Source organism: Candidatus Tumulicola sp., from assembly GCA_036490475.1.
GTDB lineage: Bacteria > Vulcanimicrobiota > Vulcanimicrobiia > Vulcanimicrobiales > Vulcanimicrobiaceae > Tumulicola.
Genome location: DASXDT010000002.1, coordinates 173,014 through 230,684 on the forward strand (window position 1 = coordinate 173,014; position 57,671 = coordinate 230,684).

The following is a 57,671-nucleotide window of genomic DNA, read 5'->3' on the forward strand; positions in this document are numbered from 1 at the left end:
ATGTTGGGCGTTTCGTAGCCCATCAGACCGTCGGAGTACGCACTGATGTTGGTCACGCCGATATCGTCACCAAAGATGACGAGGATATTGGGTTGCTCGGGCTTGCCGCTCTTTGCCATGGACTTTGCCTTCCTGCCTAACGAGGTGGGCGAGTTCGTAACGGCTCCGCGACTTCTGGAGCGGGTGGTCTTTTCATCTCGAATCCCGCTCAGGAATATCACATGATTGCTCGCCTGCTTGGGATCGTAGATGGCGTTAACGCATCAAATCCCCCAATTGCTATTCAGAGGCACAGAATATCGCTTGGGTTTGATTGACTTCTGCCAGCATATAGCGATTGTCAAATAACAGGAGGCTGCGGCCCTCGTCACTCTGCGCGAGCTGCCGGGCTACATCAAGCGGCACATTCGTACCAAAGCTATTGTTCGCTCGGAGCGTCCTCAGAAGGTCTTCGTCCGAGACGAAGCGGTCCTTTCGGGTCGCCACTATCAGACTTGTCAGCGCTCGAGCGGATTTGGCGTGCTGCCCCCCGCACGGCGCGTAGGCTCTGCTGATTCGACTCGATCTCGCTGACGATGCTCGCCATCGTCGTCTAAATAGCGCTCGCTCGGTGTTCTGTGGCTGCCAGGCGTTGACCGCGAACGCGCACACGACGCCGAGAAATACGGCCACTACCTGTACCAGAGCGTCGCCGAAATCGAGCCGCAAGGGGCGGATGCGCATTTTGGTCCTCATAGGAGCGAACCTAGCATTACACTTCTACATTTCGCGCAATTGGATACCCGTCATTCGGTACTAAACGAGTCTCCATGGCAGGGGCAGGTTCTACTCGAGCAGGGATAGGATGTGGGGGCGCGGGATTCTGAGCCTGCCTAAGCGCGCATCCACTACACATAGTCCACCGGTAGGCACCGGCGGTTTGCCACAGGAAGAACTTATACGTGAAAACGCTGTTCCTTAGTCCCCCCTCTTTTGACGGCTTCGACGGCGGTGCCGGAGCGAGATATCAGGCAAAGCGCGAGGTGACCTCGTACTGGTATCCGACGTGGCTGGCTCAGCCGGCTGCCCTCGTCCCGGGGAGCACCCTAGTGGACGCGGCTCCGCACGAGCAGACTATCGATGACGTGCTGAAGATCGCCAAGGACCACGATCTCGTCATCATGCACACCAGCACGCCGTCGCTTCCCAACGACGTCGAGTGCGCCCGCCGGCTCAAGGAACAGAACCCCAACGTCAAAGTTGGCTTCATCGGTGCCCACGTCGCCGTACTCCCCGAGCAGACGTTGCGCGATCACGAGCTCATCGATTTCGTCTGTCGCAACGAGTTCGACTACACGTGTAAGGAACTCGCGGAGGGCCGCCCCTGGAACGAGATCCTCGGACTCTCGTATCGCGACGCCAACCGCGAACTTCAGCGCACCGAGGAGCGGCCTCAGATATCCGACTGGGACGCAATGCCGAGCGTGCTACCCATTTACGCAAAATTTCTCGACGTTAACAAGTATTACAACGGGTATCTTCTGCACCCGTACGTTTCGTGGTACACCGGTCGAGGCTGTACGGCAAAATGCACGTTCTGTCTTTGGCCGCAAACCATTGGCGGTCACGTCTTCCGGCACAAGAGTGCCGAAGCAGTTGGTCGCGACCTCGAGGAAGCCAAGTCGATCTTCGGCTCGACGGTCAAAGAGTACATGTTCGACGACGACACGCTGACAAACGAAAAAGACTATGCGATCGCGCTCAGCAAGCACATGAAGCGCTTGAACCTGAGCTGGGCTTGCAACGCTCGCGCACACGTCGACTACGATACGCTCAAGACGCTGCGCGATAACGGCTTACGCGTGCTGCTCGTCGGCTTTGAATCAGGTAACCAAGAGATTCTTTACCGGATTAAAAAAGGTCTCAAGTTAGAGATGGCGCGCGAGTTCATGAAGAATTGTCATAAGCTCGGAATCAAAGTGCACGGCACGTTCATCATCGGGCTGCCGGTCGACACGCCGGAGACGGTTCGCGAAACGATCGAGTTCGCCAAAGAACTCGACCCGCATACCATTCAGGTTTCGATCGCGTCGCCGTACCCGGGAACCGAACTCTACAGCCAGGCGATGGCAAATGGTTGGTTTGCGCGCGACGACTTAGTCTCCGGAAAAGGCATCCAGACGTCGACGTTGCGCTACGACACCCTCTCGACCGCGGAAATCGAAGACTCCGTGGAGCGGATGTATCGTGAGTTTTATTTCCGGCCGAAGAAAATTGCCAAGATCGTCGCAGAGATGGTTACGAGCCGGCACATGATGGTCCGCCGACTCCGCGAAGGCGGCGAATTTTTCAGCTATTTGCGAGCCAGACACGTACAAGTCGGCGAACGCCGGCTAGAAACGGCCGCATCGGAAGCCCACTAGCGTAGCGTTACGCCGGCCGCTCGAGCTGCTGGGCCGAAGCGAGCGTTTCGTCCAGCATATTGCGCTGGAAGGCGATCATGTCCGGTACGTGGGGAAACTTTGGATCGCTCCGGTGTGCGGTTAGGCGGTAGCGTCCGCCCTCGAGGGTCAGCGTTCCGGATTTCACCAATGCAGTAAGCGCGTTCGCGACGATCCCGTCCGGCGCGCCAATCACTTCAGGATCGACGAAGACATTGCCGGGCAGGGCATTGAGTTGCGCGCGCACCGCCCGGATAGCGTCTTCGGCTCCGAACGTTTCGGGCGCATCACATAAAAACGTGGCCAGCAATGCCGAGTTGGTAATCGGCCGCGCCGCGGCAACCGACACACCGAGATCTGCGATGCCGTCGTGGCGAATCGTGCGATAGAGCATCGAGAGCCGGCCGGTTCGAAATGGATCGTATGCGACGGCGCATATCCAGAGATCGGCGAAGGGCGCGAGCGCGCCCACGATCCCATTGCGCATAGAGTGCAGGCGACCGTCGCGGCTAAAGTCGCCCTCCGGCGTAATGTAGAATGTCGCGCCGCCCCGTACGCGCTCGACGATCGCCGCAATATCGCGTTCATTAACGGCCCGTAGATTCACGAGCACTTCGTGCCGGTACGGCGGTTTGAGTCTCGCGATCTTCATCCACGCCTGCGCCTTCGAAAAATTCTCAAGCTTCCACAAACCGCTCAGCGTCACGCCGTGCAAACCTAACTCTGCGACTGTTTCGGCCGGCAAGATCTCGTCGATCGTCAGATCGCCATGCGCGGCCTGCAATTCTTCCGCTAGGCTGATGAGCGGTCGCGAGAATAGGTGGTTTTCGACCGGCAGGACGCTCAAGCAATCCCACAACCAGCTGAGATTCATTCCTCGCGTGAAGCGGGCAGTAAACGGAAGCCGGGCTGCGATGAATCCCGTCTCGAACGTACGGCGAGAATTGCACATAACCAACGGTTTCCAGGGGTGCAAGAGAAACGTGCGGGCCGTGATCATTTCGCCTTCGTCCATGTGCTGGTGGTTCGTTATCAACACCGTTGCGCCGCGATCTGCAGGCAACCGGCCCCATTGGCGAACGCGAATTTTGAACTTCAGATACGTCTGGCGGATGACATACGTGGTCGCCAGCAAGGTCCAGTTCGGCTTCATGGTTTCACAGCGTTGACTTTGCGTACCGCGAGCACGGTGAGCGACCCCAGAAGAAAGCATGCACCCGCACTCGCGAACAGCCAGCGATAGCCTTCGCTCGGGTTTGCGCCGTGCGCAATGATGATCGCGCCGATCGCCGGAGCGATCACCATCGGTAGATTTGAGAGCGTGCCCCAAATGCCAAGGTCGCGAGCGACATCACCCAATTCAGGAACGGAGTCGAGCGCGAGCGCCCAACCAACCGCGAATACTCCTCCGTACCCGAGACCGAACAAGAGCGCGTACACGAACACGAATCGCAAATCGGGTGCTAGCGCGAAACCGAATGCCGCTGCCGTCATTGGCAATCCCGACAGACAAACGACCCAACGGCGATCGAACTTGTCGGAAACCACTCCGGCCACGATGCTCGACGCAACCGCGCCGACCATTGCAGCGGCGGCGATGAGGCCGGTGCTCACCGAGGCATTACGGACGCCAAGCACGTCGTGAAAGAAGTAGAGTACATAGGTGTTGAGGAGCGTCATTCCCATTACGATCCAGGCCCGCGCGACCAGCGTCACAAGCAGATCGTGCAAGTCGCGCACGCGTGCGATTTCGCGCCGCATGGTCGCGGCGAACGCGGGTGACGCCGGGACGACCAGCAACGTCAACCCGCTGACGATGACCCCGGCGGCGGCGGCTAATAAAGCTTCGCGCGGCGGCAAGAGGGCGGCCAGCAGAAGCCCCACGATCGTTCCAAGCAACGTCATTGCCCCGCGGTACCCCGCAGCCGTTCCCCAATGCCCTCGCGGAACGATCTCCGGCACGAGGACCTGATACACAACCGACCCACTCATCAAAGCCACGGTGGCGATGACGGTAGCGGCGCCGAAGTCGACAATCGTCGAGGCGTATGCCATCGCGAGGAGTGCGACGGCGTCGATTGCGAGCACGAGCGCCGTCTGACGGCGACGGTCGCCGCCACGCCGGCGAAGGCGGTCGGAAAATACCCCGGCGAGCGGCGGCACGATGGCGGTAGCAATTGCAACGACCGTCGACAGTACGGCTAGGACGTAGGTGTGGTTGGCGGGCGCCAACACAAGCAAAAACGCCGGCACGATGATCGACATCAGTGCAGCGTCCTGAAAGTGTACCCCAACCCACAGTGCGTTGATCGCTACGTGGTCGCGCCGTCGAAATCGTTCTACCGCCAAATCGGTGCGAGCCTTCTTCGTAAAAGCAAGCAAGGCCCGCTTCTCGCGGTCGACGAATCGAAACGCATGCCGCTGGAACGGCTGCTCGCCGCAGCTTTTGCGTTCGTCACAATTGCGGCAATCGCGTATACGCTCATCGCCATCGTTTGCATCGCGCGTTTCGGGCGAGAACCCCAGGCGCGAGAATCCGATCCGGCCCCGCCCGTCAGCTTGCTCGTTCCGCTATACGGTGCGGAATTCGATCTCGAAGCGAATCTGCACGCATTCGCTCAGCAGAACTATCCAGAGTTTCAACTCGTTCTCGGCGTCGCGCGATCCGACGATTCGGCGCTTGCGGTCGCGCGTCGCGTTGCGGCGGCGCTTCCCGATCGGAATATCGAAATCGACATCGGCGAAGCGGCCGGTGCTCGCAACCCAAAAATCGCAAACGTCATCTCGATGATGCGACTCGTTCGCCATCAAGTGCTGATTCTGGCCGACAGCGATACCCGCGTAACGCCCGACTACATCGGCTCCGTCACGGCACCGTTGCGAGATCCAGGGGTCGGCGTCGTGACGTGCCCGTTCGCAGGGGTTCCCGACCGCACGCTGTCTTCGAAGCTCGGCGCAATGTTCATGAACGAACAATTTATTCCATCCGTGCTCGTCAACCGGCTGTTCGGGCTGCCGCAACACTGCTTGGGTCCGACCAACGCGTTTCGCTCCGAGGTTCTCGCCAAAATCGGCGGCTTCGAAGCGTTGGCACCGCATCTAGCCGACGACTATATGCTCGGGAATTTCGTGGCAGCCGCAGGCTTGCGGGTCGTGATTTCGCGCCACGTCATACGCACGATCGTGTCGGATTCGACACTTGCGGTGTTATGGGATCACGAGTTGCGCTGGCATCGGACGATTCGCGGAGTACAGCCCGTTGGATACGCGGGAATGTTTCTCACCTATCCCTTGCCGCTAGCACTGATCGCCTTCCTACTCGCCCCGCAATGGGAAAGCGCAATCGTCGTAGCGACCGCCGCGCTGGCGCGAATCGCGTTACAGCGTGTGTCCGCGCGTGCACTCGGCATAGCGCCCGCTTCGCCGTGGCTCATTCTTCCGCGCGATCTCTTCGGGTTCGGCATATGGGCCTCGGGGCTCGTCGGGCGCGCGGTTCGCTGGCGTGGCGCCGAACTGCACATCGAATCGGGCGACGTGCTCGCCGAGCGATCGTAGGACAGAGAGGCGGAACGCACGCCGCCTCTCCTTGTCTTTGATTTAGAAGCGCTCGCCGACGAGCTCTTCGCTCTTTTTCCAGAGTGCCTCGGCAGCTTCCGGGTCGAGTGCATAGGCGCGAACGCCTTCGCTCAAGGGGCTGATTATCGCATCATCCGAAACGATCTCGCCGACGTGGGAATTTTCGCAATACCGCCCGCCGATCTCGTCTGCGGGGCCGACAGTTGCGGCCCAAACCGACGTTGCCGCGCCCTGCGGTATCGTCTTGAATTCGAACGGCGCCTTACCTTCGGCCGCCAGTTGTTGATTGATCTGATCGATCATCGCCGGCAACGCCGTCGCGTCTAAGTGACGGCCAAGCTCGGTCTGGATACCTCCGGGATGGACGGCTGCGGAACGAACTCCGCGTCCGTGGTGGCGTGCGTCAAATGCGACCGAAAAGAGTACGTTCGCTGTCTTCGATCGTCCATATGCGACGAACGGGTCGTACGGGGTTCGCTCGAAGTGGGGATCGTCCAAATCGACGTTCGCGAATCGGTGACCCGAAGAAGCGAGATTGATGAGCCGACCGCCCGCCCGAATAAGCGGAGCGATACGGTTTACGAACACAAAGTGACCGAGGTGGTTGGTGCCAAACTGTGTTTCGAAGCCGTCCGCGGTGTGGCCGAAGGGTGTGGCCATCACGCCCGCGTTTGCGATGACTACGTCGAAGGGATCGCCCTTAGCGAGCAGACGATCGGCGGCTGCGCGGACGCTCTTGAGGTTGGCAAGGTCGAGCTCTATGAGCTCGAAGCTGCCGCCATTCGCGGCTGCGTCGCTACGAACGATGGCCGTGGCTGCTTGGGCCTTGGCCAGATCCCGAGCCGCGCCGACCACCTGCGCTCCGCGAGCAGCCAGAGCTCGCGCCGTCTCGACGCCGAGTCCGGCCGAGACACCAGTGATCAGGACCCTTTGCCCGGAAAGGTCCGTGCCGGAGAGTACCTCATCCGTCGTTGAGGTGTAACCAAACATATCGTGCTCCTCGTCGTTATCAGTGTAAGCGGAGACAGTCTCCGGTACATAAGAAAACCGGAGAGTCTCTCCGGTTGCACAAAGAGCGAAAAATGACCACCAAACGATCGAAGGCCAACGCCGTTGCGGAGCCGGCGCGTAAGCCCCGAGCCGACGCCCAGCGTAACCGCCAGCGACTCCTCGCGGCCGCTAAGGAAGCCTTCACACGGTATGGCGCCGACGTCAGTCTCGACGACGTTGCAAAGCAGGCGGGTACGGGGCCGGGGACGTTGTACCGCCACTTTCCGACGCGCGATGCTCTTCTTTCGGAAGTCTATCGCGCCGAGGTCGAAAAACTGGCAAGCGCCGAGCGCGAATTCGCCGCGTCGATGCCGGCGATAGCGGCCTTGCGGGCATGGATGCTGCTCTTCGTCGACTACATTGCCACCAAGCAGCTGATCGCGCCGGCGTTGAACTCCCTGATTTCGGATACGTCGAAGCTGTACGAGTCTTCAGGCCCGAAGATCGTCGGCGCGTTGAACGCGTTGGTGGAACGCGCAATCCTTAGCGGAGACATCCGCGAGGACCTCGATCCGATGGATCTGCTCCGCGCATTGGTTGGCGTTTCGAACGTCGCGAGCGCGCCGGATTGGCCGCAGAGTGCTAAGAGACTCGTGGATATCTTAATCATCGGTTCGCGACCACAGACGTAAGATGGCTATTTGAAAACCTTCTAGCTGCCCGTCGATTGCGGCAGAATGTTGATTGCGCGTGCGGCGACGATCGCAATAACGAGCAACGAAATGATCGATTCGATCATAACGAACATTCTTGCACGCGTCGTTAGCGGTGACGTATCGGTCGGGCTAAATGCCGTGGCCGTCGTGAACGAGAGAAAGATGTAATCGAGGAAGTTCATCGGTTGGTCCGTCAGTTGCCGGTCGGAACGTGGAAAGTTGAACTCTCGCTCGCCGAGCACGTGATAGATGATCGCGAACACGACGATGTTTCCGACCCAAATCACCACCGCGGTTTCGATCAACCGGATCGGATCGATGGTCGAAGCTTGATAGACCACGAGATACACGACCTTGGCCAACGATGTCCCGACGCCGCCAGCCAAAACGAGCGCGCTCACCGCCATCACCGTTCGGGTCGCCTTTCGCTCGCCTCGAATCGTCCAGAAAAGCGAGGCCAGGAAGACGGCAAGGATGAGGAACCCGAACGACCACGTTACCTCCGGCGGCCCGAGCGTGTACCGGTTTCGCAAACTCAAGAAGAGAATGACGCACAACAACAACGTGCCGCTTTCGCCCCAGTCTCGCCGCGCCGCATGCGCTGCGGGCGGTAGTTCCGGCGTCATCGCTTGATGTCGTTTTCGAAAGCAAACACATGTGTTGAGTTGCTCACCGGCCGGAAAACGTCCTCGCCGCGCCGCCGGCGGTGGACTAAGAGCGGCAACGCATCAGAGCTGCGAGGCACATCGAACATAGCGACCACTATAAGAGCGAGAAAATTCAATCACCTTACCACATTCTTCGGGCACGCGGTCGATCATCGCCGCTCGAACCGCCAAGAGCCAAAACTTCGTCCGTTTCTCATATGTCTCCGTCGAGCGTACATCGAAGCCATTTGCGAGAAACACGCGCTCCGCCGCCTGCCGATTACGCTCGTCGTAGAAAAACATCTGATGCTCCAGACGAGCGAATTGCGCGCCCTCCGGTAAGCGCAAGCGAAGGCTTGCGATCAGCTCATCGCGCTGCCGAACGTTCTCCCGTTCCAGGCGCCGCCGTTCGCTCGCGCTGGCTACGTAACGCAGCACGTAGAATGCGGCATACGCCGCCGCGGCCCCAAAGAACGGGAGGACGTCGTTAAATGCGCTTACTGCGTTACATTTCCGTGGATCTTGTTGTGGACGCTTCCCGGCTTCACAACGATCGGCTTGCCCGAGTTCGGTAGGCTGCCACCACCGCGGTTGAGGCCAATCCAGTTATCGATCAGCGACGTATAACTGCTCCCATTACCAAGCTGAACGCCGTTGCCGTTGTTGCCGCTGATGATGTTCTTCCGCGGCTTCTTTGAATCGGTGGTCGGTCCGCCAAAATAATTATGGCTCGCGTATTTTCCAACGAAGATTCCGCCCTTGCGATTGCCCAGTGCGACCGTCGCAAGAACGTTTGCACCGATAACGCCATTGAAAATCTCGTTATCGTGCGCGCCCTGGAAAATATCGATGCCGTACCCGAGGTTCCCCGAAAACGTATTCTGAGGAATAACCGAATGGTAGTAGTCGCCGATCGTATTGCCGTGCGCCGTTCCATCGAGACGCAGTCCATCGCCGCCGTTCGGAAGCAGCGATTGTCCGTTCGTGCTCAAGCCCATAATGTTTGGGCCGACCAATACGCCTGACGCGTCGCCGCCGATTTCCAGACCGTTCTTCATGTTGCCCGACAGGACGTTTGTCCGTACCGTTTGGCCGCCGCCGGTCGAGGTGATCAAGACGCCGTCGTTGCCGTTGGGAGCCGCGCCCTTAAAGGCCAGCAGCCCACCGAACGTGTTGAACGTGATGAAGCCGGCGGCCGTATCGGCGACCTCTATGCCGTTCTTGATGTTGCCGGCCGATACGTTACCGAGGGGAATCACTCCGCCGACTTGCGTGTTTTGAGACGACCCGTCGATTAGAATGCCGTCGCCGCCGTTGGCGATGATGGTCGTATTATTCGCACCAACGCCAAAAAAGTCGCCTTGTACGGTGACATCGTCGGAGCTGCTAATCCGAACGCCGTTCCCGCGATTACCGCTCACGACGTTATAAAAGACGAACGGATTCGTCACGAACTTGCAGCCGATTAACGAGTTCTTGGAGGCGTCATCGATTCGCACTCCGTCGCCGCCGTTGGCGATGGTGCCGTCGCCGTTCTCGGTCGTGCCGACAAAGTTGCCGTTCAAGACGTTGCTTTCAGAGTGGCTGTCGATGAGGATGCCGTCGGCAACGTTTCCGGAGACCAAGTTCCCGTCCGGAGGCACGACGAACACGGCCGGGTCTTTGCCCTTGTTCCCGGTCGGATTGTTTACATCGCCGGTCGCGCTGTCGGTGAAGCGGCGTCCGCCGATCTCGTTGTCGTTCGAACCGCCGGTTAGCCAAATCCCATTGGCACCGTTCGCGATGGCGCTCTTGCCCTTGTCATTGGTACCGATCCAATTGTCGGCAACCGTGTTGCTCGACGATCCGTGAAGGCTTACGCCGTTGCCGGTGTTGCCTGAAATAATATTGCCGACCGCACCGGATGCTCCCGAAACGTTTCGCCCAATGCGATCGCTTGAGGATTGGGATGTGACATAAATACCGTCGCCAGCATTGCCTTCCGCCGCGCCTTTCAAGTCTAACCCGACGTAGTCGAAGTTCACTTCGATCGAGCTCGCCTCAAGCGTAATGCCGTTCCCGCCAGCACCGGTGACCGCTAGCGCCAGCAGTTTCGAATTGTCCGACCCGGCTGCGAAGTCGAACCCGGCGTGGCCGTTGGCAGAGACCTCTACGACCGGATGCCCGGCATAATTTGGCGCAGTCGTTCCGTCGAACGTAACGCGCGTGAGAATCTTTGGAAGGTCGCTCGCGAGTCGTATGATGCCTCGCACCGAGAACGAGATTTGTACGTTGCGAGCTTGATGAGAATTGGCGCGCTCGATTGCATCGCGCAACGAACCCGGACCCGAGTCGTGAAGGTTTTTTACGATGATGATGCCGTGGACGGCCGGGCTGTCGGCAGGGGCGGCAAGCGCGCTCGGTACGAGTCCGGCATTCGAGCCGTGCGAACCGCACGACGCCAGCATAACGGCGCTGGACGTCGCGAAAACTGCCGCCATACAAACGCGACGAAACTGTCCACTATTGCCGAACATCGTTTCTCCCTCAAACGCAGTGCAAGAACGCACGATAGACAGCTACGTCTGATCGAACGAACGTGACGCTTGCCTCGGCTCTCGAGGACGGTAGCGCCTGCTCCTCGCGGAGTTTAGCTCGGAGGGTTCACTTATATGCCGGTGTGGTACGTACTGCGGCGAAGCGAGCGGCTACCCACGGCGCGACGTCGCCGATCGACTGCAACAGCACCGACCCGTGATCGGCGCCCGGATAACTCAACGTCGAGACGCTCGTGCCGCGTGCGCGATACAGGTTCTGCACTTCCATCGTGCTCGCCGCGGAAATTTGGTTGTCGTCGCCACCCTGCACCAGCAAGGCCGGCACGGATATGCGCAAGTTCGCCGCATCGTTGGCGACCAGATCTTCGTGCAGTGCGGCGAAGTCGCTATCGGCGGAAAAGCGTGCGGCCGCGCGCGGGACGATCGCGTTCCACTCGGCGTCGTGCGCGAGTTCGGAAAAGCAACGACTTTCGAGTTGCGGCAACAGACGGGCGGCTTGCGGTTCGAACATCCGGCTGGGAACGATGCGCGAATCGATAGTCGCGAACCCTTCGACCATCAACGCCAGCACCATGAATCCATAGTTTGGATCCTCGTTGAATTGCTCGCCGGTTTGCACGTCTTGCGGAAACGCGAACGGCGCGTACGACACGACGCCTACCAGCCGTTGCGCGGGCACCAAGCGCTGCCCCAGCGCGGCCGCGGCAAGCGCCATCGCGCCGCCTTCGGAGTGCCCCATCGCTATCCAGTCGACCCCGATCTGCGGTTCGAGATTCCGCGCCGCCAGCACCATGTCGGCGACGTCGCGCGCCAACGACGGCGCTACCATGTACGGATGCACCCCCGGCGTGCCGTTGCCGCGATAGTCGGTTTGCGCGACCGCGTAGCCTCGTGACACGAATGCATCGAGCATACGCTGCTCGATGTTCGGCACTTCGGTTCGCGATGGCGCGCACTGCGGGCCGTTTCCGGTGGTTCCATGCGCCCAACTGATGAGCGGCCAACCACCAACCGGCGGCAATCCTTGCGGGATTGCGACCGTGCCTGACACTGCGAGCATGCTGCCGTCAGGCGCCGACACCTCGTACAGCACGCGCTCGTTGCGAGCGGCGGACGGCAGTGCCGATCCACCGGAAAACGCCTCCGACCGTATCACCGTTCCCGGGCCGCCAGGCGGCAGCTGCGCCGGCGGCGTGTAAAATGCCGTCAGCGATACGGACGCCGCGAGAACCGCGCCTAACAACACAATCGCCGTTCCCTCACAGCGTCAAAAACGTGCATCGATGGGCCGGCGTGACGACGCGCGCCTCGGTGCCGAGGTGGACGATCGGCCTTAAGCTTGAGCAGGCTCCGGCTGCGCCACTTTGAGAACACGTACCCATGAGCCCGTTGTCGAGACGCCACTTCCTTTCGACCGCAGCCGCGGTGGCGGTCGCATCCCGGGTTGACTGGGTGCGTCCGGCGCTCGCGCGGACCACGGCCTCGAAGCTCACCGATATCGACCATGTCGTTATCCTGATGCAAGAAAACCGTTCGTTCGATCATTATTTCGGAACGATGTCCGGCGTTCGCGGTTACGACGACGCCGCGGCCACGATACTCCCGACGGGACGCCCCGTATTCTACCAACCGGATGCGCTCAACACCGACGGTTACGTGTTGCCGTTTCACCTCGATACGAAAACTACGAGCGCGCAACGCTTGCACGATCTCAGTCATGCGTGGACGACGTTGCACCATTCTTGGAACGATGGAAAGTTCGACGGATGGGTGAGCTCGCACCGTGCGAGCGACGGAAAAAGTGGCCCCTTAACCATGGGGTATCACCGGCGTCAAGACATTCCGTTCTACTATGCGCTGGCCGACGCGTTCACAATTTGTGACGGCTATCACGCATCGGTGATGGGCCCGACCGATCCGAACCGTTACTATTGGATGACCGCATCGATCGATGCGAACGGCGAACACGGCGGTCCCGTTACGAACAACCGTGAGAAACGGTACACGTGGGAGACGTACGCGCAACGGCTCGAGAACGCCGGAATCAGTTGGCGCATCTATCGGCCTGAAAGCACGCTGGAGTTTCCTGTAGGACTCGACGTCATCATGAACTTTCCGGCGTTCGCGGATGCGACGCCGACCTCGCCGTATTACGAAAACGCCGTCAAACTGCGCGGCGTGGATGCCCTCCTCTCGGACATTCGAACTGCCAACTTGCCCCAAGTGACGTGGATCGTGCCGCCCTACGAGCTGTGCGAACATCCCGATATGCTGCCGGCTGCCGGTGAGAACTACGTCCGTCAAATCTTGGAAGCGTTTTGGTCGAATCCACGGTTGTGGTCGCGCACCGCATTCGTTATGGTGTACGACGAGAATGACGGGCTATTCGATCACGTCGTCCCGCCGACGCCGCCGCCTGGAACGGCCGGCGAATACGTGCACGGCGCGCCGATCGGGCTCGGTTTTCGCGTGCCCTGCCTGGTGATCTCACCGTTTTCGCGCGGCGGGTTCGCGTATGGCGGAACGCTCGATCACACATCCTGCCTCCGTCTCATCGAAGCGCGCTTCGGTGTCGAAGTTCCCAACCTCAGCCGCTGGCGCCGAGAAACGACCGGCGACCTCACGAAGGCATTCGGATTTGGGACGCCTTCGGACGTCTCGGTTCCCAATCTCCCGGCGACAGCTGCGGCGTTGGCCACCGTCGAGCGGCAAGTCGCGCTGTTGCCTCGCCCGGCCGTTCCGAAGGTGCAGACGATGCCCCGCCAGGAAACGGCGGCATTCTTCCGTCGCCGTCGCGCCTAGTCCCAGGACAATCGTCGTAGCCGCGCGCAACGCACCACGATGGAAAGCGATCTTCCCACGCAGTTTCCCGATACTCCCGACGAGATCGACGAGAACGGTGACGACCGCGACGCGCTCGATGACGAAGGCGACGACGGCGATCCAGTCTCGGACGAACGCATCCACTAACATTTTCACCGCTTGTCCGTTTCGCTCGTACTCGAACGTCTCTTAGGTATCTCAACCAAATGGAGGCTCTACAACATGAGCGAATATCTGTTCCTATATCGCGGCGGTAGACAACCCGAGGATCCCGCCGAAGGTCAAAAAGTGATGCAAGCCTGGGTTGCCTGGATGAAGTCCCTGACGGACGCAGGCAAGCTCAAGGATCCCGGACAGCCGCTCGAGCCGCAAGGCAAAGTCGTTCGGAACGCATCCGGTACCGTGACCGACGGACCGTACGCCGAAGCCAAGGATCTGGTGGGCGGCTTCACGCTGGTCGACGCACAAAGCCTCGACGAAGCGTGCAAATTAGCATCCGGCTGTCCGATCTTCGACGCGGGCGGCACGATCGAAGTTCGCCCGATTCTCAACATGGGCATGTGACGTGAACTCCGGCGACCTAACGTACCGCAACGAAGCGGGACGCATGGTCGCCGCTCTCACGCGCGTGTTCGGAATACACAATCTCGAGTTGGCAGAAGACGTCGTGCAAGACGCCTTCTGCCGCGCGCTCGAAACGTGGAAGTATCGCGGGGTCCCAAACGATCCCGCGGCCTGGCTCATGCGCGTCGCGCGCAACCGCGCGCTCGACGTCGTACGCCGCGAACGCACCGCACGAACGTTTGCGCCCGATCTCGGCCGTTTGCTCGCGACCGAGTGGACGGTCTCCGGCGTGGTCGCCGAACTGTTCGACGAAACCGCGATCGCCGACGATCAACTGCGCATGATGTTCTCGTGTTGTCATCCGAAACTACCGCAATCGACGCAGGCGATGCTCGTCTTGCAGTTGCTCTGCGGGTTCGGAGCGCGCGAGATTGCAGCCGGCTTCGTCACCGAACGTTCCGCAGTCGAACGACGGCTGTCGCGTGCCAAGCGAACCCTCACGAACGGCGGCCCCCTATTCGATATTGCCGATCGCAACGATTTCGAGCGGCGGCTTCCCGCCGTGCTCGATGCCATCTACCTGTTGTTCAACGAAGGTTATCACGGATCGTCGCAACACGCCGTTCGCAGTGAATTGTGCGCCGAAGCACTGCGGCTAGCGCGCCTCATCGCGCAACATCCGATAGGAAGTTCGCCCACGACGCACGCCTTTTGTGCCTCGATGTGTTTGCACGCAGCGCGATTACCCGAACGAGTCGACGACGGCGGTAACTTGCGTTCGCTCCGCGATCACGACCGTTCGCGCTGGAACTCTGGCCTCATCAACGAAGGCCGCGCGTGGCTGGAACGCTCGGCGAGCGGCGACGGCATTACTCGCTATCATCTCGAGGCCGCAATCGCCTGGCAGCACGCCGCGTCTGCGCGTTTTGACGACACCGACTGGAGCGCTATTGCCGGTTTATACGATGCGCTGCTACGAATCGTGCCGTCACCGGTCGTGGCCCTCAATCGCGCGATCGCGATCGGCCAACGGGACGGTCCCGTCGCAGGTGTAACAGCCGTCGCTGCGCTGGAGGGCGACGCCCGGCTCGAACGCTACCCCTTCTTCCACGCCGCTCTCGGTGAGTTTCTCTTCGACGAAGGGCGTGCGGACGAGGCACTCGCGCGATTCGAGCGCGCATTATCGCTCGCTAGAAATGTTGACGAGCAAAATTATCTGCGGCGGCGTCGCAACGCCTTAGCGTCGTCGCCGGTTAGCGCGCCGTGAACACGTCCGTTCCGAACGGCGCGATCTCCGGTTGCCCGGCATAACCCAGCGGCGATAATCCAAAGATCGTCTCGATCGTCCGTAGCAGCGAATAGTGGTTGTACGGTATCGATGACACCGTGCCGGGCTTGATAAATGGCGAAAGCGCAACCGCTCCGATGTAACCGCCACCCGGACCTAGGATGCCGGCATGCTCCACGTTCGGCGCACGTTCGTTACAGCACGCACTGGAGTCGCCGCTGGCGCCTCGAGTAGTGGGTTCGTCGGGGTCGGTACGCGAGACGATTTCGCTCTCATCGAACGTGATTACGAGCAATCCGTCCTTTTTGAAGGCGGGAGATGCTTGAATCAGCGGAACCCAATGTTTCAAAAAAAGGTCAGCCGAAATTAGTCCGCCGGGTTTTCCGTCAGCGCACGGCGCGTCGTGTCCGTCGTTGCACAGGTTGGGAACGATGTAGGTCAGGTTCGGCGTCGTATCGATCGATTGCAGGTCGGCGCCGAGATGAGCGAGGGTTACGACTTTCGCGTCGCATGCCGCCGCATCGTCGACGATCGAATGAAAATAGACGAACGGGTCGTGGCGCGATGCGTACGCGTCTCCGTTTGGAACGCGATCGTTCGGCGCCTCGGCACGCTGCGTATGATCTGGCTGCCCCAGTTGCGGACGGCCGCAGGTTGCGGTCTCGCGCTGCGGATCGTTACCCATGTCTTCCATGTAGCCTTTCCAGGTGAGGTGCGCGTCGTCCAATTGATCTGCGACGGTTTTCACGCTGGGTGGAAATACGCAACCCGATCCGAGTAGTTGATCGTACTCACCGACCTGGTTGCCGGTGAAGTTCGAGTACGTTTGACAATCGTATTGTGTATCGTGGTTCGGCGCCTGACCGCTAATCATCGAAAGATAATTATCGTTGCTCAAATGCCCGGTACCGAAGTACTGCAACAGAATCGCGCCTTGTTTCGGCAACGCCAACGACAAATACGGCGAGGGCGAGTTCTGACCGAACGTCGTCGCTACGCCTTCATTTTCCAAAACGATGACGAACACGTGTCGGACCGGCGGCAGTGGAGCGGCCGACGAGGGCGCCGCCGCGATCATCATACATGCGGCAAGCGACGCCGCAGCAATATGCGCTAACTTCATAGGCTCGCCTTCGGCGCTCGCGCCTGGCGCTACCTTGCTGGAAGCTTCCGCAAAGGCGCAGCGGTCGTGCGCCTTGGGACGCACGTGATACACGCGTACGACCAAGAGACGACCGCCACAACCCCGCCGGCGCCAACCCTCCGGTTACAACTAACCTACCGGAACCGCTGCCGTCGGATCGACCTGCGCAATGAAAGGGAGACCATTACGCAGGTCGATTTCCAAGAGATCCTCGACCCATAAAAGATGACCTAGGTCATCTTTTTCTTCCCGGCGAGGTTAGGGCTTGCTGACGATTTTCCTTGCGGAGCTGGGGGGCACGGCAATCGTCCACTATCCTCCCACCTCCGTACTCTCGGCCGTCGCGCTTTCCCGCATAATCGTCCAGCCGACGCCGGCCACCGTATGAGAAGCGCGGCTACAGGAAACGGTTTGCCCTCGTCGTAGCCGCACGCCAACGCAAGGAGATTTACGATGCGTAATTTTTGTCTTTCCCTTTGGCTGTCGCTAATGGCGCTGGCCACCCCGCTTTCCGCCGGCGCACAGGTTGAAACGACGCCGATTCCCGCAGCGGTAAAGCCGAATTTCTCGTCGATGAACTTTTTGGTTGGAACGTGGCGCTGCAGCACGAAAAGCTCGCGACGTCCATTAGCGTACATAACGACGTCGACCTACGTGCGCGACGCTTCCGGCTATTGGTTGGAAGAGACGACGATCGTCAAGCCGCCGGCGTGGGAACCCACGGCGCTTCGCACCTACGACAAGATTACATACGATGCCGACAGTAAGCGTTGGATCGACGTTAGTTACGGCGATCAGGGTGCGTACGGATTCACGACGTCGCCGGGCTGGAACGGAAGTTCGATCGTGTGGCACGACGCCGCGTTCGTACCCGGGGCGTCGATGAGTTCGAGCAGCGACACGACACTGACCAAAGAGTCGCCGTCCAAGTTCACCACGTCGTCGTCGTTCGTCGAAACCGGCAGCGGGCGCACCATCACCGTGAACGGTATCTGCACGAAGCGGTGACGCCGTGACGGAACGCTCGCCGCTGGATCGGCGAACGTTTCTGAGCGTAACCGCAGGCGGACTGCTCGCCGGTCCGCTGTTGCCGAATGCTGCATCGGCGTTCGATTGCGACGCCGGCGTGCGCCTGTTACACGTACCACTCGAGGTCGTTCCACAACCCGAAGCCATCTCGTTTCGCGTCGCATATCCCGGTAAGGCCCCGATCGAACTTCGCGGACATTTCTGGTATAACGCGCCCGCCCGCCACGCCGGCCGGCGCCTGCCGGCGATCGTCGAACTCAATCCGTATCGGCGTCGCGACGGCATGTTGTACGTCGATAGCATGATGTATCCGTGGTTCGCATTCAAGGAATATTTGTGCTTCCGAATCGACTTACAAGGGTCGGGCGATTCGGACGGCTTGTTGTACGACGAATATTCCGACGAAGAGCTCGCCTACTGCGTGCAAGTAGTCGAGCAGATCGCACGGCTTCCGCTATGCGACGGCAACGTCGCGATGATGGGCAAATCGTGGAGCGCGATCAACGCGCTGATGGTCGCCGCGCGCGACGACGTGCCGAAAGCGTTGCGCACCGTCCTCTTTTGTTGCGGTACCGACGATCGGTTTAACGACGACGTACATTATAAGGGCGGCACTATGATGTACGACAACGTTAGTTGGGCCGAATCGATGTGGGGATGGATGCCGATGCCGCCGGATCCCGCCGTCGTCGGCGATCGTTGGCAATCGATGTGGCGCGATCGAATCGACGCGTCAAACTTTTGGTTCGACCGTTGGGCGCAGCATCAGACGCGCGATGCGTATTGGCGCGCTACGAGCGTCCGCGATCGCATGTCGAATGTCCACATACCAGTATACGTGCTTTCCGGCTGGCAAGACGGTTATAAAAACCCCGCCGTCCGCATCGTGACGGCGCTCGGCGAGCGCGGCGTTCCTGTCGAAGGCACGATCGGACCGTGGGGTCATAAATACCCCTTCGACGGTTTTCCCGGACCGCGAATCGAATGGTTGGACTACATCGTCACGCATTGGTGGGACCGTTGGCTCAAAGGGCGCACGCCGGAAGCGACGACGCAACGCCCGCAGTTGTTGATTTGGATGGGCGAGTCGCGCGGACCACGGCGCACTCCGGATTATCGCGAGCGCGGCCGATGGGTGGCCGAAGATTGGCGTTGGCAGCAACGCATTCTTCCGCTCGAACTCGCGCTGCTTTCCGGCGCGCGCCTGACGGTACGATCGACGGTTCCGCCGCGATCCGAAGAGCGTTGGTTGCAGGCGTCATCCCAAACGCTCGTAGGGACCGACGTTCTCGAAACGAGCTCGTGGGGCGAGTGCAGCAACCCCGACCTTCCCGGCGACCAGCGCGCGAACGATCGCGCGTCCCTCACCTTCGACACGCCCGCCTTGGCGACCGACGTTGCATGTTTTGGACGTCCGTTGGTGCGACTCGTGATGCGATGTACGAGACCCCTCGGGTCGATCGCCGTCCGCTTGTGTGAAATCGAGCCATTGACCGGGCGCTCGCATATGATCACCTGGAATCTATGGAATCTCGCGTACCGCAACGGCGAGCTCCAACCGCCGGCCGACGTGCCGGTCGGCACGCCCTTTTCGGTAGAGCTGCCGCTCGACGTCATCGGGCACGTTTTTCTGCGCGGATGGCGGATTCGTCTTGCGATCTCGCCCGCATTTACGCCGGCGATGTGGGCCGATGCGCGGCCGTTCGAGATCGGCGTTCTGGCCGGCGCGAATGCAAGCGCTTTGGTGCTGCCGTTGCGAGAGGCACGCGCCGCCGACGCAGCGATCGCGAAGCGCTTTGCAGCTTCCGAAACATCTTACGTCGATCCGGCGACGTACGCTCCGATTCTCAAGACCGTACGCGAAGAATCCAACATACGGACGGCGCACACCGCCGGCAGCGGCGCCACAGCACGGGTCGTGGTGCACAAACTGCTCGACTCCGGCAGCTACGTGTACGGCGGCCTTCTCGACGGATTGCTGGTCGACGAACGCGCCGAAGAAGGCTTCACGATAACTAGGGGCAACCCGCTCAGCGCAGTTGCTACGTCGCGTTACGATTCGCGACTGCAGCGCGGTTCGTGGGATGTCCGCGCGGTCACGGCCACCGAAGTGCGTGCGGCGGGAACGCCGTCGCACCCCGAGTTTCGGTATCGCGCCACCATCGATGCCTATTCCGGCGGTGAACCCTTCGCGCACCGCGAGATCGAAGGGCGCATTCCTCGCCGATGGATTTGAGAGCTCTTCTACTGTAATAAGCGATGGGTGATCGCGCGTACGCGCTGCCAAGCTCCCCGAGCGAACTCCGACTGATCGCCGGCGTACACGCGTCTTCCATCGACGAACGCCGCTTGAATCCATCGATCTTCGGATCGATACACTAACGCATTGGTCGCCGGCGACCACGGATCGATGCGCGTCGCGTCGAGCACGATATAGTCTGCCCGGTTACCCGCCGTTAAGTCGCCGCTCGCGACTCGTAATACGTTAGCACCTTCGCGCGTAGCCATTGCGAACGACGCGGATGCACCGAGCGCGCTCCCATCGGTGTACAAAATCTTCTGCAGCAGCGACGCAGAACGCATCTCGTCGATCAGCGATGGTTTGACATCGGCATCCGTGCCGAGCGCGATCGGAACGCCACGCGCGCGCAATCCAACGACGTCACAGATTCCGTCGCCGAGATATTGGTTCGTCATCGGGTTGTGCACGACGCGCGCTCGTCGCCGTGCGAGCAGATCCTTTTCTTCATCGCTGATGTAAATTGCATGCACCGCAACCGTTCTTTCGTCGAGGGCGCCGAGCCGATCGAGGAGCATCACCGGCGTCGCACCGTGTTCGGCGATCGTGCGCTCGCCCTCATATGATGCTTCGGCAACGTGCACGTGAAGCATACAATCGCGCTCCCGCGCGAACGTGGCTGCCGCGCGAATCATCGCCGGCGATGCCGCGTGCAGCGAGTGCGGCGCGACGCACACGTTCGCATCCGGAAAATGGGCAGCCAGTTCGGCCGTGCGCGCCGCCGCGTCGTCGATCGATTCGCGAAACTGGGGTGGCGCCGACGGAGCGTCCATCCACGTGCGGGCGAAAACGAGCCGGATTCCGGCGTCAGCGGCGGCGCGGATCGCCGCTTCGGCACGCTCGTTCCCCTCACCGTTGAGGTAAAAGAATTCGGCAACCGTCGTTATTCCGGCGGACAACATCTCCGAAAACGCGGCCACGAACGTCCAATAGACGTCGTCGGGCGTCAGCTGTGGAACGACGCGATACAGCGCCTCGCTCCGCCAGCGTTCGAAGGTCCAATCATCGGCCCAACCGCGCAAGAGAATCTGGTACGCATGGCTGTGTCCGTTGACGAATCCGGGAACGACCAAACGATCGGCCGGAAACGATCGAGTCGGAAGGTCGCCGGCGGTATCGCGGAGGTCGCGAAAGTTTCCGGCGTCGACGATCGCGCCGTCGCGCACCGCAAAGCCGTAATCGTCGCGCGTTTCGCCGCCGACCAGCGCCCGGGCGCACTGCACCAACTCGCTTACGCTCACGGGCCGCTCACGATCGCACCGTTCTTGACGACGCAGGCTGCGAGATTTCCACCGAACTGCCAGCCGAACTCATCGGGCGATCCGATCTGCAACGCAACGAGATCGGCTACGCTTCCGGGACGAATCGTTCCGGCATCTTCGCGCAACGAGGTGGCCGCTGCACGTGTGACGCCGTACAGCGCTTCAGCTGCCGACAGTCCGAAGAGCTTACGGCCAAAATATGCGACCGTTTGAATGTTGAAGCACGGCGACGTCCCGGGATTATAGTCGCTCGCCAGCGCGACGCTGCCGCCCCCATCTAACAACGCACGCACCGGCGCGCGCCGCGGAAGATCGAGGTACGCAATCGTCGCCGGACAGGCGACGGTGACGATGCCGCGGCCGGCGATCGACGCGACGTCACCGTCGGTGATGAAGTTGCAATGGTCGACGGCATCGACCCCGCACTCTACGGCCATCGCCGCGGCGCCGCCGTAGGACATTTCGTCGCAGTGAACCCGCAGGCGCAAACCGTTTTCGCGCGCGGCCTGCAAATATCGACGCGTCTGCTCTGGCGAAAAGAAACCGGGCTCGCAGAACGCATCCGCATATTTAGCACCGTGCCCGGCCGCGACCGGGAGTAACTGATCGATCAGATAGTCGATGAACGCATCGTTCCCTTCGCGTTCGAACTCCGGCGGGAGCGCGTGGGCGCCAAGCACGGTCGACACCAACGACGGGACGCCGACATCGGCGCGATGCTGGTCGATCAAGTCGAGCAGCGCCGCTTCGCCTGGTTTGTGCAACGCGTAGCCGCTCTTTACTTCGAGCGTCGTCGTTCCGTGCAGCAACATGGTGTGCAAGCGTGGGCCGAGCAACTCGCGATAGAAGCGCTGCGGATCGAGCAACGCCTCGCGCGTGCGCTCGACCGTGTACGCCATTCCAAGCGGTGCCGGCAATCCGGATACTCGCGCGGCAAAGTCAGGTTCGCGGTCGCCGCTAAAAAATGGATGGGCGTGCGCGTCGACCATGCCCGGCACCACCACGCTCCGGCCCAAATCGAGTACATCGACCGAGCGCCGGTCGCGCGTAATCTCGACGGCCGGACCGACGGCCACGACGCGTCCGTTCTCGATCGCGATCGCACCGTCGTCGATCGTGCCCAACCCGTCGAAGTCGATGCGCGATTGCGGCGCGTCGGTATCGCATGTAACGATCGTCCGCGCACGGACGATCAGAGCCGCCAATCGATGCCTTTTGCGTCTGCGGTCACGATGGCTTCTTCGTATCCGGCGTCCGCATGGCGCACGACGCCCATACCGCAATCCGTCGTCAACACGCAGCCCAGACGCTCGCGCGTTTCATCCGTCCCATCGGCGACCACCACCATGCCGGCGTGCAGGCTATATCCGATACCGACGCCGCCGCCATGGTGGAAACTCACCCAGTGTGCGCCGGCGGCGGTATTCAACAGCGCGTTGAGTATCGGCCAATCGGCGATGGCATCGCTACCGTCTTTCATCGCTTCGGTTTCGCGATATGGAGAGGCGACGCTACCGGTGTCCAAGTGATCGCGACCGATGACGATCGGTGCTTTGACGGCGCCGGTACGAACCAGCTCGTTGAACGCAAGCCCGGCTTTGGCGCGATCGCCGAAAGCCAACCAGCAAATACGCGCCGGTAAACCCTGAAACGCGATACGTTCCTGAGCGAGACCAATCCAACGCGCCAGCGACTCGTCGTCTGGAAACAAGCGTAGCAACTCTTCGTCGCAGCGCGCGATATCGTCGGGATCGCCGGAGAGCGCCGCGAACCGAAACGGACCGGATCCGCGACAGAATAACGGCCGGACGAAGGCCGGCACGAATCCGGGAAACGCGAACGCTCGCTCGAAGCCGCCGCGCTGCGCTTGCGCGCGAATGTTGTTGCCGTAGTCGAACGTGACCGAACCGTTGTCTTGAAAACGAACCATCGCTTCGACGTGTGCGACGCAACTTTCCAACGCGCGCCGTTCGTATTCCACCGGATCGGCGGTCCGCAGGGCAGCGGCTTCGTCTAACGTCAGACCGGCCGGAACGTAGCCATTCAGCAGGTCGTGCGCCGACGTCTGATCGGTCACCGCGTCTGGGCGCAATCCGGCGTCGAACAGTGCAGAAAACTCGACCGCCGCATTGCCTTCGTAACCAATCGAAATTGCTTGTCCTGCATTTCGAGCAACCAGCGCTTCTCGAAGCGCTTCGTCGCGCGACGCGACCACGCGATCGAGGTAGCGCAACTCGCGACGGCGCTCGAGACGGCTGCGGTCGACATCGACCACGAGTGCGACGCCTCCGTTCATCGTGATCGCTAACGGTTGCGCGCCGCCCATACCGCCAACGCCGGCCGTCAGCGCGATACGCCCGCGCAAGGTTCCGTCAAAGTGCTGGCGGGCGAGCTCGGCAAACGTCTCGTAGGTTCCTTGCACGATGCCTTGCGTGCCGATATAGATCCACGAACCCGCAGTCATTTGCCCGTACATCGTCAGGCCTTGTGCCTCGAGTTCGCGAAACGTCTTCCAGTTGGCCCAGTTAGGAACGAGATTCGAGTTGGCGATGATGACGCGGGGTGCGCGTGCGTGCGTCTTCCACACCGCGACGGGCTTGCCGCTTTGCACCACGAGCGTTTCGTCGGATTCCAAACGGCGCAGCGTGCGAACGATCGCGTCGAACGCCTCCCACGAACGCGCCGCCCGGCCGTTGCCGCCGTACACGACGAGATCGTCGGGGCGTTCTGCCACTTCCGGATCCAGATTATTTTCGAGCATTCGCAACGCGGCTTCTTGCGGCCAGCCTTTACACCGTAATTCCGTACCGCGCGCTGCGCGAACTCGACGCGAGTTTACCGTGGTCGCCATAATAGGCGAGCGTTCCATCAGGGGATGGTCGATGCCTTGAGCGAAGGCTCGCCGATGAACATCCGCGTCATTGTTTTTCTGAGCGCAGCCATCGTTTTTTTCGGCCGCACATGCGTCTTCGCCGGAACGACCGGATCCATAACCGGCATCGTCACCACCCCCACCGGCGCAGCGGTCGGCGCCGTACGCGTGACCGCCGTTAGCCCTTCGCAGAGCAGCAGCGTTACGACCGATGCATCCGGTCACTTTACGATGCTCTCACTCGCTCCGGATACGTACACCATTACGATCGTCAAAGCCGGATTCCAAACCGTCACGACGACCGGTATTTCGGTCTTCGCCGATCAATCACAAGCGTTGCGCTTGAGCATACAGACCGCGCTCAAGACAATTGCGACGGTCACCACGCGCTCGTCGATGGACGTCGTTAAACCCGGAACCACCAGCGATGTGTATTCCGTGAACTCCGCCGTTAGCCAAGCGGTACAAGGCGTCGGCGGCGGCGGTAATTTGAACAACGCCTATTCGGCCATCGCGACGGTCCCCGGCGCGTTCGTTCCGCCGAACCAGCAAGGCTGGGATCAAGTGGTGTATATTCGCGGCGGAAGTTACGACCAGATTGGCTACGAGTTCGACGGCGTACCCGTCAACCGATCGTTCGACAACTATCCGGGCGGCACAGCCGGCACCCTCGGACAGCAAGAGCTGCAGGTGTACGCCGGCGGGGGCACGGCCGGAGAAAGTGCCAGCGGCCTGGCCGGCTTTATCAACCAAGTCATCAAGACCGGAACGTTTCCCGGTTACGCCAACGTGAGCGCCGGCATCGGCTCGCCGACGTTCTACCACGATGTAGAAATCGAAGCCGGCGGAGCAACGCCCGACCGCCTATTCTCCTATTACGTCGGCATCGGCGGCTACAATCAGGATTACCGCTATCTCGATCAGTTCAACGGTTCGAATTTAGGCGATGTTTGGGGCTATTCGATTATCGCCGACAACACGGCCCACTTGTATTTTGGCGGCGTGTTCCCAACGTGCGGATACACCGCGCCGCAAGATTCGGGCTATTATCAGGGCCCGAACGAATCGCCGGTGTACAATCCGTTCGATCTGCGTCAGGGACAGCGCGGATACGTCGGAAAGCCCCAGGGTATCTCTGAAAATCCCGGCTGCTATCAAACGGTCACCCCGGCGTACGCTAGCTACAACTGGATCGCCGATCGCGAAAACGTTGCAAATTTCCACATCGGCATTCCGCATAAGCGTGACGCCGGCCGCGACGACGTCCAGATCCTCTACAACGTCACCGCGATGCAGAGCTCGTTCTACAGTTCTCAGAACGACTTGGGGCCGCACCTCGTGCAGCAGTTGAACGAAGTCGTCTACGGTCGCAACATTCCGCAAGTATGGGGCGACTTTTTGACGTGGCCCACCGGCACGTACTTCGGCGAGAGCCCCGGCAAGGTGTCGCCGACCGCCTACTACATGCCCAGTTCGCCCAGCGGCCGCTGCGCGAACATTACGCCGTATCGAGTCCCCGGACGTGCGCCGGCGATTCCGAGCGCGTGCGCCGGCGGTGACTACTCGGCGGTTCCAAACGACGCACAGGATGCGTTTTGGAACAACGCCTCTATCTTCAAGCTGCAATACCAGCACAATATCGGTTCGAACGCGTATCTGCGCCTGTACGGCTACTCGTTTTACTCCGACTGGTTGCAGACTAGTCCGCTCAGTTATGCGTCCGAACTCTACGGCTTCGGTGTAACAAGCTACGACTACGAACTAGAATCGCACACCCGCGGCATCGCCATGGAGTTCGCCGACCAGATCGACCCGAAATCGCTGCTAACCTTTAACGCCAACTTTACGACCGCGAGCACCAACCGGTATAACAACACCAACTTCAATAATCTCTTGGGTACCGACGCGACGAACCTCACCAACGGTACAGAGTGTTTCAGCAAAATAACGGGCAACGTGAGGCCGTGTAATAGCCCGAGGACGAGCGGCACCTTCGGTAATCCGGAGCCGACACCAGCAATTCCCGGCGCGCAATGGGAAATCACGAATACGGGCGACTCCGGTTTCGTCAATAACGTTACACCCAGCTTCACTGCCATCGCCCTGCAAGACGAATGGAGCCCGACCGACAAACTCATCGTCAATCTGGGCTTGCGCGACGAAATATACGCGTACGATCTCGCAAACACGTCGAGCAACGGCCAAAACTTCTGGTTCCTCGCCGGGCAGCGCGAGTTTTGTTATAACCCGGTCACCCTGCAACCGTATCTTCATGCCGTGCCGCCCGCCAGTGGACGCCCGAACAATCCATTCATTACCTTCAATTGCCCGGTCGATGATTCGATCCCGGCCCATCCCGTGCAGACCGTTCACCCCGACGGCAAAGACGGGCATCTGCTGCTGAGCAATCAATACGATCCGCACGTTTCCGACAACGCCTTTACACCGCAGTTGGGAGCGACGTACACCATCAACAACGACACCGTGCTACGCCTTTCGGCCGGCCGCTTCGCTCAAGAGCCGGAGACCTATCAAGTGCAATATAACGCCAAGGACAGTAACCTCGCGTACGACTTGTTCCAAGCGTTTTGGCAATATGGCTACACGACACCACGGCACGATCCGGCCGTGCAGTATTCGAACAACTTCGACGCATCGCTCGAGAAGCGACTCAAGGGCACAGATATGTCGTTCAAGCTCTCGCCGTTTTATCGCTACGCGACCAACCAAGTCTATAGCGTTTCTCTACCGTTCGGTCTGAGCGGTGGCCTCAACAGTGGCATCGAGCGAGTCGACGGCGTCGAGTTCGAATTTACGAAAGGCGATTTCAATAAAGACGGGCTCGCGTTTATCCTCTCCTACACGTATACGAACGCGGCAGAAAAATGGGCCAACTATCCGGGCACATCCATCAACCCGATCGACCCGTACAATCAAGACATCGCGAACTTCAACGGCCTGACGAAGGGCGGCGGCGGTTCGCGTTGCTACGAAAACGATAAGCACGGAAACGTCTATCCCGATCCGAGTTGCGCGCAGCTCAAGCCCGGATACAATCCGGCGATTCTCAACCCGTATTACGGGATGAAGCAGCAACCGCTTCTCGACCGCAACGGATGGTATCCGGTCGGACTCGACTACGGCTATCTCTCTCCGAGCGTGCTGAGCGCGGTGGTCAATTATAAACACCATAAGTTTTCGATCACGCCGGCACTCACGTTCAACGAGGGCCAGCCCTACGGAAATCCCGCCGATACGATGGGCATCGATCCCCGCACGTGCACGGCCAACTCATCGAAAATCGTCGACTCTCCCATCCATAGCAGCAACCCGCTACAGGCGGATTATACGAGCTGCGGACTTGCTGCAACGCAAAACGGCACGTCCGCCGGCGTTCTCTACATTCCCAATCCGCAGACCGCAAAGTTCGATTCGTTCGGTGCGTTCCGGCAGCCGTCGCAGTTGAACCTGAGCATGTCGATGGGATATCAGATCACGCCGAGGATCAAGGCCAACTTGCTACTGGCAAACCTTGCGAACGCGTGTTTCGGCGGTTCGTCGGAACCGTGGACCAAACAGTTTCCGCCCAACTCATACACGTGTGGATACATTTCAAACTATTATTACGTGTCGAACTTCTACAACGGTACGTCGCCCAACGACCGGGGCGCGAACGGCGTGGCGCTCAATCCCGCGTTTTCGCAATCGTATATTCCGGCGTATGCGGACGCGAATTCCTTCGTACTGCCCGGACCCTTCAACGCCTATTTGACGGTGGATATCAAGATCTAGGCGGGTTCGACCGACGATGTTAAGGCGCAGCCGCTGGCTGAAACGGCCGCTGCTACCAGCGATCCAGAAGCGATAAGCCGGCGCGCAGATACGATATCGGGCGCCGGCGAACGGTCCTCGGTCCACGGTGCGATCGTCTGTCGCGCGACGTCGTAGGCGGCCTGCGTTCCCGCGCCCGATTTCAGCGGCCGGCGGAAATCGGTCGCCGTCACCGCACCGAGCAACTCGCACGCCAGCGCGCCTTCGACGTTGTCGAGCACGCGAATCAAATTGTTTGCCGACGTCATGCCCATGCTGACGTGGTCTTCCTGACCGGCCGATGTGGGTATCGAATCGACACTGGACGGCCACGCTAGCCCTTTGTTGTCGTTGACGAGCGCCGCGGCCGCGTACTGCACGATCATCAGGCCCGACTGCAATCCCGAACGACCGGTCAGGAACAACGGAAGGTCGCGGTCCTCGGCATTAAGCAGCAGATACAGACGGCGCTCGGCGATCGACGCGATCTCGGAAATCGCCATCTTCAGGTAATCGAGTGTGAGCGCGACCGGCTCGCCGTGAAAGTTGCCGCCGGATATGAACACGCCGTCTTCCGGAAAAACCAACGGATTGTCGGTAACCGAGTTCGCCTCAATATAGGTGACGTTTCGTGCGTGTGCGATCGCATCGCGCACGGCGCCATGCACCACCGGAATGCAGCGGAACGAGTACGGGTCCTGAACCCGTCCGCACTCGGCATGCGACTGCACGATCTGCGAGCCGGCCAGTAGCGCTCGTAGGTTGCGTGCGACGGCGAGTTGGCCCGGATGGGGACGCAACGCGTTCAAGCGCCGGTCGAAGACGCGTTCCGTTCCGAGATAGGCTTCGAGCGACATCGCAGAAATCACGTCGGCGGCGGCAGCGAGACGCTCGGCCCGCAAGACGCCTAAGGCCGCGACCGCGGTCATGACTTGGGTGCCGTTGATGAGCGCTAGGCCCTCTTTAGGACCGAGCGTCACCGGGCTCAGACCGGCGCGCTCGAGTGCGACCACGCTCGGCAATCGCTCGCCTTCGAAATACGCTTCGCCTTCGCCGATCAGCACCAACGCCATGTGTGCCAGTGGTGCCAAATCACCGCTAGCGCCGACGGAGCCCTGACATGGAACGACCGCGGTGACGTCGCGATTCAACGACTCGACGATCAAGTCCAGCGTCGCGGGCGCGACACCCGAATAACCGGCCGATAACGAGTTCGCGCGTAGCGCGCTGGCCGCGCGAACGATGCGGGGATCGAGCGGCGCTCCGGTGCCAGCGGCGTGGCTTCGAACCAGGTTCAGCTGGAGCTGAGCGGCATCGCTGGGGGCGACCGGAACGTGCGCCAGCCGGCCGAAGCCGGTCGTGACACCGTAAATCGCTTCTCCACTGGCAAATCGCTCGTCGACGAACTCGCGCGCACGAAGGACAGCCGCCCGCGCCGGTTCGGAGATTCGGACGAGCGACCCATCGGCAATGGCTTCAATCGACTCGAGCGAACAGTTCCGGCCGTTGAGTTCGACCATTCCACTCCGGCGCGCGACGCTCACGTGTTAGAGATTTCTCCAATCGGCCGCGGCCGGTTTGACGAATGGCGGTCCGTTCTGAATGACGATGCTCTCGTGGTCGCGCAAAACGATCGTGCGCGGATCGCTGCCATGCCAGCTTTTCCCGTCGACCCAAATCGACAACCGGTTTCCGTGCGGCGCGGTAAGGCCGGCGGCGCGCGTCCAACTGAGCTCGCGGCCCCAGATATCGAAGAACTGCCCGAGCGTGTAGTTTTTTATCACGGGCGCTTCGATGTGGATATAGCCGTTGCTATCATGCGTATGGATCCAATAGAGGCAACCCGCCGTCTCGGACATCCCGATACTCGCGGGCACCGTGATCCGCTTTCCGCGATCGTAGAGCTGCAGTTGCGCGTGCACGTGTTCGGCGACACCTTCGGTTGGGTTGCAATCGACTCCGTCGATCGGCAAACTGCCATAAAAGTTTTGTGCGACGAGCATCGCGACGATTCCAAGGATCGGCATGAACGCGGACCTTCGACCTGCATAGTGGATAACCCAACCGGAGCCGGTGCATAAGGCAGAATTCTTGTGGAGAGGCTGTTCATTTCCCGAAATCCAGATTGCCGGTCACCATACCGAGTGCTACGATACCTTCACTTCGGATTACGAAGCGCGACACACGTAAAAGTCGCGAGTGTCCGTGCATCAAGACGTTGCGCATAGCACGTTGCGGTCGCGGCGCTCGAACCGCCGGCCGGAACGCCTCATCGTTCTCCCACCCGAGAGCGACGGCACCGAACTCGGTGTGAGGTTACGTCGGAACCCGCCACGACGAACGTTTGGGCGGGTTTCGTTATGTCTCGGGGCCCGCTCGGTACTTCTCGGCGATTTCACGGCTCAACGCCGCCGTGCGTTCGCGCGCCGCAGGCGGATCGAGCACTTCGGCTTGCGCGCCCCAACCGAGGACCCATCGCACGAACTCGTCGACGTCGCTCACGCGGTACACGATTTCCACTCCGCCGTCCTCGCGGCGCTCGACGTGCCGATCGGGCAGTACGCGCGCCGCGATCGCGGCTTTCGCGATGCGGGGCGCGAACGCGACGCGCACATCCAGGACGGGTCCGCCGGCGAAAACGCCGCTGATCGAGCGGGCTGCGAACTCCTCGATTCGAAAATCGGCGGGTCGCACGAACGTCGACGCAAGCACGTCTACGTCACCCATGCTGTCGATTGCGAAGGTTCGCGTATCCCGCCGACCGCGGTCGTGACCGACGCAATACACGCGTCCGCCGTTCACGACGAATCCGTACGGGTCGATGGTGCGAACGCTGGCCTTACCGTCTTTGTCTCGATATGAAAATCGCACCGCCCGCGAGGCTCGCTCGGCAAACGACAAGAACGCGAAAAAGCGATCGAGGCGCTCGTCGAGTTCGATCGCGGGAAGGCGAAACGCCACCGGCGACTGCGTGGCGACGTGCGCTTCGGCAGTGCGTCCGGCCGTACCGACGAGTTTATCGGTGGCCTCATCGATCGACGAACCAATCGTTCCGCCGATGCTCGCACCCAGCGAGCGCAGCGCGACCAAGCCGAAGAGTTCGCCGCTCGAGAGATCCATTCGTTTGAGGCTGTAGCCGCCGGCAAATCGGTAGGCGTTCGCCGATCGATCGAAATACCAAGGGAACCCGGCGTCCGACAAGATGGAGAGGTAGCGTCGCAGACTGCGCGTGCTTGGAGCGCGAGCTCCCTCGGCGACGCGCTCTTTGAGCGCCTCAAACGAATGACGCCCTTCGTCGATTGCGTTGAGCAATCGAACGAGTAAGACGATTTTCGATTCGGCGGCTTCCACGCGTCGTTATTGCGGCTTCGGAAAGCAGCCGTCGGGAGCGTTAATCGGCGGGGCCTGCGGTATCGGCGGCGTCGCCGTGACGCCGATCTCGACCGGAAAAAACGAACCGCCGTCCGTCATAGTGAGCACCGTCGACGTCGTCTGCGCGTTGGGCGCTAACGCAATCGCCGCGACGAGATACGGAACCGGGCGTCGTACGCAACCTAGCTCCACCAGATTGCCATCGACCAAAAAACTCGCGCGATCGATCCCGACAATCGGCCGGAAATACACGTACGCCGTTGCCGGCTGGGCCGCCGGATTGGACAGCCCGATATCGATGCGATGTAGCACGCCGTAATCGCCGTAATCGCGACCGTCGGCCGCCGGGTCGACGTTTTGCGGCGCAGGTTCGCGATCGCCGATTGTGACCGTCGCGTCGGGTCCGCCGGCAGCATATTGCAACGTCGAGTTTCCGTACGTGCCGAGCACGAAGGTACCGCTGCGGTGATGTCCGTCGCGCGGCAACGGCGCGAGCGATAGGGCGCTGCGCGCGTCGTCGACCGGCCCGATCGAAGCGACCGTTACGGTTACCGGGCCGCCGGAAATGACGTTGAAATCGATGCTGCCCGCGACGCCTTGCCTGGCCGTCAGTGACTCGTCGCGCAATACGAACGGGCGGTCGGCCGACACGTCCGCAACGATGCCTTCATTATGCGGCTGAACGTCGAGCACGGTGCGTGAAACCGAGTGGCCCACCGACATGACGTCGATATTGGGGCCGGCTGCCGCATCGATGATCTGCACGCTGGCCGGGGTTTGCGATGTCGTCGACAGGAGCACGACGATGCGGTGCGGATCGAGCGCGTCGTCGTGGTAGTAATATAAACGCGTCGGACGTCCGCTTTGGACTTGCCCGGAAAAGAGAACGCCGTTACCGAGCACGTGCTCGGGATCGTCGTCGTAGAATAGCACGTCGGGCGAGAACGACGGAACGGCGACGTTTTGTACGGCGACTTGTGTGCTGCCCGCAACGTCGAAATAGCGCGGATCGCCGCCGACCGTTACCGGCACCGAATACGTCGCTTGCGCACCCGGCTGCATCGATTGTGTTGCGGGTTGCGGGTCACCGACGGCCGTGCGCGCTCCGTATTGCGGGGGCGTCAGCCGTAGCACGACGGCGCGAATGGTCGACGCCAACCACGCGTCGCCGGCCGGTGTACCGGTTACTTGGAGATTTGTTTGCGACACGATCGTTCCGGCATCGAACGCGACGCGAACCGGAACGTCGGCGACGCCGCCACCGGCATCGACAACGTGTACGATATCGCTTCCCGTTGCTTGCGTCGCGGTGACGACGATCGATCCGGTTGCCGGATCGACCGCAACGGTGACCAGCCGCTGCTCGGCCGTTGCGCTCACCTGCCCGCTCGCGCCGGAAACCTGGAGCGTGCGCTGCTGCGCCGGGTTGAGTCGCAACGTCGCGGGCGACACAGAAAGCACGCTTGGGCTGGCCGACGGCGATGGGATCGGTGCCGTTTGGTCAGGTGACGGTGGAACCGGCTGCGCGACCAGGAGTCCGGCCAGTAGAGCGTGGAGCATCGCTATCTATCCGCCATCGCCCAAGAGGCCTCATGCAGAAATCGACGCCGGCTCCAAAACGCTTCCTCGAAGACTTCACCGTGGGCGAGGTCTTTGAAACCGCGTCGATCGACGTGAACGCTGCCGAAATCCTGGCCTTCGCCGAGTCGTTCGACCCGCAACCGTTTCATCTCGACGAAGCGGCGGCGCGGGCCGGCTTTTTCGGCGGACTGGTCGCCAGTGGCTGGCACACGGGCGCCCTGACGATGCGCCTCTTTGTTGAGAGCGGCGTTATGCGCGAGATCGGCGTCATCGGTTTCGGCGTCGACGAACTGCGCTGGCTCGCGCCGGTGACGCCCGGGGACGAGCTGCACCTGCGCGGCGAGGTCGTCGAAGTACGCCCGCGACCACATCGTCCCGCCCGTGGAATCGTGCGTATACGCATCGAGACCGTCAATCAACACGGATTGACGGTCATGACGCAGATTCCCAACTTGGTCGTTCCGGCACGGCCGGAACTCCCCGTAGCGGACGGCTAGTTAACGGCGGCTTCGGTCGGCGGAGCCGCCGGCGGTTCGACCGACGGAATCTTGGTGTACTTCATCTTCTCGGGAGCATCCGGGTCGACGTCTCCCAGAATATGATCGCCGGATTTGAAAGTGCCCTTGAGCATTTCCTCGGCCAGCTCGTCTTCTACATTCCGCTGAATCGCGCGGCGCAACGGACGCGCGCCGAACTGAGGATCCCAACCCTTCTTCGCCAGAAGAATCTTCGCAGCTTCGGTGACCTTGAGCTCCATTTCTTGGGCTCGGACTTCGCGAATGACCTTATTGAGTTCCAGCGTAACGATCTGCTCGATCTCGTCGCGCGTAAGCTGATGAAAAACGACGATCTCGTCGACGCGATTGAGGAACTCAGGACGGAACGTCGACTTGACCTCTTCCAGCACCTTATTCTTCATACGTTCGTACGCTTTGGCTTCGTCGTCGGCGGTGCTCTTCTGCGGTCTAAATCCAATGTCGGACGTGGTCGTCATGCCCGTCGCGCCGACGTTGGATGTCATCACGATCACGCAATTTTTAAAGTCGACTTGGCGTCCTTGCGAATCGGTCAAACGTCCATCGTCCAGGACTTGCAGAAGCAAGTTGAAGACGTCCGGGTGTGCCTTTTCGATTTCGTCGAGCAGTACGACCGCGTACGGGCGTCGACGAACGGCTTCGGTAAGCTGTCCACCTTCCTCGTAGCCGACGTATCCCGGGGGTGCTCCGACCAAACGGCTGACCGAGTATTTCTCCATGTACTCAGACATGTCGATACGAATCATCGACTCTTCGTCGTCGAACAATAGGGCAGCGACGCTGCGTGCAACTTCCGTTTTGCCGACGCCGGTCGGTCCGAGGAAGATAAACGATCCGATCGGCCGCGACGGACTCTTCAATCCGGCGCGCGAGCGGCGTATCGCCCGCGTCACGACCTCGATCGCTTCGTCTTGACCGATCACGCGCTCGTGTAGCAAGTCTTTCATTTTGAGCAACTTGGCCGTTTCGGCCTCGGCCAAACGGCTGACCGGAATACGCGTCCACGCGGACACGATCTCGGCGATGTTATCGGCGGTAACTTTCAGTACGCGATCGGTCGCGGCTTTGCGCTCTTGCCAATCGGTTTCGAGGCGAGACTTCTCCAGTCGAAGCTTTTCTTCTTTATCGCGAATCGATGCGGCCTTGTCGAACTCTTGGTTCCGGACGACCGATTCTTTTTCGGCGATGACGCGACGCAACTGCGCGTCGATCTCGCGGACCTCCGGCGACGGCAACGTCGCTTGCAATCGCACGCGCGAGCTGGCTTCGTCGATGAGGTCGACGGCTTTGTCGGGCAGAAAGCGATCGGTGATATAGCGGTCGCCTAGCTTCACGGCAGCAACGAGCGCTTCGTCGGTGATTTGCACTTTGTGGTGCGCTTCGTAACGCTCGCGCAGGCCTTTGAGAATTTCGACCGCCTCTTCCAGCGTCGGTTCGCCGACCATGATTGGCTGGAAGCGACGTTCCAGCGCCGAGTCTTTCTCGATATGCTTGCGGAACTCGTTGAGCGTCGTCGCGCCGATGCACTGCAGTTCGCCGCGCGCCAACGCCGGCTTGATGATGTTGCTCGCGTCGATCGCGCCTTCGGCCGCGCCGGCGCCGACCAGCGTGTGCAGCTCGTCGATGAACAGAATGATCTCGCCGGCAGCGCCGCGGATCTCGTCCATCACGCGCTTCATGCGCTCTTCGAACTCGCCGCGATACTTCGTGCCGGCGACGAGGCCGGCCAAATCCAGCGTGATCACGCGTTTATCGCGTAACGGCTCTGGGATATCGCCCTTAATTACCCGTTGCGCTAGGCCTTCGGCAATCGCCGTTTTGCCGACGCCTGGTTCCCCGATGAGCGCCGGATTATTCTTGGTGCGACGCGAGAGAATTTGAATGACGCGTTCGATCTCGTTGTTACGTCCGATGACCGGATCGAGCTTGTTCTCGCGCGCTAACGTCGTCAGATCGCGCCCGTACGCGTCGAGCGTCGGCGTCTTGCTCTTGCCTTTGGGCGCCGGCGGCTGGCCTTCGGCACCCAGCAGGGACGTAGTTTGAACGCGTACCTTTGCGGGGTCCACGCCCAGATTCGTCAGCACGCGGGCCGCGACGCCTTCGCCTTCGCGAATCAGACCGAGCAACAAGTGCTCGGTGCCGATGTAATTGTGGTTGAGCTGGCGTGCCTCTTCGAAAGCGAGTTCGATCACGCGCTTCGCGCGCGGCGTGAAGACCATTTCTTGTTGGACGGTCTGGCCGCCGCGTCCGACGATGGCTTCCACTTCCTGGCGAACTTTGGATAAATTGACCCCGAGGGACTCGAGGACTTTCGCGGCTAGGCTCTCACCTTCGGAGATGATTCCGAGCAGAATGTGCTCGGTTCCGATGTAGTTGTTTCCTAGGCGTTGGGCTTCTTCTTGAGCGAGGACGATACTACGGCGTGCTCGCTCGGTGAAGGGCTCCCACATTGACATCGACTCTGGTTTTCCTTTCGGGGCGTCGACAAATATAACTCAGAAGCGCGCTTGCAAGTTTCGCCGCCTCCTACCTATGCCGCATCTAAGGGGTTTACCCTTCGGTCGAGGGAATCCGACATACATGCCTACCGTCGAGCAAGTACGCGAAGCGCTATCCCACGTCAACGACCCCGAACTGAACCTTGGAGTTCTCGACCTCGGGCTGATCTACGACATCAGCGTCGAGGGCGAAAGCGGCGAACACGTCAACGTCGTCATGACGCTGACGTCGCCGATGTGCCCGGTCGGGCCGATGTTCAAAAAGTCGGTCGAAGATCACGCGCTCGCGGTCGAGGGCGTCAAGACCGCGAATGTGGATATCACCTTCACCCCGCCTTGGGATCCGAAAACGATGGCATCCGAAGACGTGAAGGTGTTACTCGGTATCTGGTAAGCTGACCGCCTCCGCAGCACAACCAGGCGACGGGGGACTCGTCGAATACGGCACCCGCCGTTGGCTCATCGTCGTCGGCGTCATGGGCGCGACGCTGCTGCAAGTGCTCGACGCGACGATCGTCAACGTCGCGCTGCCCACCATCCAAGGTAACGTCGGAGCCAATTTCGACGAGGGCGCATGGATCGTCACCGGCTATATCATCGCCGCCGTCATCGTTATTCCACTAACACCGTGGCTGCAACAGCTGATGGGACGCCGTCAGTATTATGTGGCGGCCATCATCGGATTTACGGTCGCGTCTGCACTGTGCGGCATTTCGACCTCGCTCGGTGAGCTCGTCACGTTCCGCGTGCTGCAAGGCTTGTGCGGTGGCGGCCTCATCGCGACCGGTCAAGCAATCATGCGGGATACCTTCCCGGCGAAACAACTCGGACTCAGCCAGGCGCTTACTTCTATTGGTGCGATTATCGGCCCATCGATCGGCCCCACCCTCGGCGGCGTGCTGACCGACCAGTTGTCGTGGAACTGGGTTTTCTATATCAACATCGTGCCTGGAATCGTGGCGGCCGTCCTGTGCGCGACGCTGTTGCGCAACCCGAAGCGTACGGGCCGCCCCAGCGTCGACGGCGTCGGCTTAGCGCTGATGGCGACCGGCCTTGCGTCACTGCAATACGTCCTCGACGAAGGCGAGCGGTACGACTGGTTCGGCGACCGCAACATCCTAGCCACGGCGGTGCTCTCGGTTTCGTCGCTCGTCGCGTTCGCGTGGTGGGAACTGCGCGCGGTGCGAAATCCGATCGTGGACTTGCGCATTTTGATTCGCAATCGGACGGTGACGGTGGGATGCGTGCTCGCAATGACGTTAGCGTTCGCCCTTTTCGGCGGCGTGATCTTGGCCCCGCAATTCCAGCAATCGCTGCTCAACTTCACGGCGACGCTGTCCGGCGAGTCGATCCTGGTTCGCGCTGCCGCGATTATGGTGATGACGCCGATTACGCTGTTCTTGCTCGGGCGTCTGCACGTTAAAGCGACGATCTTATTAGGCATCGGCTACCTGATCGTGGCGCTGGCGAATTTCGGCACGGCAAACGTCCTGACGACGGGCAGCGACTTTGGTACCTTCGTCTTCCCGCTGCTACTAGGCGGCATCGGATTCGGGATGATTTTCGTTCCGCTGTCGGTCACGGTTTTGAGCAGCGTCACAGGCGCGGACACGCAAAAAGCGACGTCTCTCATGAACGTATGCCAGCAACTCGGTGGATCGATTTCGACGGCTACGTTGGTGACGATATTGGATCGGCGGACGGCATTTCACTTCGATCATTTAGCAGCGAGCGTTACGCTCGGACGTCCTGCCGTTACGCAGGCGCTTCAACGCGGCGCCAGCCACGTCGCGATCGGCGAACTCATTCGTCAGCAAGCGTCGTCGATGGCCTTCGCCGACGCTTTTTTCGGTCTTGGTGTGGTAACGCTGGTGCTTACGCCCTTCGTGCTGTTGCTCCGGCAAGCAAAGGCGCCCGCCGGAGCACACCACGCAGTAGCGTTAGAGTGACGCCGCCTTCTGCGGTACGATTTTCTTCGGAATACCCTTGAACGCCGGATCGCCCAGCTGCCAGAGTAAGAACGAATACTCGTCGGTAAGCAGCTGTTCGCTCTGGTTACGCGACGAAGCCATGAAACCGTGGCCGGCATCGTAATCGACGCGCAGTAGAATTGGACGGCCGCTCGTCGAGGCTTGCTGCAAACGCGCCGCAAACTTGCCGAGTTCCCACGACGAAACGCGCGGATCGTTGTAGCCGGTGATCAACATCACGCCCGGGTACGCAGTACCGTCGACCACGTGCTGATAGGCGTCCATCGCGTGCAGCGCGTGGAAGCCCGCTTCGTTCGTTACCGTGCCGAACTCAGGAATGTTGGGCGGCCCGTTGGGCGTGAACTCGGAACGCATCGCGTTGCTGACGCCCACCACGTCGAGCGCTGCCGCGAAGAGGTCCGGGCGCGACGTAATCGCGCGGCCGATCGAGATGCCGCCGGCACTTGTACCTTGTCCGCCCAGATGCGCTTTTGACGTGAACTTATGCTGGACGAGCCACTCGCCGCACGCTACGAAGTCTTCCCACGTATGGTTTTTGGTGGCGATCATGCCGGCCCGGTGCCATGCATCGCCGTACCAGCCACCGCCGCGCGAATGACACGTTGCGGCGACGCCGCCGCGTTCGATCCACGCGATTCCGGTCGCGCTGAAACCCGGATCCTCGGTGATGCCATAGGCGCCGTAGCCTTCGAGATTGACCGGATGCGAGCCGTCGAGCTTGAGGTTCTTCCGGTACACGATCGACATTGGGACGAGCGTCCCATCGGAGCTACGCGCTTGCACTTCTTGCGACGTATAGGCCGACACATCGATGTTGGCGCGAGGTTTGATGCCGGTGTTGGCCACTTGGCCGGCGGCGTTCACATGATAGTACAGAAGCGAGTGCAGCCAGCCGGTCAAACCGAACAAGGCGCCCGGCGTCTGCGGATCGGTGGCCATAACGTTGACCGCCCCGGCGAACGGCAAACGAACGTTGCTGTGCTTTCCTGGGGTTCCGTCGGCTGCCAACGCCAGGCGATCGATCTTCGCGAAACCGCCGGTGCGCGAACGAACGTACAGCCCGTCTCCGGCGACGGAAATCTGCAGCACGATCGACTTGCCTGCGGGGACGATCACTTTCGCGCTCGCCACGTTTGGGGCGTCGAGCGACATCGCGAGCACCTTGTACGTAGGCGCGTTGTGGTGCGTCATCAAGTAGAGCGTCGAGCCTTTGAGATCCGTGGAGACGACGTCGTCGTCGTCCGACACGATCTTCGTCCACGCGATCGTGCTGTTAAGCGGCGGTGCCGATAGCGACCCCGTCGAGTAGATCGTTTGTTCGTTCTTCACGCCGTGAACCACGAGGCCAAGCATGTGCCGTGACACCGGCGAGTACACCACGATCGGAAAGTCCGTCTTCTCGAACGGGACGCTCGGATTCACACCATAACCGAAAATCGGCACGTCTTGGTCGGGATTGCGTCCTAGTACGTGGAGATAGTTCACGGCCCGGGTCTCTTTATCGGTCGCGGGGTCGCCGGGCTTGAGCTCCGGAAAGCGCACGTAGTAGAACGACTTTCCGTCCGGAAGCCAACTGGTAACGCCGACGAAGTACGCGCGCGAGATTTGATCCGGAAGCGTTTGACCGGTTGCCGAATCGACGACGTGAATCACCGACGCCTCCGAGCCGCCTTCCGAGATTCCGTACGCTACTTTGCTGCCGTCCAGCGACGGCGCGTAGTAGTTTATGGAATAGTGTTTGCCGGTCGTTGCCAACGCAGCCGTATCGACCAATACCCGTTCCGCGCCGCCGCTCGCGTCGCGTACGTACAGCTTCGGCGTGCTCTCGCCCGGTTTCAACTTTTCGTAAAAGTAGTGCGATCCAGCCACCTGGACGCTCGAAACCGAAGCCACGACGTTGTCGAGCTGCTTGATACGTTGGAACAATCGCTGCCGCGGCGCGCCGAGCATGTCGAGAACCGAGCGCGTATATGCGTTCTGGGTCTTGAAGAACTCGACCGTCGTCGGATTGTTCATGTCTTCGAAGTACCGGAACGGGTCGGTCACGTTCGTGCCGAAAAAGTTTTCCGTCACCGGGCTCGACGCCGGCAGCGGGGGTGGGGTTGGAAACACCGTTGCGGTCCGCCCCGGACCGCCGACGGCGATCGCCGCCAAGATCAGACTAAGCGACGCGATCAACCAACGCGACATGAAAAAACCTCCCGAAAGGCAGTACGGCTCTTATCGCGCCATTACGACGTCCCGCCGCCGGGCGCCTCGAAATGTGCTGTGGCGAAAGGCGCTTTCAAGGCTTCGTACAAACGCCGACCGTTGATGAGCCAGCGAGAACGATACGAAGAATTACGGAGAAAGCGCGAACTGGCCGAAGCTCCGGGGGGCGCAACCGCGATCGCCCGCCAGCACGAGCGCGGAAAGCGCACGGCTCGCGAACGGGTAGCGGCGCTGGTCGACGAAGGGTCGTTCACGGAATTCGACCGGTTCGTAACGCACCGTACCAACGGGTTCGGTCTCGAAGAGAAAGAATTTCTCGGCGACGGCGTGCTCACCGGATATGCCACCATCGACGGGCGGCCGGTCTTTCTGTTTTCGCAAGATTTTACCGTTCTGGGCGGTTCGTTGGGCGAGGCCTATGCCGAAAAAATCTGCAAAGTAATGGATCTGGCCGTACGAACCGGCACGCCGATCATCGGCATCAACGATTCGGGCGGCGCGCGCATTCAAGAGGGCGTCGTTTCGTTAGGCGGTTACGCGGAAATCTTTTGGCGCAACGTCGCGGCCAGCGGCGTCGTTCCGCAAATCAGCTTGATCGCGGGCCCGTGCGCCGGCGGGGCGGTGTACTCGCCGGCCATCACCGACTTCATCTTGATGACCGATAAGATATCGCAAATGTTCATCACCGGGCCGGAGATCATTAAAACGGTTACCGGCGAAGACGTGACGTTCGAAGAGCTCGGCGGTGCGACGACGCATGCTTCGCGAAGCGGCGTGGCGCATTTGGTCGCCGCAGACGAAGACGACTTGACCGATCTCACGCGCACGCTGTTATCGTACGTTCCGCAAAACAATCTGGAAGAACCGCCGCGCGTGCCGACCGGCGACGATCCGCACCGGTCGTGCGACTCCCTCGACGGCGTCATCCCGGACTCTCCGAACAAGCCCTACGATATGCTGGACGTCGTTCGCACGGTACTCGACGACGAGGATTTTTTTGAAATTCAACCGTCGTACGCACGCAATATCGTCATCGGTTTCGGCCGCGTTGATGGCCGCACGGTCGGCATCGTCGCAAACCAGCCGAACGTGATGGCCGGGGTGTTGGACATTTCGTCATCGGTCAAAGCCGCACGGTTCGTGCGCTTTTGTGACGCGTTCAACATTCCGCTCGTCACGTTCGTCGACGTTCCCGGATTTCTGCCGGGGACGAGCCAAGAATACGGCGGCATCATCTTGCACGGTGCGAAGCTGTTGTACGCGTTCGCCGAAGCGACGGTTCCGAAGATTACGGTCATCACGCGCAAGGCCTACGGAGGAGCCTACGACGTCATGGCCAGCAAACACATTCGCGCCGACGTCAACGTCGCGTGGCCGTCCGCCGAAATCGCAGTCATGGGCGCCGAGGGTGCGGTCAAAACGATCTTCCGGCGCGAGCTGGCGTCTGCAGATGACAAAGACGCAAGGCTGCGCGAGCTTCTCGATGAGTATACGACGCGTTTTGCCAATCCATACATCGCCGCGCAGCGCGGCTACGTCGACGACGTCATCGAGGCATCGCAAACCCGGAGCGTGATCGCCACGTCGCTCGAGATGCTGGCCACCAAGCGCGTCGATCGACCGAAACGCAAACACGGCAACATCCCGCTCTAGGGCTCGTGCAGAAGGACGCCCGCGCCTCCGATGGTATCTAGCGCAGGTGAAGCTTCTCGAAGGTAAGCGCGCGCTGGTCACGGGCGTCGCCAATCGTTGGTCGATCGCCACCGGCATCGCCCAAAAATTGCATGAGTATGGAGCACAAATCGCGCTCGCGTATCAGGGAGAGCGCCTGCGCGGATCGGTCGAAAAGGTCGCCGCCGAACTCGAAGGCACCCGTTTGGTCGAATGCGACGTGTCGTCCGACGAATCGCTGGCCGCGGCTCGCGACGATCTCGCCGCAAACTTTGGCCCGATCGACGTTCTCGTCCATTCGATCGCGTATGCCAACAAAGAAGATTTGAGCGGCAAGGTGTTCGATACGTCGCGTTCGGGTTTCGGGCTCTCGCTCGACGTATCGGCTTTTTCACTGATCGCGCTGGTCGATGCACTGCGAAATGGGCTGAACGACGGCGCGTCGGTTATGGCGCTAACGTACCTCGGTTCGACGCAGATCGTTCCAAATTATAACCTGATGGGCATTTCAAAAGCCGCACTCGAGGCGACCGTTCGCTACTTGGCGTTCGACCTCGGGGATCGCGGCATCCGCGTCAACGCGATCTCGGCCGGTCCGATCTCGACGGCCAGTTCACGGCAAGTCGGAGGCTTCTCGCGCATTCTCGACGTGGTGCCGAAGGTCGCGCCGTTGCGCCGCAACGTCACGCCCGGCGACATCGGTGACGTCGCCGTCTACTTGGCATCGCCGCTTTCGTCGGCGATTACTGCCGACGTGCATTTCGTCGACGCCGGCTACCACGCCATGGGTATGTATCCGCCGGACTTCGGCGGTTGAGCGAAGTCGACGGCGCGGTATTGGCGGCAATCGCCGTCGCATTGTCGGCGGGGCGCGTGGAGTCGCAACCGCCGGTCGAAACACAGCCGGCATGGACGATCGCGATGCGCCGTCCCGAATTATCGCTCGACGAGATAGCCGCGTTGCGGCGAGGAACGCGCCGCTAACGATGTTCTCCAAAATTGTTATCGCCAACCGCGGCGAGATTGCGGTGCGCGTGATTCGCACGACGCGCGAAATGGGCATCGCGACCGTCGCGGTGTATTCCGAAGCCGATCGCGACGCGTTACACGTTCGAATGGCCGACGAGGCCTACCTCATCGGTCCGGCATCGCCATCGCTGAGCTATCTCGACTCCAGCAAACTCATCGACGTCGCGCTGCGCTCCGGCGCGCAAGCGATTCATCCCGGTTACGGCTTCCTTGCCGAAAATGCCGCGTTCGCTCGCGCCGTCGTCGCCGCCGGGTTGGTTTGGATCGGGCCGCACGCCGATGCGATCGACGTGATGGGCGACAAAATTCGCGCGCGCCAAGCGATGCAACGAGCCGGAGTGCCGTTCGTACCGGGGGGTACCGAGCCGATCGAAGATGCACGTGCGGCACGAGAGGCCGCGCTCTCGATCGGTTTGCCATTGGCACTCAAAGCGTCCGGCGGGGGCGGAGGGAAGGGCCTAAAAGTTGCGTTCACACTCGACCAAGTCGAGTCGGCCTTCACCACCGCTCGGAAAGAAGCCGAAGCGTACTTCAAAAGCGACGTCATTTATGCCGAACGCTATTTAGCGCACCCGAAACACGTCGAGATTCAAATCCTCGCCGACAAGCACGGAAACGTCGTTCACGTCGGCGAGCGCGACTGCTCGCTGCAGCGGCGTCACCAGAAAGTCTGGGAAGAAGCGCCGGGCGTGGTTCCGGACCGAGCCCGTCGCGGTATGCGCGAGGCCGCGGTTCGCGCGGCCACCGCGATCGGATACGATTCGGCCGGCACGATCGAATGTTTGGTCGAAAACGGCGAGTTCTATTTTCTCGAAATGAACACTCGGATTCAAGTCGAGCACACCGTGTCGGAAATGATTTCGGGCCTCGACCTGATTCGCGAGCAGATTCGAGTGGCCGCCGGCGAGCCGTTAGGCTTCAACCAAGACGATATTCACTTCAACGGTTGCGCCATCGAAGGCCGCGTTAACGCCGAAGATCCCGCTCGAGAGTTTCGTCCGGCTCCCGGAACGATCTCCGAATATCGCGAACCGGGCGGCCCGGGTGTGCGCGTCGACTCCGCTGCATATCCGGGCTGGACGATCCCAACCGATTACGATTCGCTCGTCGCAAAGCTGGTGGTGTGGGCGCCGACGCGCGATCGTGCCATCGCGCGCTTTCGCCGTGCGATCGACGAATATACCGTGCGCGGCGTTCCGACGACCCTTCCGCTGCTGCGGGCGTTATGCGACGAGTCGCACGTTCTTGACGGAAGCTACGATACGACCACGCTCGAGACGTTCGCTCGCACGATCGCCGAGCCGCTGGACGGTCCGGTGCAATCCCCGGCAACGCCGGAACCGCCGGATCGCAGCATCGTTCGCGTCGAAGTCGACGACCGCTTGTATAGGGTGCGGCTTATCGACCTTCCGATCGCGTCTGCGCCTGTGGGCGGCGCGCAACCCGCGCGTCGTTCGACGCAACGCCGCACCCGATCGGCTTCTGCCGGGGCCACTGGAAATGACGTCGTTTCTCCGATGCACGGCATCGTCGTCGAGCTGCGCCCCTCGCAGGGCGATTCTGTGGAGCAAGGCGATGTGGTCGCGATCGTCGAGGCCATGAAGATGATGAACGAGATTCGAGCGCACAGAAGCGGGACGGTGACGGCCACCCATGCGCCGGCCGGAACCACCGTCGAAACCGGCAGCTCGCTGCTGACCATCGAATAAGGCCGCATGGCACGCGACTGCACTAGTTCGGGGATTCCGATCCAGACGTCATACGATGCGCCCATCGGCAAAGCGCTAGAGCTGGGCGAACCGGGCGCGTTCCCGTTTGCTCGCGGGATCTATCCGACGATGTACCGCGGGCGCCTGTGGACGATGCGCCAATACGCAGGTTTCGCAACGGCGGCCGAGTCGAACGCGCGGTATCGCTATCTGTTAGACCGGGGACAGACCGGTCTATCGGTGGCTTTCGATCTTCCGACGCAACTCGGCTACGACTCCGATGCTCCGCAATCGCGCGGCGAAGTCGGCAAGGCGGGTGTCGCCATCGATTCGATCGACGATATGGAAACGCTGTTCGACGGCATTCCATTGGATCGCGTTACGGTTTCGATGACGATCAATGCGCCGGCGACGATTCTGTTTGCGTTCCTGCTCGCGACCGCGCGACGCCGCGGCATCCCGTTCGACCGTTTGGGTGGAACGATTCAGAACGACGTACTCAAAGAATACGTCGCCCGTGGCACGTACATCTATCCGCCGGTTCCGTCGATGCGACTGATCACCGACGTCATGGCCTACTGCGCGCGCGAAGTACCGCAATGGAACGCTATTTCCGTCTCTGGCTATCACATTCGCGAAGCCGGCTCGACCGCTGTCGAAGAAATTGCGTTCGCGCTGTCTAACGGTAAGGCATATCTGCAGGCCGCGCGCGACGCCGGCATCGACTTGGATTCGATCGCACCGCGCATCTCGTTCTTTTGGAACGCCCATAACGATTTCTTTGAAGAGATCGCGAAATTTCGCGCCGCCCGCTTGATCTGGGCGCACGTCACGCGCGACGAGTTCGGTTGTCGCGACCCGCGCTCGCAGGCGCTTCGGTTCCACACGCAGACCGGCGGGTCGACGCTCACCGCCCAAGAACCCGACAACAACGTCGTGCGGGTGACGCTGCAGGCGCTCGCAGCGGTGCTGGGCGGAACGCAGTCTCTGCATACCAATGGAAAGGACGAAGCGCTCGCGTTGCCCACCGCAGCCAGCGCAAAGGTCGCGCTGCGTACCCAACAGATCGTCGGGTACGAATCGGGGGTCACCGATGTCGCCGATCCGCTGGCCGGCTCGTTTTACGTCGAGTCCTTGACGAGCGAAATGGTCGAGCGCACCCGCGCCTTGATGGCGGAGGTCGACGCGCTGGGTGGCAGCATCGCCGCCATCGAGAGCGGCTGGATGCAGTCGCGCATTGCCGAGTCGGCGTATCGGGCGCAGCAAGCCGTCGAGAGCGGCGATTCGGTCGTCGTCGGCGTGAATACATTCGTCGAACCCGACCAGTCCGATACGGGTATTCCGCTGCAACGGATCGATGCATCGGTCGAACGCGAACAGGTCGAGCGCGTACGACGGAGCCGCGAGGGACGCAATGCGGCCGATGTCACGACCCAGCTCGAGCACATTCGGGCGACCGCGTCGGGCAGCGGCAACTTGATGCCGGCCTTTATCGAAGCCGCCGATGCCGGCGCCACGCTCGGCGAAATTTGCGGTGTGTTGCGCGACGTGTTCGGCGTGTACCGCGCGAAGGAGGTCGTCGCCTGATGCAAATCGACCACATCGGCATCGTCGTAGCCGATCTCGACGAAGCGGTCCGCCTCTACACGCAGACGCTCGGCTTCGAACAATGCTACCGCGAGACGGTGATCGATCAAGGCGTCGAGGTCGTCGGTTTATCGGCGGGCGATGCGATCGTGGAACTGTTGCGACCGCTGCAGCCGGATTCGCCGTTGCTGCGCTTTCTCGGACAAGCGCGAACGAAAATTCACCACACGGCGTATCGCGTTCCGGACCTGCCGGCGAAACTCGCCGAGCTAAAGGCGCGAGGCGTTGCGTTGATCGACGAAACGCCGCGACGAGGTGCGCACGGAAACGCGATCGCGTTTCTGCATCCAAAGTCGACAAATGGCGTATTGGTCGAACTCTGTCAGCGCATTTCGCACGACTGAAAGGGCTTTTAACCCCGCTCTAACGGCGAACTAATCGTATCCCGCGCGTACCTCGACCCATTTTGGGTGACAATATCCGTGAGGTACATGCATCAATGACTAAAAACTGGTTTCTCAGTCTGCTAGCGGCGTCGATCGGAGTGACGTCGTCCCTCGCAGCGATTCCGGCAAGCGCGCAAGCAGTCTATGCGCCGCCCGGAATTTCTCCGCTCACCCCTGTCGTGGCGGCAATGGAACCCGCCGGTTGCCCGCTCTACGGCAACGGACAGTGGTCGTTCATCAATAACACGTGGACATGGTGCCCGCCGGTCGCGGTCGCATATGCTCCGCCGGTCGGCCAAGCGGCCTTGTCCGGCTATTATGGCATGGGCACGATCGCACCGCCGAACACCATCGCGGTAGCGGCCCCGCAACCGTTCGCGTATGCGCCGTACTACAACCAGCAGCCGATCGGGTATCAAACGCCCTACGGCTATGGTTCGTATAATTCGCCGTACCCGTACGCAGCATACGGGTCCCCGTACCCCTACGGTACCCCGGTAGCATACGTCCCGCCGGTTATCCCTCAGGGGTATGGTTACGGATCACCCTATCAGTACGGTCAGCCGGCTAGCCCGTATGCCTATGGCTACGGCACGCCGTACACCTATGGCGCCGGTTACGGATCGCCGTACGGCAATCCGAACCAGTACGGTTACGGCGTCCCCTACGGATACCAGTCGGCCTACGGCTACGGTTCGCCGTATCAGTACGGCCAGCAATACGGCTACGGCTACGGCACGCAGTACGGCTCCGGTTACGGCAGCCCGTACGGCTACGGCTCCAGCCCCTACGGCTACGGCTCCAGCCCCTACGGCCAGGTCGGCTACAGCCCGTACGGTTACGGCAGCTCGCTAACCGGCAGCCCGATTCTCGACATGGTGCTCGGAGTAGCAGCCTCGTCGCTGATCTCGTCGGCCTTCGCACCCTCGTACGGCTACGGCGCCAGCCCCTACGGCTACGGTTACGGCGCAAGCCCGTACGGCTACGGCTCAAGCCCTTACGGTCAGGTCGGGTATAGCCCGTACGGTTACGGTGGCTACCAGTCGGGATACGGTTACGGTAGCGGCGGCACGTACTACGGCGGTAACACCTATAACATCTACAAGTACTATGGAAACGGTAAAGGCAACGGCAACGGCAACGGTAACGGCAACGGTAACGGCGGCAACAAGAACAACCAAGTCGTTCACCAGGAACTCCGCAACGAACACCGTTGGATTACCCAAGACCAGAACCGTATCGCTCAGCTGAAAGCCGAAGGTGGCCATCAAGCCGAGATCAAGAAACTCAGACAAAACATCCATCGTCAAGAAAACCGTATGGGAAATCAGCGCGGCGGTAAGGACGACGTTCGCCAAGCACCGAGAATGGCGCACACCAACGCGCAACCGGTCCGCAATGCGATCGCACAACACGTCGCCACTCAGCGCGCGGTAGCACAGCACATGGCCGATCAGAGAATCGCGACGCAGCACGTGGCCGCTCAGCGTATCGCCACTGCCCAGCATATCGCCGCTCAGCGTATCGCTGCTGCCCAGCATGTCGCCGCTCAGCATATCGCTACACTGCGCCAAGCGAACGTGACGCACGTACAAGCTCCGCACGTAGCTACCGCCGCCCGAGCGAATGCTTCGTCTACCTCTTCGATCCGCAACGAACAAGCGGTGCAGACGCAGCGGAACGCGGTTCAGGCTCGCGCGCCTCAGCAAGAGCAGAACGCCTACCAGACGCGCGCGTATCAACAGCAAAACAACGCGTACCAGACGCGTGCGTACCAACAGCAACAGCAGAACAACGCGTACCAGACGCGCGCATATCAACAACAAAACAATGCCTACCAGACGCGCGCGTATCAACAACAAAACAACGCGTACCAGACGCGTACGTACCAACAGCAACAGCAGAACAATGCCTACCAGACGCGCGCGAATCAGCAGCAAAACAACGCGTACCAGACGCGCGCGTATCAACAGCAACAATATCAGCCCCGGGCATACCCGCAGCAAAACAATCAGCAGCCCCGGGCCCAGCAGAACCAGAACTACCAGGCCCGGCCTCCCGAGCAGCGAGCGGCACCTCCCGCCAGCCGTTCGGGCGGTAACAACGGTGGTTCGGGTAACGGGAACGGCGGCGGCGGCGACCACCATCACCCGCCGGCCTAAGCCGAACCAGCAACCTGCCTTCCAGTTCTCCACCTCCTCTCTGCGCCTCCCGGACAAGTCCGGGGGGCGCGTCGCTCGTCAGCCCGCTCCAAGCCGGGTCGATTACACTACGCGACGAAGGAGTGAGCCGCTTTGATTTCGGGTCCACGCGAGCGGCGCCGGCGAGAGATTGCCGGCTCGACCATCGCCTCCATTCTGGTGCACGTTCTCGTGCTGGCGTTGCTGTTTGCGTTCGTAAAATCGATCGTGATGACGCCGGCCGGTAGTGGCGAACGCGTATCCGAAACGACCTCGCTTTCGCTCGAGCATCAGATACGCCAGAAGACCAAGCCGCACAATAAGGCCCACCCAAAACATCGAATCACGTCGCCGCCCCTACCGGCGTTGCACGAGCTGTCGCGTGAGAATCCGAACGCACCCTCGCAACCGCCACCGCAGCACGTCGCCATCAACGTCCCTCGAACGACTGCCGTTTCGAAGCTGCAGCACGATCGCACGGCCTTCGCGGCGGAGGTGGCACAGCTGAACAAGGGCAACGACCCGCACGCAATTCCGACCATCGATCCCGCGGCGCGCGGATCGGCCACCAAAGACTACGCATTTCAGGCCGGCGCAAGCCAGGGCTCAGATCACGGAAACGGCATCATCACGCCGGTGCGAAGCTGGCAGGCGGGCGGCAAGGACTGCTATTTCGCGCGCTACGAGTACACGTACCCGACCGGCGCAATGGAAGACGGTACGATCGTGTGGCCCATCTGCTACGACCCAGGCTCCGATCCGTTCCATTTACCACCGCATCCGATGGAGTTTCCACTGCCGATGTTAGGATTCGTCCTCCCGGCCGGTACGGAATTACCGCCGTTGGAGAAAGACGCCTACCAACGGTACGAAGCCCAAGTCGCACATTAATGGTGCACGAGCGGCGTTTGGGCCAACCCATTGATAACGAACTGCACCGCTAGCGCGGCGAGAATTATTCCGAGTAATCGGCTCGCAACGTGGACACCGGTGGTCGTTACCAGCTTCAACAAGAGCGTCGATCCGCGCATGCAAATCCAGGTCACGAACAACGCTGCCGCATAGGCCCCCGCGACGATCGTCAGGTTCGCGCGGTCGCCATGCGCGAGACTAACAAGAAGCAATACTGTCGCGATCGTTCCGGGGCCGGCGATCATTGGAATGGCCAGTGGGAAAACGGCCGGATTCTCGACCTCGGCGGCTTCGCGTTCCTCGGCTTCGGTTCGCTTGGCTCCGGTGGGACGGGCAAACAACATATCGATCGCGATCAAGAACAGCAATACACCGCCGGCAATCGTAAACGCCGGCAACGTGATGCCGAGATAGCCCAAGATTTCTCGACCCACGAAACCCATCAGCGCCATGACGACTGCGGCGACGATGACGGCTTGATCGATGATTTGGTTGCGGCGCTTCGCCGGCATGCGCGCGGTCGCGCCCAGCGTCATGGGAATCATGCCGAGGGGATCGATAATCGTAATTGCAGTGGCGAATGCCGTCGCCGCGAACCGGACGTCCATCGAGTCCATCATACCAGCGCCGTCACGAACGTGGCAATGTCAGAGATTCGGCGCTATGCCGACGTCGACTTCGGTTTCGAAGGTGCGCCGCCACGGCAACGAGATATCGATCGCCGCGATGTGATATCCGGGATCCAGTTGTTGAAGGATTGCCGCGGCTCTATTCCATAGCAACGCGCGGTTCCGGCTCGCCACGACGGCGGCATCGGCCGGCGTCAGTAAGGTGTGGTCGGCGATACCCCGTTGGTCGAGCCACGCGTTGAGTTGCGGGCGCACGTCGTCGTGATAGGCGTAATCGTCGACGAATCGCATGAACGTAAACGTGCGATGCGCGAGCGAGTCGTACGTGTGCATGCGCCGTCCGGCACCGGCGGCAACGGATTCGGCTAATGCGGTGCCGACGGTGTTGGCATTCGTATTCCAAGAAGCGTACGCGTCGAGTCGAGCGGCCAAACCGCTCGTTAGCACTCGATCGGCGAAGCCGGCTTGCGAAGCATAGGAGTCGAAAAATCCAAGATCTGCAAGGGCGACGCTGCGTCCGGTCCCAATATCGGCTCGCATCGCGGATGCAAAGGCGTCGTCCTGCGCGGTACTCGTTTGAGGGACTCGAACGGCCAAGACGATATCCGGATCCCTATCGACCAGCTGCCCACCACATAACGCGATCAAGCCGTCGATGGCGACCGATATGGGAGCGAATTCCAGCGGATCGACAAATTCATCTCCACCGGGACGCGAGTACCGTACTTGTACGCGAGGTGCCCAACGTGCGTCGCGCGCGAACGTGCCCGCAAGTAACGCCATTCCCAATTCGTCGGCGCCCGGCTCGATGGCCGGCGCCGGACTGGCCGCAACCGCGGCCGCCTCTTGCTGTAAGAGCTTTACTTCGGCGACGTGCAAGCCGACCGGACCGGCATCGTCTTGCCCCAGCGCGAGTCGATCGAGCGTTCCGGAAGCGCGCATCGCAATCAAGTGCCGGTCGACGTCGAGATTACGGCGGCGCGTCGCGAGGTATGCATCGAACGTTGCCGGATTCAACGAGGCGCGCAAGGCGGCCGCGGTCGCTTCTTCATTCGGCAGCAACGGGTCGTGCAAGTTGGCATACTCTTGCAACGCTTGCCATTCGGGATACGCGGCGAAATACGAGGTTCCGGCCGGGACACCGGTCGGTGCCAGTCGCATGACCGTTCCGAACGCCACAATCCACGCGTCCGGGCGACGATGACGGACCGTTTGCAATACGGCGAGCCGTTGTAGCGCACCGGCGTACGACGGACCCGGCACACGGGACGCGACGAGCCCTCCATAGGCCAGCATGTCGGACGAAACGACGTATGCGCCGATAGTCGGATCGTTCGAACGAGCCGTCAACCAATCAACGACACCGTCGGCATCGCCGGGCTGCAGATAATTGCCGAGTATCGTGCGCGGCGGCGTCGTTACGGTGACGCCGGCGATGCGTCCGAGAAGCGCCGGAAGTTGCGCGCTAACCGGGCGATCGTCGAGTGGCACGAACGCGATCGTCGCCAACAACGACAGCGCGTGCAACACGTTCACAGCAGCGGGCGCAACATGCCGCCGCTGCGTTTCAGCAGTTCCGCAGCGGCGACGGGATCGACGCCCCGGCGTTCGCAAACGATCGCGATCTTCACGCGTCCATCGCTACGGTCGAGCGCCCCGATCGCTCGTTCGCGGTCGACCTCGGCGATCGATTCCACCAATCGGATCGCGCGCTCGCGCAACTTGCGATTAGCAACGACGACGTCGACCATTTTATTGCCGAAGACTTTACCGAGCCGCACCATGATGGCGGTCGAGAGTGTGTTCAGCACGATCTTCTGCGACGTTCCAGCTTTTAAGCGCGTCGACCCGGTCAACGCCTCGGGACCGGTTGCAAGTTCGATCGTCTCGTTCGCGACGTCGGCCAACGGACTGCCTGCAGCGTTAACGATGGCAACGGTATACGCGCCGGCCGCCGTCGCCGCCGCCACCGCACCGATCACAAACGGCGCCGTGCCGCCGGCAGATATTCCATACACGGCGTCGCCGGCGGTCACGCAATCGCCTACCACTCGTTCGCCGCCGGCTCGATCGTCTTCGGCTCCTTCGATCGCATGCGTCAGCGCGGCGGTGCCTCCGGCGATATGCGCAGCGACCAGCTCGTCACCGGCGCGAAAGGTCGGGTATAGTTCGGCTGCGTCGAGAACGCCGAGGCGGCCGCTGGTTCCGGCCCCCACATAATGCAGCCGCCCGCCTTGGCGCAACCGCTGCACGGTGCGCTCGACGACGCCGGCAATCGTTGCGGCGTGGGCCGCAACGGCGTCGGCGGCGCGCTGTTGATCGGCGACCAACAGCCGAACCAATTCGCCGGTAGAAACGACATCGAGTCGAGCGGTTTGCGGGTGTTCGCCCTCGGTCGCCGGCAGGTCGACGCTCAATCGAGCGACATTCCGGCCATACGCAATGCGCCTTCATGCGCGGAGTGCGCCGCGCGCAACGTGTGCAGTTGCGGGAGTTCGTTGCCTAATCGCGTTTCCAGTAGATACGTCAACGTGCTCGGCGTTCGTAACAAGCCGCCGTGCAACACCAGCGGCGTCTCGTCGCCGGCATCGATCGCACGGACGACCGCGCGCACCAGGTCGAACAAATCGCGTGCAGCCGCCTGTACGATCGTTAATGCACTGCGCTCGCCGTCATCGGCGCACCGCAGAATCGCGGGAGCGACGCCGGCGATCGCGGAGACCGGAGACGCATCGCCGTACGCAAACGCAAGAAGTCCATCTCGGTCGCTCGCGCCCGTGTATTCGCGAACGGCCGCGACGGTGCGATCCGACGCCCCCCGGCCATCCAACGCGCGCAACGCTAAACGGAGACCGGCAGAACCGATCGCGTACCCGGACCCCTCATCGCCGATGGCATATCCGCCGCCTCCGCATCGCGAACTGCGGCCGGCATTTTCACCGTACGCGCTCGAACCCGTCCCTGCGATGAGCACGACTCCCCGCTCTCGCACTTCCGCGGCGTATAACGCCAGTCGCGCGTCGTCGATCACTTGAATGCGCGCGTTAGCGAAGCGATGTTGCAGCGCATCGCGCAACGCGCCCGCGATCTCGGAGCGTGCGGCGCCGGCGCAGCCGACCACGATCGAGCGCGGTTGCTCGGAGCGGAGCGCCGCGACGATCGCGTCGCCGATGGTCGCAGCCGCCGCATCCAGTCCTACCGACGTCGGATTGGCCGCTGCAGTTTCTACTCGATTGCGCGCGTCGCCGATGCCGGCCACCGCAATCGTACGGCTGCCGCCCGCGTCGACGCCTACGTCGACCGGCATTCGCATTCCATACGCGCCATCAACTCCGATAACCGGTGCGGTGCGATCGCACCCAAGACCGTTGCCTCGCGCGCGCCGGTCGCCGCCGGGACGTTGGCCGGCCGGCCCCGCAGCGTTTCATAACCCAAAATCGCAAAGGCGATCGCTTCTTTAGCATCGCTCGACACCGCATGATCGTCGGACGTATCGACGCGGGCGTGTGGAGCGAAGCGCCGCAAGCGCGCCATCAAATCCGGATTACGCGAGCCACCGCCGCTGACGATGACGCGCGGAGCCGCGAACGCCGTTGCGGCGATTGCGTCCGCGACCGTCCGGGCGGTCAATTCGGCCAGGGTCGCGGCGCCGTCGGCATCGGCGAGTGCCCTCAAGCGCGCGTCGTGCTTCGCCAAGAATCGTTCGGCGAAGTATTCGCGACCGGTGCTCTTGGGTGGAGGTAGCGCGAAATACGCATCGGCCGACATCGCGGCGAGCAACTCCCGGTCGACCGTTCCTCGCGCCGCCAGCACCCCATCGCGATCCATCGTGAGTTGGCCATTCGAGCGAGAACGCACGAAGGCATCCAGCAGAATGTTTCCCGGGCCGGTGTCGTACGCGCAGGATACCGAGCCACTGCCGCGCGCGAGCACCGTCACGTTTGCGATCCCGCCGATGTTGATCGCAACGCGATCTTCGAGCGGATGTGAAAATAACAACGCGTCGACGTAGGGCACCAGCGGAGCGCCATGACCTCCGGCGGCGCAGTCGGCACCGCGAAAATCGAAGCACACTGTAGCGCCGATGCGGTCGCGCACGACGTACGGATCGCCGATTTGCACCGTCGATGCGTTGGCGCCGTCGTGCCAAATGGTCTGGCCGTGCGACGCGACGAAGTCGATGCGGCCTTCTGCAACCTTCTCCGCAGCATCGGCCAGGGCGTCCCCGAGCCGGCGGTGCAGTGATGCCGCCGTCGAGACGTTCGCGACGTTCGGCGGCAAGGCGTCGCGCAATTGCGCGTACAGCTCTTTTCCGAACGGCACGGTTACGAACCGCTTGAGTTCTACGGCGTAGCCCGGACCGGACGGTACTAGCTCGATCAGCGCGGCATCGATTCCGTCCAACGACGTTCCGCTCATCAATCCGATGACCCTCACGCGAGACCCAACGCACGCATGGCCGCCTCGAAAAATGCCGCTCGCAACGGCCGGGTATCGGAGCGACCAAAATACACGGAGTTCGTGAGGAGTACCGCGGCGACGTCGACGATCGGGTCGGCCCAGACGCACGTTCCGACGAATCCCGTATGCCCGAAGCTTTCGCGATGCATGAAACGTCCGCACGAATTATCATCCCGCGTCTTGAGGGCCCAACCCAATCCCCGCCGCAACACCGGATCGAAAGCCTGCTCGGAGATCGCTTCGCGCGCCAACGCGGCGCTTATTCCGCGCGCTCCCCGATTGTTGCGTGGCGCTAGATACATTTCGGCCAGCCCCGCAACGTCCGCAGCGGTTCCGAAAAGACCCGCGTGCCCTACGACGCCGCCCATTAAATGCGCTTTTTCGTCGTGCACCGTTCCTTGCACGCGGCCGCGCCACGCATCGCTCTCGGTCGCCGGTATTGCCGATCGATCTCTCAACCGCACTCCATAGCGCAACGTCTCGGAATCGAATCGCTCGCGCATCATCGTCGCTAAGTTGCGGCCCGTGGCGCGCTCTAGAATCGTCCCGAGCGCGATGAATCCTAGGTCGCTATACGTGACCCGTTCGCCCGGCGTATCGTCGAGCTCCCGATTCAGGGCGAACCGCTCGACGTTCTCATCGAGGATCGTGCGATAGTCGGCGCCCGAGTGCATCCCCGAATTGTGCGCCAGCAACATCCGCAGCGTAATCGTGGCGTGGCCGGTGCCCGACCATTCGGGTACGAGCCTCGTTAACGGTGTGTCGAGCGCCAGAATCGATTCGTCGACCAGCGTGAGTGCGACCGTCGCGACGAACGGCTTGGTCAAGGACGCCAGATCGAAACGCGAATCGACGCAAACGTCGCGCGCGAGTTCGTCCGCTCGGGTCGTTCCGACGGCGCGCTCGTACACGGGCCGGCCGCGATGTTCGATGCGTGCGACGGCGCCGGTATATTGCGCGGCGGTCGCGGCATCCAGCACGGCATCGACGCCGGCAAACGCGGCGCGCGTCACCACGACAGATCGACCGGCAAACGGCCCTCCGGCAAGACGTTTGCGAAGAGCACGTCGGCGAGTCCGCCGATCGCCGCAGCGTCGTCCCCATAACACGCCACCACGTGTCGTGCGTGCGTAAAGAGCGGCACGTCGAACGGCTCGAGCGCCGATACGACGAGCGCATCCGGGTAGCGCGCGACGATCGATCCGATGGCGTCGGCCTGGCGGTCGTACAGATGCGCGCGACGCGCGAGCACGATGGGACGGCGACCGGTACGCGCGAGCAGCGCAAACGCTCCGTCGAGCGCTCCGGGCTGCGGATCGATCGGCAACGCGACATACGCGAGTGCCGGCGCTTCCGCCGACAACGACGGACGGCGCACGTCGTCGGGAACCACGCCGTCGGCCGTCGTTCCCTCGAACGAGAGCACCGCACAAGTCAGCGGATCGGCGTGTGCCAGCCCACGCACGAGTGTAACGGCGCGGCGCGCGATTTCACGGCCGACACCAGGATGCGGCGGAAACTCGTGGACTGCTAATGCATCACTCGAGGTCGAGCGCACGCGCACGATCCGTTCGTACGCATCGCTCAGACGTTGGAGGGTCAGGCGTTCTTCTGCAACGGCCTGCACGATTGCATCGACGGCCGATTCGGCAGCGTCCCACGGCCGGCTTACGATCACTGCATCGGCACCGGCCAGCAACGCCGACACCGCCGCCTGCGACGAGTCGCCGGCGCCGGCCATCGTCAGACAATCGGTGATTGCGATACCGGTAAAGCCGAGTCCGCGCAGCACGCCGCCGGCGATCCTTTCGGACGCACTCGCGACGCGGTTTTCGTCCAGCGCTCGCACGACGACGTGCGCGAGCATGATCGCCGGCGCTTCGGCGGCGACCCGTGCGAACGGAGCGAGATCGCGCCGCTGCAGCGTCTCGGCATCCGCCTCGACCACCGGCACCGTTTCGTGCGAATCTTCGGTCGTGTCGCCGTGACCCGGAAAGTGTTTGTAGCACGGCACGATACCGCCGCGTTCCAAACCACGCGCGAAGGCGAATGCCAGCTCGCCGACGCGTGCCGGATCCGAGCCGAAAGATCGCGTGCCGATTGCCGTATTCCGCGCTTGCAACGCAAGATCGAGGACCGGTGCGAAATCCATCGTGCAGCCGGCCCGGCGCAGATCGAACGCCACTTGTTCGCCGGCTCGCACGGCAAGTTCGAGATCGCCCACCGCTCCGAGTGCCATCATCGACGGCATCGGCTCAACGCCGCGACGCAATCGGACGACGCGTCCGCCTTCTTGATCGATCGCGATAACGGGAGGCGGCCCCGGCGCGCACCGCTCTCGAAGCCCGGCGGTCAACTGGTGCACGTCGTCGATCGACGGATCGTCGCGACCGAACAGCACGTATCCGCCAAACGACGGGACGCTCGAGCTTTCGACGATGCGATCGATTCCGGCGAAGACGACGCCGCGCGCGAGTTCCGCGATGCCGGTCATGATATCGCGGCGCCGCTCGCGCGATCGTATCGCACGACAAAACGTTCCGGTAAGTCGACCTCTACCTCGTCGCCTGGAGCGGCGGACGACTCGGACGCAACACGCGCAGCGACGATTCCCCGCTGCGTTTGGACCGTCACGTATGCATCCGCTCCGGTGCGTTCGCGCCGTACGACACGTCCGTGTAAGGCACCGCCCGCGCCCACCACCACGCGCTCCGGACGGATACCGACGATCGGCTCGCCGTCGAGCAAATTCATCGGCCGCGATCCGATCGCGCGCGCCGCTGCGAGGCTGCGCGGCGCGTCGTACACGCGCTGCGGATCGCCCGAGTCCTCGATGCGCCCGTCGATCAGCACCGCCAGCGAATCCGCAACGGCTAACGCT

At 61.5% G+C, this 57,671-nt stretch carries 46 protein-coding genes (2 of these 46 only partly in view); 21 read left to right on the forward strand and 25 right to left on the reverse strand.

Annotated features, from left to right (window positions below; genetic code table 11):
- On the reverse strand, nucleotides 1-119 hold the beginning of the coding sequence (locus VGF98_02330; GenBank protein HEY1680461.1) for an arylsulfatase. It extends 1,471 nt beyond the left edge of the window; the window shows 119 of its 1,590 coding nt (coding positions 1-119); the start codon lies at nucleotides 117-119; its stop codon lies beyond the left edge, outside the window.
- Nucleotides 120-941: 822 nt separating this feature from the next.
- Here VGF98_02330 and hpnJ point away from each other — a divergent pair.
- Complete coding sequence (gene hpnJ / locus VGF98_02335; protein HEY1680462.1) at nucleotides 942-2,402, forward strand: hopanoid biosynthesis associated radical SAM protein HpnJ; 1,461 nt, start codon at nucleotides 942-944, stop codon at nucleotides 2,400-2,402.
- A 7-nt stretch (nucleotides 2,403-2,409) separates the two neighbouring features.
- Here the strand turns inward: hpnJ and VGF98_02340 are convergent, their stop codons facing one another.
- Both VGF98_02340 and VGF98_02345 read right to left on the reverse strand, forming a co-directional pair.
- Entirely contained in the window at nucleotides 2,410-3,573 is a 1,164-nt protein-coding gene (locus tag VGF98_02340) for a hypothetical protein (protein HEY1680463.1), read from the reverse strand.
- Nucleotides 3,570-4,802 carry an MFS transporter gene (locus VGF98_02345; GenBank protein HEY1680464.1) on the reverse strand — a complete coding sequence of 411 codons (1,233 nt, stop codon included), beginning with the start codon at nucleotides 4,800-4,802 and terminating at the stop codon, nucleotides 3,570-3,572. The genes VGF98_02340 and VGF98_02345 overlap by 4 nt, the downstream gene beginning before the upstream one ends.
- 33 nt (nucleotides 4,803-4,835) lie before the next feature.
- On the opposite strand from VGF98_02345, the gene hpnI reads away from it, so the two are divergent.
- A complete protein-coding gene (gene hpnI, locus VGF98_02350) occupies nucleotides 4,836-5,975 on the forward strand; it encodes a bacteriohopanetetrol glucosamine biosynthesis glycosyltransferase HpnI (GenBank protein HEY1680465.1) in 1,140 nt (379 codons plus the stop codon).
- A 42-nt stretch (nucleotides 5,976-6,017) separates the two neighbouring features.
- Here hpnI and VGF98_02355 read toward each other — a convergent pair whose 3' ends face one another.
- Nucleotides 6,018-6,986, reverse strand: coding sequence for an SDR family NAD(P)-dependent oxidoreductase (locus tag VGF98_02355; protein ID HEY1680466.1), 969 nt, complete (start codon nucleotides 6,984-6,986; stop codon nucleotides 6,018-6,020).
- A 92-nt stretch (nucleotides 6,987-7,078) separates the two neighbouring features.
- Between VGF98_02355 and VGF98_02360 the strand changes: the two genes are divergently transcribed.
- Nucleotides 7,079-7,678, forward strand: coding sequence for a TetR/AcrR family transcriptional regulator (locus tag VGF98_02360; GenBank protein HEY1680467.1), 600 nt, complete (start codon nucleotides 7,079-7,081; stop codon nucleotides 7,676-7,678).
- A 20-nt stretch (nucleotides 7,679-7,698) separates the two neighbouring features.
- Here VGF98_02360 and VGF98_02365 read toward each other — a convergent pair whose 3' ends face one another.
- The 3 genes from VGF98_02365 to VGF98_02375 form a co-directional block, all read right to left on the reverse strand.
- A complete protein-coding gene (locus tag VGF98_02365) occupies nucleotides 7,699-8,328 on the reverse strand; it encodes an ion channel (protein HEY1680468.1) in 630 nt (209 codons plus the stop codon).
- Between the two features lie 518 nt (nucleotides 8,329-8,846).
- A complete protein-coding gene (locus tag VGF98_02370; GenBank protein ID HEY1680469.1) occupies nucleotides 8,847-10,865 on the reverse strand; it encodes a right-handed parallel beta-helix repeat-containing protein in 2,019 nt (672 codons plus the stop codon).
- A 127-nt stretch (nucleotides 10,866-10,992) separates the two neighbouring features.
- A complete protein-coding gene (locus VGF98_02375; protein HEY1680470.1) occupies nucleotides 10,993-12,132 on the reverse strand; it encodes an alpha/beta fold hydrolase in 1,140 nt (379 codons plus the stop codon).
- A 134-nt stretch (nucleotides 12,133-12,266) separates the two neighbouring features.
- Here VGF98_02375 and VGF98_02380 point away from each other — a divergent pair, with 134 nt between their 5' ends.
- The 4 genes from VGF98_02380 (at nucleotide 12,267) to VGF98_02395 (ending at nucleotide 15,540) form a co-directional block, all read left to right on the forward strand.
- Nucleotides 12,267-13,688, forward strand: a complete 1,422-nt coding sequence (locus VGF98_02380) for an alkaline phosphatase family protein (GenBank protein ID HEY1680471.1) — start codon at nucleotides 12,267-12,269, stop codon at nucleotides 13,686-13,688.
- Nucleotides 13,689-13,727: 39 nt separating this feature from the next.
- On the forward strand, nucleotides 13,728-13,856 hold the full coding sequence (locus VGF98_02385; GenBank protein HEY1680472.1) for a hypothetical protein: 129 nt from the start codon (nucleotides 13,728-13,730) through the stop codon (nucleotides 13,854-13,856).
- A gap of 75 nt (nucleotides 13,857-13,931) precedes the next feature.
- Complete coding sequence (locus VGF98_02390; protein HEY1680473.1) at nucleotides 13,932-14,273, forward strand: YciI family protein; 342 nt, start codon at nucleotides 13,932-13,934, stop codon at nucleotides 14,271-14,273.
- Nucleotides 14,274-14,316: 43 nt separating this feature from the next.
- Nucleotides 14,317-15,540, forward strand: a complete 1,224-nt coding sequence (locus VGF98_02395; protein HEY1680474.1) for a sigma-70 family RNA polymerase sigma factor — start codon at nucleotides 14,317-14,319, stop codon at nucleotides 15,538-15,540.
- Here the strand turns inward: VGF98_02395 and VGF98_02400 are convergent.
- Nucleotides 15,527-16,684 carry an alkaline phosphatase family protein gene (locus VGF98_02400; GenBank protein HEY1680475.1) on the reverse strand — a complete coding sequence of 386 codons (1,158 nt, stop codon included), beginning with the start codon at nucleotides 16,682-16,684 and terminating at the stop codon, nucleotides 15,527-15,529. The genes VGF98_02395 and VGF98_02400 overlap by 14 nt on opposite strands.
- Nucleotides 16,685-17,158: 474 nt before the next feature.
- Here VGF98_02400 and VGF98_02405 point away from each other — a divergent pair, with 474 nt between their 5' ends.
- Both VGF98_02405 and VGF98_02410 read left to right on the forward strand, forming a co-directional pair.
- The gene (locus VGF98_02405) at nucleotides 17,159-17,713 is read left to right on the forward strand and encodes a hypothetical protein (protein HEY1680476.1); all 555 of its coding nucleotides are present in this window, start codon (nucleotides 17,159-17,161) and stop codon (nucleotides 17,711-17,713) included.
- Nucleotides 17,714-17,717: 4 nt separating this feature from the next.
- On the forward strand, nucleotides 17,718-19,970 hold the full coding sequence (locus VGF98_02410; GenBank protein HEY1680477.1) for a CocE/NonD family hydrolase: 2,253 nt from the start codon (nucleotides 17,718-17,720) through the stop codon (nucleotides 19,968-19,970).
- An 8-nt stretch (nucleotides 19,971-19,978) separates the two neighbouring features.
- On the opposite strand, the gene VGF98_02415 is transcribed toward VGF98_02410, so the two are convergent.
- The 3 genes from VGF98_02415 to hutU are packed head-to-tail and all read right to left on the reverse strand — an operon-like array spanning nucleotide 19,979 to nucleotide 24,164.
- Entirely contained in the window at nucleotides 19,979-21,274 is a 1,296-nt protein-coding gene (locus VGF98_02415; protein HEY1680478.1) for an amidohydrolase family protein, read from the reverse strand.
- On the reverse strand, nucleotides 21,271-22,500 hold the full coding sequence (locus VGF98_02420; protein HEY1680479.1) for an amidohydrolase family protein: 1,230 nt from the start codon (nucleotides 22,498-22,500) through the stop codon (nucleotides 21,271-21,273). Before VGF98_02420 ends, VGF98_02415 begins: the two co-directional genes overlap by 4 nt.
- Nucleotides 22,488-24,164: a urocanate hydratase gene (gene hutU / locus VGF98_02425; protein ID HEY1680480.1), complete on the reverse strand. Its 1,677-nt coding sequence runs from the start codon at nucleotides 24,162-24,164 to the stop codon at nucleotides 22,488-22,490. Before hutU ends, VGF98_02420 begins: the two co-directional genes overlap by 13 nt.
- Nucleotides 24,165-24,200: 36 nt before the next feature.
- Here hutU and VGF98_02430 point away from each other — a divergent pair, with 36 nt between their 5' ends.
- The gene (locus VGF98_02430) at nucleotides 24,201-27,959 is read left to right on the forward strand and encodes a TonB-dependent receptor (protein HEY1680481.1); all 3,759 of its coding nucleotides are present in this window, start codon (nucleotides 24,201-24,203) and stop codon (nucleotides 27,957-27,959) included.
- Here VGF98_02430 and hutH read toward each other — a convergent pair.
- The 4 genes from hutH to VGF98_02450 all read right to left on the reverse strand — a co-directional run bounded on the left by hutH (nucleotide 27,956) and on the right by VGF98_02450 (nucleotide 32,909).
- A complete protein-coding gene (gene hutH, locus VGF98_02435; protein HEY1680482.1) occupies nucleotides 27,956-29,521 on the reverse strand; it encodes a histidine ammonia-lyase in 1,566 nt (521 codons plus the stop codon). The two genes, VGF98_02430 and hutH, sit on opposite strands and share 4 nt — an antisense overlap.
- Before the next feature lie 3 nt (nucleotides 29,522-29,524).
- Nucleotides 29,525-30,004, reverse strand: coding sequence for a hypothetical protein (locus tag VGF98_02440; GenBank protein HEY1680483.1), 480 nt, complete (start codon nucleotides 30,002-30,004; stop codon nucleotides 29,525-29,527).
- A 331-nt stretch (nucleotides 30,005-30,335) separates the two neighbouring features.
- On the reverse strand, nucleotides 30,336-31,328 hold the full coding sequence (locus tag VGF98_02445) for a WYL domain-containing protein (protein HEY1680484.1): 993 nt from the start codon (nucleotides 31,326-31,328) through the stop codon (nucleotides 30,336-30,338).
- Nucleotides 31,329-31,334: 6 nt separating this feature from the next.
- On the reverse strand, nucleotides 31,335-32,909 hold the full coding sequence (locus tag VGF98_02450; GenBank protein HEY1680485.1) for a hypothetical protein: 1,575 nt from the start codon (nucleotides 32,907-32,909) through the stop codon (nucleotides 31,335-31,337).
- An 80-nt stretch (nucleotides 32,910-32,989) separates the two neighbouring features.
- Between VGF98_02450 and VGF98_02455 the strand changes: the two genes are divergently transcribed.
- Nucleotides 32,990-33,427, forward strand: coding sequence for a MaoC family dehydratase (locus VGF98_02455; protein HEY1680486.1), 438 nt, complete (start codon nucleotides 32,990-32,992; stop codon nucleotides 33,425-33,427).
- On the opposite strand, the gene VGF98_02460 is transcribed toward VGF98_02455, so the two are convergent.
- On the reverse strand, nucleotides 33,424-35,922 hold the full coding sequence (locus tag VGF98_02460; protein HEY1680487.1) for an ATP-dependent Clp protease ATP-binding subunit: 2,499 nt from the start codon (nucleotides 35,920-35,922) through the stop codon (nucleotides 33,424-33,426). The genes VGF98_02455 and VGF98_02460 overlap by 4 nt on opposite strands.
- Nucleotides 35,923-36,046: 124 nt before the next feature.
- Here VGF98_02460 and VGF98_02465 point away from each other — a divergent pair, with 124 nt between their 5' ends.
- Nucleotides 36,047-36,358 carry a metal-sulfur cluster assembly factor gene (locus VGF98_02465; protein ID HEY1680488.1) on the forward strand — a complete coding sequence of 104 codons (312 nt, stop codon included), beginning with the start codon at nucleotides 36,047-36,049 and terminating at the stop codon, nucleotides 36,356-36,358.
- Between the two features lie 67 nt (nucleotides 36,359-36,425).
- Nucleotides 36,426-37,913: a DHA2 family efflux MFS transporter permease subunit gene (locus VGF98_02470; GenBank protein HEY1680489.1), complete on the forward strand. Its 1,488-nt coding sequence runs from the start codon at nucleotides 36,426-36,428 to the stop codon at nucleotides 37,911-37,913.
- Here the strand turns inward: VGF98_02470 and VGF98_02475 are convergent.
- Nucleotides 37,905-40,145, reverse strand: a complete 2,241-nt coding sequence (locus VGF98_02475) for a prolyl oligopeptidase family serine peptidase (protein HEY1680490.1) — start codon at nucleotides 40,143-40,145, stop codon at nucleotides 37,905-37,907. The two genes, VGF98_02470 and VGF98_02475, sit on opposite strands and share 9 nt — an antisense overlap.
- A gap of 123 nt (nucleotides 40,146-40,268) precedes the next feature.
- On the opposite strand from VGF98_02475, the gene VGF98_02480 reads away from it, so the two are divergent.
- From VGF98_02480 to VGF98_02515, 8 genes are all read left to right on the forward strand, one after another.
- Entirely contained in the window at nucleotides 40,269-41,819 is a 1,551-nt protein-coding gene (locus VGF98_02480) for an acyl-CoA carboxylase subunit beta (protein HEY1680491.1), read from the forward strand.
- A 46-nt stretch (nucleotides 41,820-41,865) separates the two neighbouring features.
- Nucleotides 41,866-42,654 carry an enoyl-ACP reductase gene (locus VGF98_02485; GenBank protein ID HEY1680492.1) on the forward strand — a complete coding sequence of 263 codons (789 nt, stop codon included), beginning with the start codon at nucleotides 41,866-41,868 and terminating at the stop codon, nucleotides 42,652-42,654.
- A complete protein-coding gene (locus VGF98_02490) occupies nucleotides 42,651-42,821 on the forward strand; it encodes a hypothetical protein (GenBank protein HEY1680493.1) in 171 nt (56 codons plus the stop codon). The genes VGF98_02485 and VGF98_02490 overlap by 4 nt, the downstream gene beginning before the upstream one ends.
- Before the next feature lie 2 nt (nucleotides 42,822-42,823).
- Complete coding sequence (locus VGF98_02495; GenBank protein HEY1680494.1) at nucleotides 42,824-44,575, forward strand: acetyl-CoA carboxylase biotin carboxylase subunit; 1,752 nt, start codon at nucleotides 42,824-42,826, stop codon at nucleotides 44,573-44,575.
- A 6-nt stretch (nucleotides 44,576-44,581) separates the two neighbouring features.
- Nucleotides 44,582-46,162: a methylmalonyl-CoA mutase family protein gene (locus VGF98_02500; GenBank protein ID HEY1680495.1), complete on the forward strand. Its 1,581-nt coding sequence runs from the start codon at nucleotides 44,582-44,584 to the stop codon at nucleotides 46,160-46,162.
- Nucleotides 46,162-46,566, forward strand: a complete 405-nt coding sequence (mce, locus tag VGF98_02505; GenBank protein ID HEY1680496.1) for a methylmalonyl-CoA epimerase — start codon at nucleotides 46,162-46,164, stop codon at nucleotides 46,564-46,566. Before VGF98_02500 ends, mce begins: the two co-directional genes overlap by 1 nt.
- Nucleotides 46,567-46,661: 95 nt before the next feature.
- Complete coding sequence (locus VGF98_02510; GenBank protein HEY1680497.1) at nucleotides 46,662-48,770, forward strand: hypothetical protein; 2,109 nt, start codon at nucleotides 46,662-46,664, stop codon at nucleotides 48,768-48,770.
- A gap of 132 nt (nucleotides 48,771-48,902) precedes the next feature.
- Nucleotides 48,903-49,679 (forward strand): hypothetical protein, encoded by a 777-nt coding sequence (locus VGF98_02515; protein HEY1680498.1) that lies wholly within the window; start codon nucleotides 48,903-48,905, stop codon nucleotides 49,677-49,679.
- Here the strand turns inward: VGF98_02515 and VGF98_02520 are convergent.
- The 8 genes in view from VGF98_02520 to VGF98_02555 are tightly spaced (at most 39 nt apart) and all read right to left on the reverse strand, a layout consistent with a single transcriptional unit that may run on beyond the window.
- Nucleotides 49,676-50,308, reverse strand: coding sequence for a MarC family protein (locus tag VGF98_02520; GenBank protein ID HEY1680499.1), 633 nt, complete (start codon nucleotides 50,306-50,308; stop codon nucleotides 49,676-49,678). The two genes, VGF98_02515 and VGF98_02520, sit on opposite strands and share 4 nt — an antisense overlap.
- A gap of 39 nt (nucleotides 50,309-50,347) precedes the next feature.
- Nucleotides 50,348-51,865, reverse strand: coding sequence for a DUF4127 family protein (locus VGF98_02525; GenBank protein ID HEY1680500.1), 1,518 nt, complete (start codon nucleotides 51,863-51,865; stop codon nucleotides 50,348-50,350).
- Entirely contained in the window at nucleotides 51,862-52,746 is an 885-nt protein-coding gene (locus VGF98_02530) for an N-acetylmuramic acid 6-phosphate etherase (GenBank protein HEY1680501.1), read from the reverse strand. The genes VGF98_02525 and VGF98_02530 overlap by 4 nt, the downstream gene beginning before the upstream one ends.
- On the reverse strand, nucleotides 52,743-53,636 hold the full coding sequence (locus VGF98_02535; GenBank protein HEY1680502.1) for a BadF/BadG/BcrA/BcrD ATPase family protein: 894 nt from the start codon (nucleotides 53,634-53,636) through the stop codon (nucleotides 52,743-52,745). The genes VGF98_02530 and VGF98_02535 overlap by 4 nt, the downstream gene beginning before the upstream one ends.
- Nucleotides 53,621-54,766 (reverse strand): anhydro-N-acetylmuramic acid kinase, encoded by a 1,146-nt coding sequence (locus VGF98_02540; GenBank protein HEY1680503.1) that lies wholly within the window; start codon nucleotides 54,764-54,766, stop codon nucleotides 53,621-53,623. Before VGF98_02540 ends, VGF98_02535 begins: the two co-directional genes overlap by 16 nt.
- A complete protein-coding gene (locus VGF98_02545) occupies nucleotides 54,763-55,806 on the reverse strand; it encodes a serine hydrolase (protein HEY1680504.1) in 1,044 nt (347 codons plus the stop codon). The genes VGF98_02540 and VGF98_02545 overlap by 4 nt, the downstream gene beginning before the upstream one ends.
- Entirely contained in the window at nucleotides 55,800-57,284 is a 1,485-nt protein-coding gene (locus tag VGF98_02550) for a glycoside hydrolase family 3 N-terminal domain-containing protein (protein ID HEY1680505.1), read from the reverse strand. Before VGF98_02550 ends, VGF98_02545 begins: the two co-directional genes overlap by 7 nt.
- Nucleotides 57,281-57,671: the 3' portion of an ABC transporter ATP-binding protein gene (locus tag VGF98_02555; protein ID HEY1680506.1), read on the reverse strand. The gene runs 575 nt beyond the window's last position; 391 of the gene's 966 nt are visible here — the last part of the coding sequence; the start codon falls outside the window, past its right edge; the stop codon is at nucleotides 57,281-57,283. The genes VGF98_02550 and VGF98_02555 overlap by 4 nt, the downstream gene beginning before the upstream one ends.

Coding starts and splice junctions, on each gene's coding strand:
- VGF98_02340 (HEY1680463.1), bottom strand. CDS start 3,573: ATGAAGCCGAACTGGACCTTGCTGGCGACCACGTATGTCATCCGCCAG.
- hpnI (HEY1680465.1), top strand. CDS start 4,836: ATGCCGCTGGAACGGCTGCTCGCCGCAGCTTTTGCGTTCGTCACAATT.
- VGF98_02355 (HEY1680466.1), bottom strand. CDS start 6,986: ATGTTTGGTTACACCTCAACGACGGATGAGGTACTCTCCGGCACGGAC.
- VGF98_02360 (HEY1680467.1), top strand. CDS start 7,079: ATGACCACCAAACGATCGAAGGCCAACGCCGTTGCGGAGCCGGCGCGT.
- VGF98_02365 (HEY1680468.1), bottom strand. CDS start 8,328: ATGACGCCGGAACTACCGCCCGCAGCGCATGCGGCGCGGCGAGACTGG.
- VGF98_02370 (HEY1680469.1), bottom strand. CDS start 10,865: ATGTTCGGCAATAGTGGACAGTTTCGTCGCGTTTGTATGGCGGCAGTT.
- VGF98_02380 (HEY1680471.1), top strand. CDS start 12,267: ATGAGCCCGTTGTCGAGACGCCACTTCCTTTCGACCGCAGCCGCGGTG.
- VGF98_02385 (HEY1680472.1), top strand. CDS start 13,728: ATGGAAAGCGATCTTCCCACGCAGTTTCCCGATACTCCCGACGAGATC.
- VGF98_02390 (HEY1680473.1), top strand. CDS start 13,932: ATGAGCGAATATCTGTTCCTATATCGCGGCGGTAGACAACCCGAGGAT.
- VGF98_02395 (HEY1680474.1), top strand. CDS start 14,317: ATGGTCGCCGCTCTCACGCGCGTGTTCGGAATACACAATCTCGAGTTG.
- VGF98_02400 (HEY1680475.1), bottom strand. CDS start 16,684: ATGAAGTTAGCGCATATTGCTGCGGCGTCGCTTGCCGCATGTATGATG.
- VGF98_02405 (HEY1680476.1), top strand. CDS start 17,159: ATGCGTAATTTTTGTCTTTCCCTTTGGCTGTCGCTAATGGCGCTGGCC.
- hutU (HEY1680480.1), bottom strand. CDS start 24,164: ATGGAACGCTCGCCTATTATGGCGACCACGGTAAACTCGCGTCGAGTT.
- VGF98_02430 (HEY1680481.1), top strand. CDS start 24,201: ATGAACATCCGCGTCATTGTTTTTCTGAGCGCAGCCATCGTTTTTTTC.
- VGF98_02440 (HEY1680483.1), bottom strand. CDS start 30,004: ATGCCGATCCTTGGAATCGTCGCGATGCTCGTCGCACAAAACTTTTAT.
- VGF98_02450 (HEY1680485.1), bottom strand. CDS start 32,909: ATGCTCCACGCTCTACTGGCCGGACTCCTGGTCGCGCAGCCGGTTCCA.
- VGF98_02460 (HEY1680487.1), bottom strand. CDS start 35,922: ATGTCAATGTGGGAGCCCTTCACCGAGCGAGCACGCCGTAGTATCGTC.
- VGF98_02465 (HEY1680488.1), top strand. CDS start 36,047: ATGCCTACCGTCGAGCAAGTACGCGAAGCGCTATCCCACGTCAACGAC.
- VGF98_02475 (HEY1680490.1), bottom strand. CDS start 40,145: ATGTCGCGTTGGTTGATCGCGTCGCTTAGTCTGATCTTGGCGGCGATC.
- VGF98_02480 (HEY1680491.1), top strand. CDS start 40,269: ATGAGCCAGCGAGAACGATACGAAGAATTACGGAGAAAGCGCGAACTG.
- VGF98_02495 (HEY1680494.1), top strand. CDS start 42,824: ATGTTCTCCAAAATTGTTATCGCCAACCGCGGCGAGATTGCGGTGCGC.
- VGF98_02500 (HEY1680495.1), top strand. CDS start 44,582: ATGGCACGCGACTGCACTAGTTCGGGGATTCCGATCCAGACGTCATAC.
- mce (HEY1680496.1), top strand. CDS start 46,162: ATGCAAATCGACCACATCGGCATCGTCGTAGCCGATCTCGACGAAGCG.
- VGF98_02510 (HEY1680497.1), top strand. CDS start 46,662: ATGACTAAAAACTGGTTTCTCAGTCTGCTAGCGGCGTCGATCGGAGTG.
- VGF98_02520 (HEY1680499.1), bottom strand. CDS start 50,308: ATGGACGTCCGGTTCGCGGCGACGGCATTCGCCACTGCAATTACGATT.
- VGF98_02535 (HEY1680502.1), bottom strand. CDS start 53,636: ATGCCGGTCGACGTAGGCGTCGACGCGGGCGGCAGCCGTACGATTGCG.
- VGF98_02550 (HEY1680505.1), bottom strand. CDS start 57,284: ATGACCGGCATCGCGGAACTCGCGCGCGGCGTCGTCTTCGCCGGAATC.